The organism is Saccharopolyspora kobensis, assembly GCF_900108315.1.
GTDB classification, from domain to species: Bacteria; Actinomycetota; Actinomycetes; order Mycobacteriales; family Pseudonocardiaceae; genus Saccharopolyspora; species Saccharopolyspora kobensis.
In genome coordinates this window covers 295,218-352,186 of sequence record NZ_FNVB01000008.1, presented here as the reverse complement: position 1 = coordinate 352,186, position 56,969 = coordinate 295,218, and the positions used below count along the sequence as shown (strand labels likewise).

Here is a 56,969-nt window from a genome sequence, read left to right as displayed (position 1 = left end):
GCTGGACTACGGCGGCCTGGTGCAGCTGATGACCACCAGCGACCTGGAGGCCGACACCTCGGCAGAGGACGTGCACGCGATCGTCGACGCGATGGAGGCCGACGACGCGGAAGAGGTGGCGACCCGCTACGAAGCGCTCCGGGACTTCTGGGCCGAGTTCGCCTCCCGCGAACGCCACAACTGACGATCGGGATTCCCGACTCCTTTTGCCTGGCGGTGCGGGTCGCGGAACCTCGGACGCTCCCTGGCTCCGGGAGCCTGTTCCGATGCACGGCGAACGGGCTGCCCTCGCCAGGAAGCGTCCGAGAACCCGCGGCGGTGCGGGTTCCGAGGGTGGTCGGGCGCCTGCGGCGCCATGCGACGGCTGCGGTGACCGTCGCGGTCGCTGTTCAGCGCGTCAGGGGCGGCAGGTGATCTCGCCGTTGAGGACCGCGAACCAGCCGTCCTCCGCGTCGATCCAGGCGTGCCACGCCGTCGCCAGCTCCTCCAGCTCGGCGCGGGTCGTCAGACCGTGGCCCAGAGCCTGCTCGGCGAAGGACGAGCGGCGGATGCGGTCCGCCCACAGGTTGCCCCACCAGGCGCGTTCCTCGGGCGTGGCGAAGCACCACGCCGAGGCCGTGCAGGTGACCTCGCGGAAGCCCGCCTCCTGCGCCCAGGCCTTCAGGTGCGTGCCGCCGTCCGGGTGACCGCCGTTGTGGCGGGCGACGTCGCGGTAGAGCTCCAGCCAGCGGTCCAGGCCGGGGTTGTCCGGGAACCACCGCATTCCGCCGTAGTCCGCGTCGCGGGCTGCGACCACGCCGTCCGGCCGGCACACGCGCCGCATCTCGCGCAGCGCGGCGACCGGGTCGGCCAGGTGCTGCAGGACCTGGTGCGCGTGCACGACGTCGAACGAGTCGTCGGCGTGCGGCAGGTCGTGGACGTCGGCGTTGGCGAAGGTGATGTTGTCCAGGCCGCGCTCGGCCGCTCCGGCGCGGGCGATCTCCAGCGGTTCGTCGACGTTGTCCACGCCCAGCACCCGGCCGGGCGCGACCAGCGCGGCGAAGTCGTGCGTGATGGTGCCCGGCCCGCACCCGATGTCGAGCACCTCGGTGCCCGGCCGCAGGCGCGGGATGAGGTACGCGGCGGAGTTCTCGGCGGTTCGCCAGCGGTGCGATCGCAGCACGCTCTCGTGGTGCCCGTGGGTGTAGGTGTCCGACATGGCTTCCATCTCAGATAGTGGGAGATTTGTTTCAGTATCTGAGCGTAGCGCGAACGGGGTCGGCTGGGAAGGCGTGCGGATCCGCGGGAGTGATCGTGCTGCGGGCGCGCGAGATCGGCCGCACTTTCGGCTGCGGCATCTGTTCCGGGTGGACGATTTCACGCGAAATCGCCGATCTCGCCGGAAATGTCGCCGATCTCGCGCGGAATCGGCGCGGCGCGGCACCACCGGCATCCACTTCGGACACCGGTGGTGCGGTCAGTGCCGGTCGCGCTCCTCCGCCAGTCGGTCGTCCACCGAGGCGGCGCCTTCCCGGTAGCGGCGGGCGATCTCGGCGTTGAGCCGGTCCACCACCTGCTGCACCTCGCGGCGGCGCCGGGACACCGAGTCCTCTTCGGCGGTGTAGGCGTCGAGGGCCTGGTCCAGCTTGGCCTCGGACAGCGACGTCACGTTGGAGAGGTCGACGTCGGAGACGAGCGCTTCGACGTGCCTGCGGTGCGCCTCGGCGCGCGAGGGCTCGGTGGTCTGGTAGCGGCCGGAACCGGTCGCCGGACCGACGGCGTTGTCCGAGAGGATGTTCACCAACTGCTCGACCACCGAGGTCGAGCCGCCCTCCGCCCGCCGCCGCTGCTCGGCGCGCACGATGTCGATCCGGGCGTGCAGCACGCGGCGCAGGTACGAGAGGTCGGTCTCCTCCTGCGCCGCCTCGTCCCGCAGCGCCCGCACCTCGCCCAGCACGAGGTCTTCGATTCCACTGGTGTAGTCCGGGGACAGAACCCTGTCGATGCGGCGCCGTCCACCCGGGCGGACTTCGATCACGTGGCCATCCTCCGGCAATTCGGTGGAACTCGCCAACAATTCGCTGATGTCGTTGTGAAAGCGCTGCGTAAAGAACCGGCTACCGGCCGCGCAACCGCTCCGCGGCGACGCGCCCCGGCGGCTCGCCGCTGTCCGGCGGCACCGAATCCGGGTCCACCGCGGCGGCCACCGCCCGGTCCTCCGGGTCGCCCGCGACGAGTTCGGCGTCCACCGGCGTCGAGCGCTTGAGCAGCGCCAGCGCCACCGGGCCGAGCTCGTGGTGCTGCACGACGCTGCCGATCCGGCCGACCTTGCGGTCACCGTGCCACACCGGGTCGCCGGTCTCCGGCTGCACCTCCGCCGAGCCGTCCAGGTGCAGCAGCACCATCCGCCGCGGCGGCTTGCCGACGTTGTGCACCTTCGCCACGGTCTCCTGGCCGCGGTAGCAGCCCTTCGCCACGTGCGCGGCCACGTGCACCCAGCCGAGCTCGTGCGGGATCGCGCGGTCGTCGGTGTCCAGCCCGACGCGCGGGCGCAGCGCCTCCACCCGCAGCGCCTCGAAGGCGAGCGTGCCGGAGGGCCGGATGCCCGCGTCGGTCAGCTTCGTCCACCACTCGACCAGCGATTCGCGCGGCACCACCAGATCGATCGTCGGCAGCGAGCGGTAGGGCACGTTGCGCGCGAACCCGCCGCCGGGCAGCGCCTCCACCTGGTAGGGCTTGGACGGCACCGCCGTGAACTGGGCGAGGATGCCGCCCGCGTCCGGGCCGATCGCGGTGAGCACCGCGAACTCCGCGGTGGCGTCCCGCGGCTCCACTTTGGACCAGAAGCGCATCGCCTCCAGGTACTCCGCGACCGGTTGCCTGCCCTCGACGCCCATCGTCGGCAGCGCGCTGCTGGCCTGCGCACCGGCGTCGGTGTCCAGGTAGACCACGCCCTCGTGGTGGGCGACGAGCAGGTGGCAGTCCACGCGGCCGTGGCTGTCCAGGATCAGCGCCTCGGTGCCCTGCCCCTCCGGCAGCTCGGTCAGGTGCTGCGAGAGCACCAGGTGCAGCCAGCTCAACCGCTCCTCACCCGGCACCGCGAGCACCTGCCGGTGCGACCGGTCGACCAGCACCGCGGAGCGGCTGGCCGAGCGCTGCTCGGCGAACGGATCGCCGAAGTGCCATGGCACGCCCACGTCCACCGCGTCCTCCGGTGCGGGGATCGCACCCGGCAGGTCCAACAGGGGTGAACTCATCAGCGCTCCTCGATGTGTTGCGGGATGTCCGGCCGGCCGGGCGGGGCCGATCGGGACGTGCGTGCCATCAATCCACCTCGGTCGCGCGGCAGCTCCGGCACACGCCGGACAGCGCGAGGTGGGTCGCGTCCAGTTCGAAGCCGCGCTCGCGGCGGAGCTGCTCGGCCAGCGCGTCGAGCGTCTCGGTCGGCACCTCGTCGATCTCGCCGCAGCGGTGGCAGGCGAGGTGGACGTGCTCGTGCTCCTCGACGGAGTAGGTGGGCGCGCCGTGCCCGAGGTGCGTGTGCCGCACCAGCCCGAGCTCCTCCAGCAGGTCCAGCGCGCGGTAGACGGTGGTGATGTTGACCGTGGAGGCGGTGCCCTGCACCTTGCGGCAGACCTGCTCCGGCGTCGCGTGGCCCAGCTCGCGCACGGCGTCCAGCACGAGCTGGCGCTGCGGTGTCATCCGCATGCCACGTTGGTGCAAGGTGCTGCGCAGCGATCCCTGGTCGCTCAATGCCCGCTCCTGTGCTCGGCGCGCTCCGGTCGGCACTTCCGATCGTAACTCCGCTGCGCCGACCACCGGACGCGCGCGCGACCCGGCCCGGATCCGGGCACCCGAGGTTCTACGCTTCCGGCATGCGCGTACTGGCTCTTTTGGACGGGACGATCGTCGACCCCGAGGCTCCGCTGTTCCGCGCCGACGACCTGGGGGTGATGCGCGGCGACGGGATCTTCGAGACGGTCCTCGTCGCCGGTCGGCAGCCGCGGGAGCTCGGCCCGCACCTGGACCGGCTGGAGCGGTCCGCCCGGCTGATGCAGATGCGGCTGCCCGAGCGCGCCGCGTGGGAGCGGGCGGCGCAGGCGGTGATCGACAGCTGGCCGTGGGACACCGAGCCGGAGATGGCGCTGAAGCTGGTGTGCACCCGCGGGCTCGACGAGGGCGACGGCACCCCGCACGGCTTCGCGATGGGCATGCAGATCGGCGAGGACACCCGGCGCAAGCGCCGCGACGGCGTCGCGGCCGTGACGCTGGAGCGCGGCTTCGCGCCGGATCTGATGGACCGCGCGCCCTGGTTGCTGCTGTCGGCGAAGACGCTGTCGTACGCGGTGAACATGGCCGCGCTGCGGGAGGCGGAGTCGCGCGGCGCGCAGGAGGTCATCTTCACCGCGACGGACGACTCGGTGCTGGAGGGCCCGACCTCCACGGTGGTGATCGCCCGCGGCCGCACCCTGGTGACCACCCCGCCGAGCTCCGGCATCCTCCAGGGCACCACGCAGGGCGCGCTGTTCCGCGCCGCCGAGCAGGCGGGCTGGCGGACCGAGGTCTCGGCGTTCCCGGTCTCGGCGCTGTTCGAGGCGGACGGCGTCTGGATGTGCTCCAGCGTCCGCCTGGTGACCCAGGTGCACACCATCGACGGTACGGCGATCAAGGCCGACCCCGAGCTGCACGCGGAGATCTCCCGGCTCTACGAGTCCAACTACTGATCTCAGAGGAGATTTCAATGGAAATCAGCGGGTCGATTTCCATTGAAATCGCGTGGAACCCGACGCACCGTCGGTGTGTCGGGCACCCGACACACCGACGTGGCCCGCAAGTTCAATTGAAATCTCGGCGTCGATTTCAATTGAACTTGCGGGTGGTATCGGTGGGTCGGAACGTCGGCGTGCCTGGAGCGGTAGGTCAGCCCATGGTCTTCTGGCCGTCGATGGTCTCGCGGATGATGTCCGCGTGACCGGCGTGCTGGGCGGTCTCGGCGGCGATGTGCAGCAGCACCCGGCGCACCGTCCAGCGCTTGCCCTTCTCCGCGTCCCACGGCGCTTCCGGGAGCTGGTGGGCGAGGTCGAGGTCGGGGAGGGTCTCGACGATCTCGTCGGTGTTCCGCGCGACCTCGTCGTAGTCGGCCAGCAGCGCTTCCAGCGTGTCCTCGTCGGTCATCCGGAACGTCGCCGCCTGCTCGGCGAAGGCGGCCTCGTCGTAGGCGTCGAACTTGCGGCCGTTGCGGATGAAGTCCGCCCAGTTCCGCTCGACCGCGGTGACGTGCTTGATCAGCCCGCCGAGGCAGAGCTCGCTCTTGGTCGGCCGCGAGCGGGCCTGCTCCTCGCTCAGGTTCTGCACCGTGTGCCGGAGGAAACCGCGGTGCGCCCGCAGCAGTTCCAGGATGTCCGCGCGCTCGCCGGTGGTGGTCATCGTGCCCGCCTCTTTCGTCGTCGTTGCCGATGAAGCTAGTGGCCGGGTCTGACAACCACAGCGCCTGCGCGCAACCCGAACCGCGTCCGGTGCGTCCCTCGTACCGGGGGCCATGAGGAGGTGGCGGAATTGCGCAGACCTGCGCACCGGTGGATCGTCGGCGGCCCGGTCGTGGCCGGACTGCTGTTGGTGAGCGCGGCATGGGCGTGGCAGCTGGCCATGGTGCTGACCGGCTGCGGCGGGGGACTCGGCAACCCGGGCATGACCGGGCAGCTGACCTGGGAATCCTGCGTGGTCTCCGATGAGCGCCCGCTGGTCGAGCTGCCCTGGCACCAGGACGCGTGGATCACCGCGCTGTCGGTGCTGAGCCTCGGGTGCGTGGTGGCCGCGCTGCTGACGTCGAGGTGGGCACCGCGACTGGCCATCGTCGCGGTGTCCGCGCTGGTCTTCGCCGGCGCGGAGATGGGAGTGCGCGGCGTGCGGCGCGGCACCGGCGCCGAGCTGACCCACTACGCGGTTCCGGAGACGGCGAACGTGGCCTCGGAGGCGGGGCGCGAGGGCTGGAAGCTGTTCGTGTCCGAGCAGGAGGTGTTCATCCCGGACGTCGGCACGACGCCGCTGGTCGTGGGATTCGCCGCCGGGCTCGGACTGCTGGGGCTCGTGGTGGTGCTGCTCCGCGAGCAGCACCACGCTCGTGCCTCGTGAAAGCGCTGTGGGTGTAGCCGTCCGCGCTCGTGCAAGCGTCGGCAGCCGCTCGGGGTGACCGCTGGCGGGTTCTGAGTGGTTTCCTGGCGAGGACGGCCCCTCCGCCGTGCATCGGGCATACAGGAGGGGCACCCGCGGTCCGGGGAAGCACTCAGGTTCCGCTGGGCGACCACCCGAGCAGAACGACCACGAAAAAGTTCCTGATCAGCCGACGACGCGGTCCAGCTTGGCGGACAGGCGCGGCTGGAGCTCGTGCTCGGAGGTCGCGCGCTCCTCGACGTAGGCCAGCGAGCCGTCGACCACGCCGTAGAGCCGGCTGGCCGCCGTGACGTCCTCGCTGGACGGGGTGCGCAGGACCGCGTCGGTGCCGAACTGCCAGGTGGTCTGGGCCGTCGGCTGGCCGAAGAACATCTCGGCGACGCCTGTCTCGTGCAGGATCAGCAGCTCGATGGTGTCGTCCGGCTGCGGGCGGAAGAACCCGGTCTCGCGGAACGCGGGGCCGACGACCTCGCCGCCCTCCCCGTCGAGCCGCCACGCGCGGCTCTCGTAGGCCAGGAACGGCCGGCCGTCGTGCGAGATCGTGACCTGCTGGACGAACCGGTAGGTCTCCTCCAGCGACGGGTGCGCGGCCTCGCCCTCACCGCGCCACACGCCGACCATCGGCAGCAGCGCCAGGCACGCGTCGTTCAGCGACGGGCCGAGGCGCAGGTTGGCCGTGTCGCCAGGGCCGGGCAGGTCCTCGAACTCCGGCACGTTGCGGTGCGCGGTGAGCTTGGCGCGCTCGGCAGCTGCGGCGACTGCGGCGTCACCGCTGCCGCGCTGCGGTTCGTTGGGCGTTGCAGTCACGGTGGGAAGGCTACCGGTTGTCCCGGATCAGTCGCTGTACAGGCGGTACACCACGTAGGCGCCGAACCAGATGGTGGCCACGGCGGCGAGGCCGACGAGGGTGACGAGGCCGTAGTGCAGGAAGTCGATAAGTTCCACGGGCAAAGAATAACCACCGAGTGAGCCCGGCGGGGTGTGGCGTCGGGCATGATCTGGCGGGCACCCACGGCCCGGACGGGAATCACATGGACTTCGAGACGTTGCGCGAGCGGGCGCTGGCCTTCCGCGAGGACCTGCTGGCGCGCAAGGACGAGATCGCGCCCAGCGACTTCGGCTGGTACCCGTACGACACGATGGCCAACATCTTCCACCTGGATGCGCTGCTCAGCGGGCCGCAGCGGCAGGTGTTCGACCGGATCGCGGGCACCAGGATCGCCGACATCGGCGCCGCCGACGGCGACTTCGGGTTCTTCCTGGAGGCCGAGCTGGGCTGCCAGGTCGACGTGATCGACAACGCACCGACCAACTTCAACGGCCTGCGCGGCGCGCGGCGGCTGGTGGCGGAGCTGGACTCGAAGGTCCAGGTGCACGAGATCGACCTGGACGCCCAGTTCGAGCTGCCCGCCGAGCACTACGGCGCGGTGTTCTTCCTCGGGCTGCTCTACCACCTGAAGAACCCGTTCTTCGTGCTGGAGCGGCTGGCCGAGCGCGCCGACCTCTGCTTCGTCTCGACCCGGATCGCGCAGCTCACCCCGGACGGCACCCGCATCCAGCAGCAGCCGGTGGCCTACCTGCTGGACCCGACCGAGGCGAACAACGACGCGACCAACTTCTGGATCTTCAGCGAGGCGGGGCTGCGCCGGCTGTTCGACCGCGCCGGCTGGGAGGTCGTGGACTTCACCACGGTCGGCTGCACGCAGGACTCCAACCCGAGCGCCCAGGACCGCGACGAACGCGCCTTCGCCCTGCTCCGCTCCAAGAAGACCCGCTGATCAGACGATGAAGGGCACCTCCGAGCCGCGGCCCGGAGGTGCCCTCCACCTCGAACAGATCAGGCGACCGCGATGTCCACCGCGTGCACGCCGGGGCCCGCCGTGGTGACGGCGGACTGGCCCTTGCCGTCGCGGTGCAGGGCCCGGACCGTCCAGTCGCCGGGGGCGGCGTAGAAGCGGAAGTCGCCCTCCGGGGAGGAGACGACCTCCGCGGTGAACTCACCGGAGGAGTCCAGCAGGCGGACGAAAGCTCCGCCGACCGGCTGGTCCCCGGCCCGCACCTTCCCGGCCACCACGACCTGGTCGGTGTCCTCGGCCACCGCCGTCGCCGACTGCTGCGGCGCTCCGCATCCGCTGCTCATGCTCATCTCTCCTTCGGTTCGAGGACCTGCCTCAGACCTTCGCGTTTCGGTTTGGTTTTGAAACGCCGCCAGGCGTTCACACCCTCGGCGCTTGCACCGCTGCGGGCACCGCCACGCAACGCAACCACTGGAAACTGCGTGTTCAGTTCTTGGCGGCTTCGGTGGGGTTCTCGATCGGGACGCCCACGAGCGAGCCGTACTCGGTCCAGGAGCCGTCGTAGTTCTTGACGTTGGTGTTGCCCAGCAGCTCGCGCAGGACGAACCAGGTGTGCGAGGAGCGCTCGCCGATGCGGCAGTAGGCGATGGTGTCCTTCGCGGTGTCCAGCCCGGCCTCGGCGTAGATCTCCTTCAGCTCCTCGTCGGACTTGAAGGTGCCGTCCTCGTTCGCGGCCTTGCTCCACGGGACGTTGATCGCCGACGGGATGTGCCCGGCGCGCTGCGCCGATTCCTGCGGCAGGTGGGCGGGCGCGAGCAGCTTGCCGGCGAACTCGTCGGGCGAGCGCACGTCGACCAGGTTCTTGTTGCCGATCGCGTCGACCACCTCGTCGCGGAACGCGCGGATCGAGGTGTCCGGCTCCTGCGCCTGGTAGGTGGTGGCGGGCTTGTTCGGCTCCTCCTTGGTGAGCTCGCGACCGTCGAGCTCCCACTTCTTGCGGCCGCCGTCGAGCAGCTTGACGTCGCCGTGGCCGTAGAGCTTGAAGTACCAGTAGGCGTAGGCGGCGAACCAGTTGTTGTTGCCGCCGTAGAGGATCACCGTGTCGTCGTTGCTGATGCCCTTGGCGGACAGCAGCTTCTGGAAGCCCTCGCGGTCGACGAAGTCACGGCGCACGTGGTCCTGGAGCTCGTTCTTCCAGTCCAGCTTGATGGCACCCGGGATGTGGCCGCCGTCGTAGGCGGTGGTGTCCTCGTCGACCTCGGCGAAGACGATCCCGGCGGTGTTCAGGTTCTCTTCGGCCCACTCGGTGGAAACCAGGACCTCTGCGCGGCTCATCGAGCGACTCCTTCGTTGATCTTCGGTGGTTCAGCGGGGATCTGGAGCGGACGCCCCGGCGGGTGCCAACCGTCGGAGCACGAGGTAGAGCTGGCAGCCGAGGCAGTAGCCGAACACCGCGTTCAGCAGTGCGGCGACCAGCGCTAACGCGTTCGCGACGAGGCCGAGGGTGGTCCACCCGGCCGCGTAGCCGATGGTCGCCACCAGGGCGAACGCGAACCCGATGCCCTGCGAGAACCGGACGGGTGCCGGTTCTTCGCGCTCGGCCTGGTCGATCGGGGCGAGACGCGGTTGCACCGCCTGCCGGTACACGAAGCCCCACGGGTTGAGCCGCATGCCGAGGAACGCGCACAGACCGAACAGCACCATCTGCGCGGCCATCACCCGCCAGCTGGCGGTGATCAGGCCGAGGGCGAGGATCGCGCTGGTGATCGCGGCGGTGAAGCGGACGCCGCGCGGGTCGAGCGTGCCGGCAGACATGGGACCTCCTGACTGTGGACTTCGGCTGCCGAGTCCGTCAGGCGGTGTGGACGAGCACCTGCGTCACGACACGGCCGTGCGAGGTGCAAGACGTACTACCGCCCGGTCAGTGCCCGCAACACAGGCTGCTACCCACGCGGCAGAGATCGACCGCGCGCCTTCGGGTCAGCAGTACATGCACGGCTCGGAGGTTACCGGCTGGACCGATCGGCGGGAAGGACGTTCACAGGGTGGGACGCGCGGCCGGTCAGGCGAGGTGGGGTTGGAGGGCGGTGGCGAGGTTGTCGCGGTGCGGGACGCCCTTGATGCGGAACAGCTCGTCGCCCGCGGCGTTCAGGACGAGGGTCGTCGGCGTGGTGTGCACGCGCAGGGGCGTGGACCACTCCGGGTGGTCGGTGAGGTCGACCTCGACGTGGCGGACGCCGCCGGTGCGCTGGGCGAAGTCGGCCAGCAGGACGCGGGTGTGGCGGCACGGCGCGCAGAAGGTCGTCGACAGCTGCAGCAGCGTGACCTTCGCGTCGGGACCGTCGGCGAGGCGCTGCTTGAGGGCGTCGGGGAGGAGTTCGGTCATGTTCTGGCCACCATTCCGCTCGCGGGCCTTGCCCTGCCCGGCCTTCCACACCGCGCCGCCCAGCAGCGCCGCGGCCACGGCGATCAGCAGCGCCCAGACGCCCGCGCTCACCCGGTGGTCACCCCGCCGGCGCTGATCGTGACGTTGTCCGCGACGCCCTCGACGACCAGCGCGCCGCGCTCGGCGCGCACCGCGGTGGGCTTGACCTCGAACGGCAGCATGCCCGGGTCGAGCGTGGTGCTGAACTGCTTGAGCACCGACTTCTCGAAGATCGACGGGAGTTCGATGGCGCCGAAGGTGCTGTTGTTCAGGTCCAGCTTCCGCGGCTCGATCTGCATCTTGCTGTTGACCAGCGACAGCACCGCGATCACCCGCACCTTGTTGTCCGAGCCCGCGATGTTCACGGTGCCGTCGAGCTGCACCACCGCCTTGGTGCGGTCGGTGCCCGCCGAGAGCTGCTCGTCGGCCGCGCTGATGTTGCCGTCGTCGTCGGCCAGCGCGTCCTTGGCGGCCGGGTTGACGGTGAGGTCCTGGATGCCGATCAGCCGCGCCACGTCGGAGGCCCGCAGCTTCACCCGGCCGACGAGCTCGTCGACGACGAGGCGGTCGGCGGTGCCCGCGATCAGCTCGGAGGTGGACACCTGCGCCCCGTGCAGGTCGGCCTCGATGCCGACCTCGTTGAACGGGCCCACCGGCACCGCGTTGGCCACCAGCTGCACGTCCCGGTAGTTCCCGGCGATCACCTGGGTGAGGAACGGGAAGCCGTTGATCCGCACCTCGGGGTTCTCGCGCAGCTGCAGCTGCTCGGCGACCTTCTTCGACACCTGGTACTCGGCGATGGCAGCACCGCCGAAGTCGGCGCCCACCAGCAGACCCGCGACGATCACGAGGGCGATGACGAGCTTCTTCACCGAGCGGTCCGTTTCTGTCGGGGGCAACCGGCGGTTCAGCGGAGAGCCTGTCGGCGGATGTCGTCCGCGCCTGTGCGGGCGGCGCCAGCCGCTTCGAGCACGCGTGCGGGCCGCCCACCCGCGGGTTCTGAGCGCTCTCCCGGTGAGGACGGCCCCTCCGCCGTCCAGGAGGGGCGCCCGCAGGCCGGGGAAGCTCTCAGCTTCCGCTGAGTGACCACGCGAGCAACGCAACCACCGGCAGATTCTAAGAACCACCACGATCGGGTGGTGTCACTGTATCTGCCGCCCACCGCGCGATGCGGTCCACCAAGTTCGGCGTGGCTGCGCTCTCGGCGTGTCGCATGCCCGCTTCCAGCCACAGCTCGCCGCCGCCCGCTTCGCTTAGGGCGACCGCGTCGGCGACCGGGAAGTAGTGGTCATCGGTGCCGTGCACGATCAGCTGCGGAACCGGGATGCGGCGGACGAGCTCGATCGGCGAGACCGGCACCTCGCTCCAGGGCGGGGCGAGGCGGACGCCGAGCAGACGGGCGCTCCACCGGCCGTGCGGTTGCTCCAGCAGCCAGTGCAGCCTGCGCATCGCGGGCGTGTCGCGCACCCACCAGCGCGCGGGGCTGCTGACCGCGACCACCGCGTCCGGCGGCGTGCCCAGGGCGGCCTGGCGCAGCACCACCGCGCCGCCCAGCGAGAAGCCGATCGTGACGATCCGGCGGCAGCCGAGCTCGCGCAGGTGGGCGACGGCGGCGTCGATGTCCAGCGCTTCGGCCGGGCCGACGGTGGTGCGGCCGCCGGAGCGCCCGTGGCCGCGGAAGTCGGTCGCGAGCACCGGGCCGCGCCGGGCTAGGCGGTGCAGGACCCGCTGCACGGTGGGCTTGCGGATGTGGTTGGTGAAGCCGTGCCCGAGGACGAACCCGAGGTCGGCGGGCAGCCCGGGGCCGGGCAGCAGCAGGCCGCGCAGCGCGGTCCCGTCGGCGGCCGACAGCGCCACCGCGCGAGGCCGAAACATCCGCGCAACATCGGGGCGGCTGTTGTTCACAAATGTGATGCGACCCGTTGGACCTGGGTTTTTCCGCTGCATGTCGGTTATTCTCCTTGCCATCCACAGGCAACGACGCCGAGTCATCCGCCGCGTGCGGTTGGCCACTCCCGGCCCGGACGTCGGGTTCTCGCCTTGGGGACGGAGGCCCTCCAGATGAGCTCCGAACTGCTGCTGCTGACCAGTGAAGAAGAGTGCGAAGCCGTGCTGCCCGCGCTCGCCCTGCTGCCCCACCGGGTGCGGGTGCTGCCCGCCGACCCCGGTTCGGTCCTCGCCAGCGGCGCGCACGATGCGATCGTGGTGGACGCCCGCACCGACCTGGTCGGCGCCCGCGATCTGTGCCGCCTGCTGTCGGCCGGTGACGTACCGGTGATCGCCCTGGTCAACGAGGGCGGACTGGTCACGATCAGCTCCGAGTGGGGCGTGGACGAGATCCTGCTGCCGACCACCGGGCCCGCGGAGATCGACGCCCGGCTGCGCCTGCTGATCTCGCGGCTCAGCTCCGCGGGCAGCGCTGACGACGGCATGCTGAGCGTCGGCGACCTGGTGATCGAGGAAGCGACCTACACGGCACGGCTGAAGGGCCGGGCGCTGGAGCTCACCTACAAGGAGTTCGAGCTGCTCAAGTACCTCGCCCAGCACGCGGGCCGGGTGTTCACCCGCGCGCAGCTGCTGCAGGAGGTGTGGGGCTACGACTTCTTCGGCGGCACCCGCACGGTCGACGTCCACGTCCGCCGCCTGCGCGCGAAGCTCGGCCCGGAGCACGACTCGATGATCGGCACGGTCCGCAACGTGGGCTACAAGTTCGTCCGCCCGAACCGCGGCACCAGCCCGATCGCAGCGGAGACCCGCGAGTCCGCCGCTCGCGAGACCCCGTCCCGCGAGACCACCTTCGCCCGCTGACCGACGACCGGCGACCGTGCGTTGTGCCGTGATCGGACGCGATTTCAATTGAAATCAGACGTCTGATTTCAATTGAAATCGCGGAGTTCTCCACAGCGGCGGCGGGAACCGTCCACAGGTGTCGGCGTGTCGTGCCCGCCTAGGACTTGCGGTGGCGCCGGGCCCAGATCACGGCGCCGATCGCGAAGCAGACCAGACCGGCCAGCACCGATGACCAGGGCAGCGCGAAGGCGAGCACCGCGCAGCCCGCGAGGCCGAGCGCCGGGAGCGCGCGGGGGAACCAGCGCAGCTCGCGAGGCAGGGTGAGCGCCGAGGCGTTGGCGATCGCGTAGTAGCCCAGCACCCCGAACGACGAGAAGCCGATCGCGCCGCGCAGATCCGTGACCAGCACCAGCACCACCACCGCCGCGGTGATCAGCAGCTCCGCGCGGAGCGGCGTGGCCAAGCGCGGGTGGACCGAGGCCAGCGGAGCGGGCAGGTCGCGACCCCGCGCCATCGCCAGCGTCGTCCGGCCGACTCCGGCGAGCAGCGCGAGCAGGGCACCGAGCGCCGCCAGCCCGGCGCCGATCACGGCGAACGGCGCGAGCTGCGGCAGACCACCCGCGCGCACCGCATCGGCCAGCGGTGCCGACGACGCCGCGAGGCCGGGGCCGAGCGCGACCAGCAGCGTGCTCCCCACCGCGAAGTACAGGCACACCACGATCCCGAGCGCGATCGGGATCGCGCGGGGGATCGTGCGCTGCGGATCGCGGACCTCCTCGCCGAGGGTCGCGATGCGGGCGTAGCCCGCGAAAGCGAAGAAGAGCAGGCCGGCGGCCTGCAGCACGCCCAGCGGCGCAGGCGGCAGCACCGAGGCGGGAGCCGAGGCGCCGCCGAGCCACACCGCGAGCAGCGAAGCTGCGAGCGCGGCGAGCGTGAGCGCGAGCAGGATGCGAGCGAGCTTCGCGGTGCGGGTGATGCCGACGCAGTTCACCGCGCCCAGAGCCGCGGCGAACGCCGCGGCGGCGGGCTTGGCGTGCGCGGGGAGGAGGTACTCGGCGGCGGTCAGCGCCATCGCCGCGCAGGAGGCCGTCTTGCCGATCACGAAGCCCCAGCCCGCGAGGAAGCCCCAGAACGGACCGAGGCGCTCGCGGCCGTACACGTATGTTCCGCCCGCTGCCGGGTACTGGGCGGCCAGCGCCGCTGAGCTGCTGGCGTTGCAGAACGCGATGATCGCGGCCAGCAGCAGGCTGATCAGCAGTGCCGAGCCGGCCGCTGCCGCCGCTGGGGCGAACGCGCTGAACAGGCCCGCGCCGATCATCGATCCGAGCCCGATCACCACGGCGTCGGTGGTGGTCAGGCGTCGCTGGAGTTGGGGCACGCGGCACTCCTGGCGGTTCGTTTCCGCTGTTCAGCTCCCGTGAGCGGTTCGGGGTGCCATAGCGCCCCGAAGCACTCACGGGACGCTACCTGGAGAAACCGCCCGCGGAACCCCTCTTCACGCGTTGTTCGCCGGGAAGCTGGGTAACGTCGGGGCGTGCAGCTGACATGGCGTAATGGACTGGACAGCACAGAAGCGGCCGAGGTCATGGGCCTGCTCGACAAGACAGCGGCGGCCGACGGGGTCGCTCCCGTCGGCGAGCACGTGATCCTCCGGTTGAAGGCGCACCGCGACGTCGTCCACCAGATCGAGCCGGTGCAGGCCGACGTGCGCTCCGAGCACTTCGTGCTGCGCGACGCGGGCGGCAGTCTCATCGGGTACGCGCACCTGGACACCGAGCACGAGAAGACCTCCGGCCAGCTGGTCGCCGAGCTGGCGGTCGATCCCGACCACCGGCGCAAGGGCGCGGGCGCGCGCCTGGTCGAGGCGCTGCTGGACCGCGCGGAGCTCTCCGCCGAACCCGCCCCGGACACTGCCCGGCTGCGGATCTGGTCGCACGGCGAGCTCCCGGGCGCGGTGCGGCTGGCCGAGCGGTACGGCTTCGGCCGGCCGCGCGAGCTGTGGCGGATGGGCCGGGAGCTCGCCGAGCCGGAGCTGCCGGAGGTCGAGCTGCGGGAGGGCGTGCGGCTGCGCACCTTCCGGCCGGATCGCGACGAGGCCGCCGTGGTGGCGGTCAACCACCGGGCGTTCTCCTGGCACCCGGAGCAGGGTGGCATGACCGAGCAGGACCTGCGGGCGAAGGAGCGCGAGGGCTGGTTCGACCCGAACGGGTTCTTCCTCGCCGTCGACGACCGCGATGAGCTGCTCGGATTCCACTGGACGAAGGTGCATCCCGACGGAACGGGTGAGGTCTACGTCGTCGGGGTGGACCCGGACGCGCAAGGCGGTGGGCTGGGGCGGTCACTCACAGTGGCCGGTCTACGACACCTGAGCGACACTGGTTGCCGCCAGGTGATGCTCTACGTCGAGGCGGACAACGCACCGGCGGTGAAGGTGTACCAGCGATTGGGGTTCGCGAAATGGGATGTGGACGTGCAATTCGGGCGATGACCGTCCCGTGCTGTGCGTCACCGTTACTCCCCGGTTTCGCCCCTTTGTTCCCCCGAAGGTATGTGCGTCTCCTTACTAAGCGTGCCTTGTTCACCTTCCGTTCACCTGGATGGTGAGGGGTGTCCACCCCGGCTCCTTAACGTCCCCGGTGCGCGGCGAAGAGCACGGGCCGACCAGGGGCTCGGTCGCGCAACCGCAGGTTTTTCCGAGTGGAGGAACGAAGTGAAGATCAAGCGGCACAGCGCTGCGTTCGCCGTTCTCGCCGCGGGCGCGCTCGTGCTCGCCGGCTGCGGCTCCGACCAGAACGCGCAGGGGGGCGGCAACCCGGCTCTGGACGCACTGCAGGTCGAGTGCGGCACCAAGCCGGTCTCGGGCGAGGGCTCCTCGGCGCAGAAGAACGCGGTCGACGTCTTCGCTCGCGACTACGGCCTCAAGTGCCAGGGTCAGAACGTCAACTACACCAAGTCCGGTTCGGGCAAGGGCGTGGCCGCCTTCACCGCGGGCCAGGTCGACTTCGGCGGTTCCGACTCGCCGCTGAACGAGGAGAAGGGCGAGGTGGCCGCGGCCGCCCAGCGCTGCCAGGGCAACCCGGCCTGGAACCTCCCGATGGTGTTCGGCCCGGTCGCCATCGCCTACAACCTGGACGGCGTCCAGGACCTCACCCTGAACGCCGACGTGATCGGCAAGATCTACCAGGGTCAGATCAAGACCTGGGACGACCCGGCGATCAAGGCGCTGAACCCGAACGCGCAGCTGCCGTCCACCGCCATCGTGCCGTTCTTCCGCTCGGACGAGTCGGGCACCACCGACAACTTCCAGAAGTACCTGAGCACCGCCACCGGTGGCGCCTGGACCGGCAAGGGCAAGACCTTCCAGGGCGGCCCGGGCGTCGGCCAGGGCCGTGAGGGCAGCGACCAGGTCGCGCAGTCGGTGAAGGCCACCCCGGGTGCCATCACCTACGTCGAGTGGTCGTTCGCCAAGAACCTCCAGCTGGGCCAGGCCAAGATCGACAGCGGTTCCGGCCCGGTCGAGCTGACCACCGAGAACGTCGGCAAGGCCATCGACGGCGCCCAGATCGAGGGCGAGGGCCACGACCTGCGCGTCAACCTCGAGTCCATCTACGGCAACAAGGCCGCCGGGGTCTACCCGATCGTCCTCAACACCTACGAGATCGTCTGCTCCAAGGGCTACGACGCGGAGACCGCGAAGGCGGTCAAGGCGTTCCTGACGGTCGCCGCCAACGCCGACGCCCAGCAGCTGCAGGACGCCGGCTACGTGCCGCTGCCGGAGGCCTTCAAGGCCAAGGTCACCGAAGCCGTCAACGCCATCTCCTGAGTAACCCGGGTCGCACCCAACCTGGGCGAACAACGGGTCGAATCTACGAAGTGAGAGGCTGCAAACAGCAGTGACCGACTCGACGAGAGCCGACCTGCGCCCCGCGGACACCGATTCCGGTGCCCCGCGGGGCGCTTCGGCGCCTAGTTCCGGACCGGAGGCTCCCATTTCCGCTCCCGATACCTCCGCGGGCAAGACGCACCGACTCGGCGACCGGGTGTTCTCCTCGATCGCCACCGCCTCCGGGGCCTTCGTGGTCGCCCTGATCGCGGCGATCGGCATCTTCCTGCTGATCCGCGCGATTCCCTCGTTGCAGGTCAACGAGGTCAACTTCCTGTTCAGCAGGGAATGGGACACCCGCGATCCGAACAACCTCAAGTTCGGCATCCTCGACCTGGCCTGGGTGACCGTGGCCAGCTCGCTGGTCGCGCTGGTCATCGCGATGCCGCTGTCCTGCGGGATCGCGCTGTTCCTCACCCGCTACGCCCCGCGCAGCCTGGCGCGGCCGTTCGCCTACATCGTCGACCTGCTGGCCGCCGTGCCGTCGGTCGTCTACGGCCTGTGGGGCTTCCTGGTCCTGGGCCCGGTGCTGCGGCCGGTCGCCCTGTGGCTCAACGAGTACCTCGGCTGGATCCCGATCTTCGCCCAGGGCAACGTGAACCCGATGGGCCTGGGCACGGACATCTTCACCGCCGGGATCGTGCTCGCCGTGATGATCATCCCGACGATCACCGGCGTCACCCGCGAGGTCTTCTCGCGGACGCCGAACCAGCAGATCGAGGGCGCCCTCGCGCTCGGCGCCACCCAGTGGGAGGTCGTGCGGACCACGGTGTGGCCGTTCGGCCGCAACGGCTTCATGGGCGGTTCGATGCTCGGCCTGGGCCGTGCCCTGGGCGAGACGATGGCGCTGACCATCATCCTCAGCTCCACCACCGCCCCGCCCGGCTACAGCATCTTCGACGCCGGTGCCACCTTCGCCTCCAAGATCGCGCTCGGCTCCGCCGAGTTCAACAACAACATGCAGGTGGGCGCCTACATCTCGGCCGGGCTGGTGCTGTTCGTGATCACCTTCGCGGTCAACGCCGTCGCGCGTTGGATCGAGAGCGCCAGCGGTAAGGGGAAAGCATGAGGACCGACACCGCTGACGTGGAGCAGCTGGCCACGCCACCGGCGTTCCAGCGGATCAGCTTCGCGCGCAAGTTCAAGAACAACCTCGCCACCACGCTGTTCACCGCGGCGTTCGTGATCGCGGTGGTCCCGCTGCTCTGGGTGCTGTGGACGCTGCTGGAGCGCGGCCTCAAGCCGGTGCTCAGCTCGACCTGGTGGTCGCACTCGTTCAACGGCCTGCTGCCCAACGACTTCGGCGGCGGCATCTACCACGCGCTGGTCGGAACCCTGCTCGAAGGCCTGGTCTGCCTGGTCATCTCGGTGCCGCTGGGCATCATGGTCGGCGTCTACCTGGTCGAGTACGGGCGCGAGTCGCGGTTCGCGAAGGTCGCCACGTTCATGGTGGACATCCTCAGCGGTCTGCCGTCGATCGTGGCCGGTCTGTTCATCTACGCGCTGTGGATCACCACCTTCGGCTTCACCCGCAGCGGCTTCGCGGTGGCGCTGGCGCTGCTGCTGCTGATGATCCCGGTGGTCGTCCGGGTCACCGAGACGATGCTGCTGATCGTGCCGGACGAGCTGCGCGAGGCGGCTTACGCGCTCGGCCTGCCGAAGTGGAAGACGATCATGAAGATCGTGCTGCCCACGGCGCTGTCGGGCATCCTGACCGGTGTGATGCTCGGCCTGGCCCGCGTGCTGGGCGAGACGGCACCGCTGCTGATCCTGGTCGGCTACTCCAGCTCGATCAACTTCAACCTGTTCCAGGGCGAACTGGCGTCGCTGCCGCTGGCCATCTACATGGAGCGCAGCACCGGCACGGTGGCCGGTGACTACCGCATGTGGGGCGCCGCGCTGACCCTCGTGGTCGTCATCATGCTGATCAACCTCGTCGCGTCGCTGCTGTCCAAGCTGTTCGCGATCAAGACGAAGTAGGGACCTCAAACATGGCCAAGCGTCTCGACATCAAGGACCTGAACCTGTTCTACGGCAAGTTCCACGCCGTGCAGGACGTGACGCTGCAGGTGCCCGCCCGCAGCGTCACCGCGTTCATCGGCCCGTCCGGTTGCGGCAAGTCGACCGTGCTGCGGTCGCTGAACCGGATGCACGAGGTGATCCCCGGCTCCCGCGTCGAGGGCAAGGTGATGCTCGACGGCGAGGACATCTACGCCAGCGACGTGGACCCGGTGCAGGTGCGCAAGACCATCGGCATGGTGTTCCAGCGCGCGAACCCGTTCCCGACGATGTCCATCCGGGACAACGTGGTGGCCGGCCTGAAGCTGGCCGGTGAGAAGAACAAGAAGAAGCTCGACGAGGTCGCCGAGCGCGCGCTGCGCGGCGCGAACCTGTGGGAAGAGGTCAAGGACCGGCTGAACAAGCCGGGCGGCGGCCTCTCCGGCGGTCAGCAGCAGCGCCTGTGCATCGCGCGGGCCATCGCGGTGCGGCCGGACGTGCTGCTGATGGACGAGCCCTGCTCGGCGCTGGACCCGATCTCCACGCTGGCGATCGAGGACCTGATCTCCAACCTCAAGCAGGACTACACGATCGTCATCGTCACCCACAACATGCAGCAGGCGGCGCGGGTGAGCGACCAGACGGCGTTCTTCAACCTGCGCGCGGTGGGCGAGCCGGGCCAGCTGGTGGAGATCGACGAGACGGGCAAGATCTTCTCCAACCCGACCCAGAAGGCCACCGAGGACTACATCTCCGGCCGCTTCGGCTGATCGGTTCCGGTGCGGGGGCGGCGATTTCGCGAGAAGTCGCCGCCCCTTTCGCGCGCCCGGGGCCGATTTCGCGCGAAATCACCTTCCCGAGCCCCGTTGCGGCTGGTGGGGGGCCGTGAGTGCTTTGGGGGGCTATAGCACCCCAAAACACTCACGGGCGCTGACCAGGTGAAGCGGTGCCGAACGGCCTCGCCTGCTCGGTGGGGCGGCGGTCAGGGGGCGTCGAGCAGGGATGCCGCCATCGCTCGGACTGCTGTGGCGAAGGACTTGCCCTCGCGCTGCATGTGGCGGATCAGGTCGGCGTCGAAGGTCGCCAGGAGCGCGTGGCTGAGGAAGTCGGCGTCCAGGTCCGGGCGCTGGGCCGCGACCAGGGCCGCGATGTGCTGGGCCCAGAATCGGTAGCTGGGGTCTTCGTGCTTGTGGTCGCGCGACCCCGCGTGGTGGCGGTGGTTTCGGTGTGCGTTACGTCCGAAGTGGACGATGCGCGGGCCCGGCTCGCCGCGCAGCTGTCGGTGGCCGGGGAGCTGCCCGCCTACCGCGCGATGCTCGACCGGCAGGGTCTCGCCGGTCCGGAGGACGTCGCGGTGCTCGGTGACGAGGTGGCGGTGGAGCGGTCGCTGCGCCGGTTCGTCGAGGCCGGGGCCACCGAACTCGTCGTGGTTCCGTTCGGGACCGCGGCCGAGCAGGAGCGGACCCGGAAGGTGCTGGCAGCGCTGAACTCGCGCTGATCACCTGTGCCCGGGGTCGGCAGCCGCTTGCTGGCCGGTGGGCAGTTCCGGTTGGCAGGACATCGGGTTCTCCAGCTGGGCGCACGGGAGGTGGCCGTGGGACTCGATGACGTCCATGCCCACGTCCCTGGTCAGGTAGCGCAGGAAGCTGGCGGCGAGCGAACCCGGCTCGGGCTCGCTGTAGGTGTACCCGTACACCGTCTCCCAGAACGGGTAGGTGCCCTGATCAGCGCCCTCCAGGGTGGCCGGCTGGCCGCCGATCCGGAGCCGGACCACGTCGTCGAGGTTCTCGGTGGCCTTCGCCTCCGCGTAGCCCAGCGCGCCGGGCGTGCTCGCCACCTTCTCCAGCAGGGCGGAGGTGGAATCCCGCTCGCACCGGGCCGGGACCACGCCCGGGTCGAACACCAGGCAGTCGTCGGAGCTGATGCGCGGCTCGCGGCCGGGCACGTCGTCGGACGGGTCGGGGTCGAGGACGTGCGTCTCGAAGGTCTTCCGCGTCCCGGAGTTGGAATCCCGGCTCACCAGCCGGATCGGCAGGCCTTCCTTGCCGCCGAGCTGGCCCCACTCGGTGTACTGCCCGGAGTAGATCCCGCGGAGCTGCGCCGCGGAGAGGTCCTGCACCGCGGCTTCCGGGTTGGCCACCACGGTGAACAGCGAGAACGCCACCGGCCTGGGCAGCAGCAGCGGGTAGGCGGCGCTCTTGGGCCCGTCGGTGAAGGCGATCATCTCCGGGCTGGTGAAGTCGCCATCGCCGGCCTCGAACTTGGCCGCGTTCAGCCGGTTCCCCGCGTCGTCGAGCACCGAGAGGCCCGCACCGCTGCCGGTCGTGCGGATGTCGATGGCCGATCCCGGGCAGGTCTTCTCGTACAGCGCCTCGGCCTCGACGAGCGCGGGCGTGAAGGCAGTCGACCCGACGATCTCCAAGTGGCCCGTCGCGCAGCCCAGCGGGGCGTTCGAGCGGTACTGCGAGACCACGTACTGCACGAGGATGATCGACACTAGGAAGGTGCTGAGCACCACCACGAGCCGGGTGGACAGCCGCTCGCTGCGGGTCTCCTTGATGACCCCGAACGTGCCGACGTCCTTGCTCCTGCTGCCCAGCAGGCCCCTGCGGAACAGCCGCCGCGCCACGCCGCCCTTGATGCCGCCGATGACCTCCGGCTCCTTGATCAGCTCGGGCGAGTTGAGCGTCTCGGGCAGCCGGTCCAGCACCACCAGCACCTTGTAGTGCTGGTACGGGTTCAGCGACACGCGGGGCAGCTCGATGGCGTCGTCGGTCATCCGCAGGCCGTTGCGCCGGGTGAAGTTGGGCGCCAGGCTCTCGTCGCTGAGCTCGGTGATCACCATCCCGGCGACCCGTCTGCCGGGGAACTTGACGCGGATCCCGACGAGGTCGTTGTTCGGGACGGCGTAGTCCTCCGGCGTGATGTTGGTGGTGCCGTAGTTCTCGACGCGCAGCAGCATGAACGAGGGCGCCTTCAGCGGCTCGGCGTCCTTGCCGTGCACCAGCCGCTCCAACGCCCCGGCGTCCTGGGACGAGAGGCTGGTTCCGCTGCCGCCGATGGTGTCCATCTGGATCCGGTAGCCGAGCCGCTTGCGCCCGGCGATGGCGAACTCGTAGAGCCCGAGGAAGATCGGGACGAGCACGCCGAGGGCCGCGAGGACCAGGTTCCAGGAATCGATGTCCGCCATGACCCGCTCCCCCTGAGCTGCAGATCAACTGGGATCGTCAATCTAATGAGCCTGAAGGGGTTCCGGGCTCTCCGGCGGTGAGCTGTCAGCTGGTGTTCACCGGATGTTGGCGTCGCTCGAACAGGTGACGGGGCGCTCTCCGCCGAGGGCGCCCCGTCACCTCGGCTCGATCAGGCGGCGGGCACCTTGTCGAGGAAGCCGTGCACGTGCTGGATCCGGCCGTCGGCGTCGAGCACCACCACGTCGAAGCCGACCACCACCGCCTCGCCGCCCACCGGGCCGAGCTCCCAGGTGAAGCGGGCGATGTCGTGGTGGGCGTCGAAGAGCTCGCCGGGGCGGAAGGCGAAGTCCGGGAACTGGGCCTGCACCGCCGCGATCGTCGCGTCGATCGCCTCGCGGCCGCGGACCTCGGCCAGCGGGTCGGTGTAGGTGCCCTCCGGTGCCCAGAGCTCGTCGACCGCGGCCCGGCGCCTGCCTGCGTCGCGCTCGTTCCAGGCGGCGATGTAGCGGTCGAGCAGTTCGGTGTTCATCGGGTTTCTCCCTCGTTCCACGGGCTTTCGACGGGCACCAGCTTGCGGCGCCGAGGTCATCGCGTCGATTACCCCGGAGGTAATGGCGGCGGTGGCTACTGTCGTGGTGTGACGACGGTGGAATCGCGCCCGGTGGGCGCGCTGCTGCGGGAATGGCGCGAGCGCAGGCGGTTGAGCCAGCTCCAGCTGTCGCTGGACGCCGACATCTCCGCCCGGCACCTCAGCTTCGTGGAGACCGGCCGCTCCAAGCCGACCAAGGAGATGATCCTGCGGCTCAGCGAACAGCTCGACGTCCCGCTGCGCGAGCGCAACGGCCTGCTGCTGGCCGGCGGCTACGCGCCCGCCTACCCGGCCGGCTCGCTGGACGCGCCAGAGCTGGCCGCGGTGCTCGCGGCCCTGCGGCAGGTGCTGGCCGGGCACGAGCCGAACCCGGCGCTGGTGGTCGACCGGCACTGGCAGCTGATCGACGGCAACGACAGCGCCGGGCTCTTCCTGGAGGGCGCGGCGCCGGATCTGCTGGAACCACCGGTGAACGTGCTGCGGTTGAGCCTGCACCCGGCGGGCCTGGCCCCGAGCATCGTCAACCTAGGCGAGTGGCGCGCGCACGTCCTCAGCAGGCTGCACCGCCAGGCGACCGCGACGGCCGACCCGGTGCTGCGCGATCTCCACGCGGAGCTCCGCGACTACCCGTGCGATCAGCCGGTGCCCGAAGTGGAACTGCCCGGCGCCGGAGACGTCGTGGTGCCGCTGCGCTTCCGCCACGGTGGAGCGGAGCTGTCGTTCTTCAGCACCACAACGGTTTTCGGCACGCCGCTCGACGTCACGGTCGCCGAGCTGGCGATCGAGTCCTTCTTCCCCGCCGACCGCTCCACGATGGACCACCTCCGGAACCGCTGATCCGCAACTTCAATTGAAATCAAACGTGCGATTTCAATTGAAGTTGCGGACCTCCCGGTGTGTCCGGTGCCCGACACGCCGGGACCGGTGCGATTTCAATGGAAATTGGACGTCCGATTTCCATTGAAGTTGCGCAGGCGTCGTCAGGCGGCCGCGGATTCGTCGGCTATCGCGGAGATGAAGGCGCTGGAGTCCTTCGGGTTGAGGGCACGGGTGCAGACCTGCTCGAACGCCTTGAGGTAGTCCGCCGTGTCCGCGGCCTTGTCCAGGAAGCGCGAGTTCGCCGAGTCGCCCAGGTGCACCACCTGCGGGTCCGCTTCGTCGGGGAAGGAGAACACGGCGATGCGGTCGGCCATCAGCGGATGCCCGCCCACCCGGAACGGCAGCACCTGGAGCGTCACGTTGCGCCGGTAGCCGAGCAGCACGAGGTGCTCCAGCTGCTGGCGCATCACGCCGGGGCCGCCGACCGCGCGCCGCAGCGCCGACTCGTCCAGCACCGCCCACAGCTCCAGCGGCTGCTCGCCGAGCAACCGCTGCTGGCGCGTCGAGATCACCGTGAGCCGCTCCTGCAGCTCCTCCGGGGTGTGCTCGTGCGCGTCCGCGGTCAGCAGCGCGCGGCTGTAGTCCGCGGTCTGCAGCAGCTCCGGCAGCGGGTCCGCGCCGTAGCAGCTCACCGCCTTGGCCGAGGTCTCCAGGCCGAGGTAGGTCTGCAGCCCCGGCCGCTGCGCGGTGCTGGGGAACTTCTGCCACCAGCCGCGCTGCTTGGAGTCCTGGGCGAGGTCCACCAGCGATGCGAGCTGCTCGGTGGTCGCCCCGTAGAACTCGGCCATCAGCCGCACGTCCGAGGTGCGGACCGGAACCCGGCCGAGTTCGATCTGGCTGATCTTGCCCTGGGAGCAGTCCAGGTGGGCGGCGACCTCGCGATGGGTGCGCCCCGCCGTTTCGCGCAGCCGCCGAAGCTCGCTGCCCAGCCGTCGTCTGTGCACGGTCGGACTCTTACGCACCGCGCACCTCATCGACCGCGGTTCGGTACGTTCTCACCCGAACGAGGATCGCACATGGCGATCACAGCATCGAGTGCTGAGACCGACTATTAATACTTCCTCGGTCACACCGTCGACGACCAGCGAGAACCGCTCAGCTGTTCGGCATCTTTCCGGTCACGATGAACACCACCCGGCGGGCCACCGACACCGCGTGGTCGGCGAAGCGCTCGTAGAACCGGCCGAGCAGCGTGACGTCCACGGCAGCGGCCACGCCGTGCGACCAGTCCGGGCTCATCATCACCGTGAACAGGTGGCGGTGGAGGTCGTCCATCTCGTCGTCGTCCTCCTCCAGCCCGCGCGCGGCCTCCACGTCCTGGGTCTGGATGACGCTGCCCGCGCGACCGGCGAGCTTGACCGCGACCCGGCCCATCTCGGCGAAGTACGGCTGCACGTCGGCGGGGAGCACCGCGTTCGGGTGGCGGCGGCGCGCGGTCTTGGCCACGTGCAGCGCCAAGTCGCCCATCCGCTCCAGGTCCTCGGCGGTGTGGATGGTGGAGATGACCGTCCGCAGATCGCCGGCCACCGGGGCCTGCAGGGCGAGCAGCCCGAAGGCGTGCTCCTCCGCGCGGGCCCGCGCCTCGTCGATCTGCGCGTCCTCCTCGATGACCTGTTCCGCCAACTCCAGGTCGGCCTCCAGGAGTGCCTTGGTGGCGAGCTCCATGGCGGTGCCGACCTTGGTCGACATCGAGGCGAGTTCTTCGGCGAGCTCGCCGAGCTGTTCCTGGTAGACCTCACGCATGCTACCCAGGGTACTTCCACCGGTAATCGGACAGAATGACCCGTGGTGAACCAACGGTTAACACGCCATGAGAAAACCCTTCCGGGTGCTCATGCGGTCGTTCGGCGTGGCGGTGCGAGTAGCGGAACCTCCGACGCCGCCTGGCTGCGGGATCCCGTTCTTGTGCATGTCCGATGCACGGCAAACGGGCTGTCCTCGCCAGGCGACGCCTGAGAACCCGCGGCGGTGCAAGCGCCGTAGGTGGGTTATGCGCCTTGCGGCGCATGTGGCCCCTGCCGATCGGTGCCAGCCCTGTGTCACGGTCGCTGTCTACCGCCGGAAGCGGCTGCGCCGCTTGCCTGACGATGGCCGGTCCGTGCGGTCGTCGCTGGTCAGCCGCAGATGTCGGTTCCGGCGTTCACCGTGGACAGGCCGGTCGGCGCTGCCGGTTCTTCCGGGGTGGACGGGTCCGCGGGCTGCTGGCGGAAGGCCGCTCCGCCGCCGCTGGGCTGGTTGGTCTTCGCGTCGGCGATGATCGGCTTGTCGTCGAGGATGGCCTGGAACAGCGCCTGGGTGTCGGCCTCGCGCAGCTCTTCCATGCCCTCGTCGTTGGCGTAGCCGGTGGTGGGCACCGTGATGAAGGTGACGCGGCTCGGGTCCAGGCCCTGCAGCTGCTGGCCCAGGTCCATCAGCCGGTCGGCGCCGACGTTCTCGCCGAAGGTGTTCGCGCTGACCGCCTTGACGAAGCCGCTCAGCTTGCCCGGGTCGAGCAGCACCTGGCCGGAGGTGGTCTTGCGCAGAAGTGCCGACAGGAATAGCTGCTGGCGCTGCATGCGGCCGTAGTCGGAGGTCGGGTCGCCCTCGACGTGCCTGGCGCGCACGTAGTTCAGCGCCTGGTCACCGCTGATGGTGTGCTTGCCCGCGGTGGGGATCACGGTGCCCAGGGTGCTGTCCACGATGGGCTTCTCGGTGCAGATCTCGACGCCCTGCACCGCGTCCACCATCGACTTGAAGCCGTTGAAGTCGATGCCCAGGAAGCTGTCCACCCGCAGGCCGGAGATCTGCTGGATGACCTTGGTGGTGCACAGCGGACCGCCCACCGCGTAGGCCTCGTTGAGCCGGACGTCCTGCTGCGCGGGCGCCTGCTGGCCGGTGTACTGGCCGGTCTTGGCGTCCCAGCGCTCGCACGCGGGCAGGTCGACCTGCAGGTCGCGCGGGAACGACACCAGGACCACGCGGCTCCGGTCGGCCGGGATGTGCGCGATCATCGTGGTGTCCGAACGGGCGCCGACGGTCTCGTCCTCGGAGCCGACGCCGTCCTCCGGCTTGGCCCCGGCGCGGGTGTCCGAACCGACGAGCAGGAAGTTCTGGTCGCCGGTCTGCTTGGCGACCTCCTTGATGGAGTCGGACTCCGGGTCCAGCGCCGCGATGGACGACGGGCCCCAGAACGTGGTGGCGCCCCAGGCGAAGCCCAGCGTCAGGAACACCGACAGCGAGGCCGCCACCGCGACCGCCGCCACGATCAGGTGAGTGCGGCGCTTGCGCTGCTTCTTCTTCCACTCCATCCGGGACTGCCCGTCCCGTCCTTCGTGGAAGTCGAAGGGCATGTCGGTGCCGAGCTCGGGCTCCTTGCGCTTGCCGAGCAGCCAGGAGAACTTCTTGCGGCGGGCCTCCTCCTCGGCGGCGATCTCGTCGTGCACCGCGGAGAACCGGGCGAGCGTGGCGTCGATCTGCTTGATGTCGGCCTCGCGATCCTCGTCCTCCTCCTCGTCGTCGGAGTCGAGGTCGGTTTCGAGGTCGTCGTCGTCCAGCTCGTCGAACTCGTCCAGCTCGGCGAGGTCGTCCGGGGCCGCGACGATCGCGGTCTCCTCGGCGGCGCTCGCGGGCGCGACGGGCTTGGCCGCGCTCGGCGGCGCGACGGGCTTGGCGATGGTGGTCTGCTGGTCCTCCGGGTTCAACCGCGAGACGACCGAGGTGGCCTCGGCGCGCGGAGGCGCGGGGGGAACCGGCGCGTGCTGGGTGGTGGCCTCCAGGTCCTCGTTGACCGGGGGCGGCACCGGGCGGCTCGGGGCCGGTCGGCGCATCCGGCGCGGCGGGCTGGCCGGAGGAGCCTCGCCGCCCAGGGCCTGGGTGACCCGGGTGGGCTCGGCACCGGGCGCCGGAGCGCCGTTGCGGGGCGGCTCGACGGGGCCACTGCTGCGCGGGGGCTCGACCGGGGCGCCGGTGCGGGGAACGCCGTTGACCGGCGGCTCGATGGGGGCGTCCGGGCGTCCGCTGCGGGCGGCGGCGCCACCGGCGAAGGCGGCTGCGGCGCCACCCGCCGCCGGGCGGCGGCTGGGCGGAGGCGGGGTGTCCTGGCGGCGGCGCGGCTCACCCGCGGGCGCCTGCGGGGGGCGCGCAGCGGCGGGCGGCGTCCAGCCGGGAGGAGCGCTGGGGCGGTTCTGGGGAGCCTGGCGGCGGCGCGGTGCCGCTTCCGGGGGGCGCGCTGCCGGTTCCTGCGGCGCGGGCGGAGCGGGCTGCGGCGGACGGGCGCGGCGGGGCGGCTGGGCCTGCGGCGGCTCCGGCTCGGCCGCGCGCCGGTGGTTGGAGCCACCGGGGGCCTTGCCGTGCTTCGAGAGCAGGTCTATGACTCGGGTACCGCCCGTGCCGTCCTCGCTCAGTGCGCGGCGACGTCGACCGGTTCCGGCTGAGCCTTCTTCCGGATCGGGTTCCGGGCGGGCGGAACGCCGGCGCCCGACTTCGCCATGCCGGGGGTCTTGCGGCACGCGTTTTCCCTCCCACCAGTGAAATCCAACGGTCTGCTCGATGCCGACGCGCTCGATACCCCCCGACGTGTATCGGACGGCGCCTCCGAGATAGTACGGCCGATCGCCCGAACTGACGATAGGACCGACAATTTCTTCACAATCAGTGCACGATCGATCGTGGCGTCTCGTCTAATACGGCCAACCGTGCTATGCCGTTGACCGGCGCAAACACTCTCGATTACACCGAGAGACGCCGAGCAGGTGCGATCAGTAACCGGCCACCTTTCGCGGGTGTGTTCCTCGTCGCTCGGCGGCAATCCCGGCCAAACGGACATCGGAACCGGTGCGGTGGGCGACCGCGTTGCGTCCCGACTGCTTCGCGGCGTAGAGCAGCGCGTCCGCGCTGATCAACTGCTGCTCGGCGGAGACCGGCGCGGGCCCGCTGGCGGTGTGCTCGTGCGCGACGCCGATGCTGACCGTCACCCGCAGCCCCGGGGCCATCTGCGACCACGGGAACGTCTCCACCAGGGAGCGGGCGGTCTCGCACACCGCGACCGCGGCCGCCGGCTCGATGTCCGGCAGCACGAGCACGAATTCCTCCCCGCCGTAGCGCGCGCAGAACGCGCCGCTGGGCAGGGCTTTCTGCAGCAGGTCGACCACCCGTTGCAGCACCCGGTCGCCGAGCAGGTGCCCGTAGTTGTCGTTGACCTGCTTGAACCAGTCGAGGTCGACCAGCGCGATGGCGAGCCCGGCACCGGTGCCGGCGTGCTCGGTGAGCAGGTCGGCCAGCCGTTCGTCCAGGTAGCGGCGGTTGTAGCTGGCGGTGAGGCTGTCGCGCAGGCTCTGCTCGCGGGCTTCGGCGTGCTCGCGGCGCAGCCGGTTGACCTCGTGCCGCAGCTGCTCCGGCACCCGTGGCACGTCCGCGCTGGAGCGCAGGTCCAGCGCCGAGCGCAGGTGGTGGTAGGCCTGGCGCCACTGGCCTCGCGAGGCCAGCAGGCTCGCGATCGATTCGTGCAGATCCGCCATCCCGGTCCCGTTGGCCAGGTCCTGGCGGGTGCGCGGGCCGGGAGGGAGAACAGGCGCTTCGCCCTCGCGCAGGGGTTCTGGTCCGGCGAAACCGTTGCGCAGTCCGGTCATCGCACTCACCTCCCGTCCGTGGTGTCGTCGGGTGTGACGCATCGCTTGAGCTGGTCTGACTCGGCTCTCGCCCAATTCGCTCAACCGGCTGACCCCCTAGCCCAGCCCGAATTGACGAGCATCGTTCGAATCCCCAGCTGCCTAGGATGTGTACCGGGCGCGCGGTGGATGTGGAAGCGAAACGGAACGGACCCACCCGCACGGACGAGCAGAGCAACACGTACGTATCGCCACCGCATTGCTGGTTCATCGGAGCCGACCCGCTGCGGTGTTACCGGCATTTGATCACGCAATCAGTCATCCGTTCGGGCAGGGGGCGAACCCGCGGAGCCGCCCGTCCAGCACGACGAGGTGCTGCGAACCGATCTGGTGCCCGGTGACGGTGCCCGCCGTCCGGGTCGTCACCTCCACGCCGACCACCCAGACTTCGCCGCGCGGCGCCACGCCGTCCGGGGCGTAGCCGGGATCGGGGCGCAGGGTGGACATCGCCGGGTCCAGCTCCACCGCGGTGTCGCCGAGGTCGCAGCTCAGGTCAGTGAAGTCGGGGTGCTGCGTGCGCCGGAAGAACTCCTGCTGCGCCGCGGGCCCGGACCGCGCCGCGGCGTTGTTCTCCGCGAAGTACCGCTCGACCATGCCGACCGCGGCGGGCTCCTCCGGCGGTGCCGCGCACGCCGTCGCGAGCACCGACGCTCCGATCAGGACACTCGGCCGGAAGCGGCCGCGCGCAACGGTTTTCGGCATCTGGGTGGTCAGCCGCCGCTGTGGTCGATCTCCGCCGCGGTGGGCACGGTGATGTCGTCGGGATCGTCGAGCCAGCCCTCCGGCAGCACCACCTTGCCCGCCGAGCCCTGGCGGCCGCGCGGCCCCTCGGCGTCGGTCGGGAACGGCACGTCCGGGTCGAGACCGGCCAGCAGGTCGTCCAGCTGCGCGAGGCTGGACACCAGGCCGAACTGGTGCCGCAGGTCCGAGCCCACCGGGAAGCCGCGCAGGTACTGCGACATGTGCTTGCGCAGGTCGCGCAGGCCCTTCTCCTCGCCCATGTGATCGGCCAGCAGCTCGGCGTGCCGCTTGAGCACTCCGGCGACCTCGCCGAGCTTCGGCCCTTCCGGGATCGGCTCGCCGGCGAAGGCGGCCTGCAGGTCGCGGAACAGCCACGGGCGGCCCAGGCAGCCGCGCCCGACCACGACGCCGTCGCAGCCGGTCTCGGCCATCATCCGCAGCGCGTCGTCGGCGCTGAAGATGTCGCCGTTGCCGAGCACCGGGATGGTCTTGACGTGCTCCTTGAGCCGCGCGATGGCCGTCCAGTCCGCGGTGCCCGAGTAGCGCTGGGCCGCGGTGCGGCCGTGCAGCGCGACCGCCGCCGCGCCGTTCTCCTCGGCCAGCCGGCCCGCGTCGAGGTAGGTGATGTGGTCGTCGTCGATGCCGATGCGGAACTTCACCGTCACCGGGATCCCGGCCGGTTCGGCGGCGCGCACGGCGGCCTGGACGATCTCGGCGAACAGCCGCCGCTTGTACGGCAGCGCGGAACCGCCGCCCTTGCGGGTCACCTTCGGAACGGGGCAGCCGAAGTTCATGTCGACGTGGTCGGCGAGGTTCTCGTCGACGATCATCTGCACGGCCTTGCCCATGGTCACCGGGTCGACCCCGTAGAGCTGCATGGAGCGCGGGTGCTCGTCGGGGTCGAAGGTGATCATCTCGAGCGTCTTGGGATGCCGCTCGACGAGCGCCCGGCTGGTGATCATCTCGCACACGTAGAGCCCGGCGCCGTACTCCCGGCACAACCGCCGGAAGGCGACGTTGGTGATCCCGGCCATCGGCGCGAGCACCACCGGCGGATCGACCTGGTGCGGGCCGATCTTCAAGGCGGGCTTGGACAAAGTGGCGGTCACGCCCCCCATTGTCGCCGACGCCCCAAACGACCTTCATCCCCCTCGGCCCGGGTGCCGCCCGCCGTGCGGGTCGCGCGGGGCGGCCTGCGACTCCGGGTGTGGTGTTTCGGCCCGAAAACTGCCAGGTTGACGGGGTGATCGCTTATGCCGGATCTGGTCCCTACTGCTATTCCAGCTGCCTGGTCATGATGTTCGGTCGCGAGGCTCCGGGGGTCGGGGTCGTCGAGACCGCGACCGGGAGCCCGTTCGGCGTGCAGCTCGCCGGGCCGGAGCTGCCGTTCTTCGATCCGCCCGGGTGGGATCCCGGGATCGGGGTGGACGACGCGCTCGCGGCCTTCGGGTGGAGCGCGGAGACCACCAGCGGCGGCTCGGCCGATGCCGCGCTGGCGCGGCTGGCCGAGCGGGTGGCGGTGGCGCCGGTCATGGTCGGGCCGGTCGAGATGGGGCACCTGCGGTACCAGCCGAGCATGACCGGGCCGATCGGCGCCGACCACTACGTCGTGGTGCTCGGCATCGACGGCGACCACGTCCACCTGCACGATCCGCAGGGCTATCCGCACTCGCGGCTGCCGGTGGCGGACTTCGTCGCCGCTTGGCGGGCCGACGCGGTCGACTACGGCGAGCCGTTCACGCTGCGCGCGGACTTCCGCCGGACCGCGCGGGTCGAGCCGGAGGCGGCCATCCGCGCGTCGCTCGACCGGGCCAGGCACTGGTTGCGCGAGGAGGCGGGCAGCGGGGCCGCCGCGCTCGCGCTGGCGGAGCAGGTCGAATCCGGTTGCGGCGATGATCTTCGCGGGCACCTGGTGCACTTCGCGGTCCGCGTCGGCGCGCGGCGGCTGGCCGACGCCGCGACGTGCTTGCAGTGGATCGGGCTGACCGGGGCCGCGACCGTGGCTTCCGAGCAGGCGCGGTTGGTCGGCTCGCTCCAGCATCCGCTGGTCGTCGGTGAGGACCGCGAGGCCGCCGGGATCCTGCGGGAGCTCGCGCCGACCTACGACGCCTTGCGGCGGCAGCTCGCTTAGCCGGGGATCAGGCGGTACTGCTGGGTGTCGTCGCGGTCGCGCAGGACCACTCCGATGGCCTGGAGCTGGTCGGCGAGGTCGGCCGCCGCGCCGCGCTGCTTGTCGGTGAGGGCTCGGGCCCTGGCGCGGAGCAGGCCGTTGGCCTCCTCGTCCAGGCCCGGCCGGCCGTCCACCCACTTGCGGAACTCGTTCTCGCGCGGGTCGGCCGCGCCCGCCCACGGGTAGCCGTGGCGCTCGAACGCCTCGCGGACCTGCTTCTTCGACAGGTCGGAGGACTTGTGGCGGGCCAGCTGCCGGGTGGTCGCGTCCAGGAAGACCAGCTCCTTGCCGTCCTGGAACACCGCGTCGATCCGGTCGCGCCGGAGGTACCGCTCGGCGCCGTCCTGCTTGAGGTGGACGCCCGCCGGGTCGACGGTCAGCTCCAAGGCCTCCTTCTTCGCCTCGGCCGCCAGCCAGGCGCCCGCGAGCAGGCCGACGACTGCCAGCACCGGCACCGCCCAGACCGTCGGCAGCTCGGCGGCCAGCCGCAGCGGGCCGGGGGCGTCGCCGATCAGGTCGACGATCCAGTTGACCAGGGGCTTGGCCAGGAAGCCCAGGCCGAGACCGAGCGCGCCGCAGCCGATCCCCAGCGCCCAGAGCACCGAGCTCTGGAGGCGGAGCGTGGTGGACTGTCCCGCCTCTCCGGAATTTTCAGCGGTGGTCGCGTTTGGCGTTGTTCTCGCGCTTTGCGATTTCTGGTGGCTGGGTTGCATCACGGTCCCCTGGGGTGCGGTTGAGTAGGACTCCTGCCCCCTTGTTGACGCAAGGGGTGTCATGCGTGGTCTCCGGCGTGGTCGCACGGTCGGGAGAGGAATCGGGTGATCATCCGGCGCAGCATCGGGCGCGGATCGTGGTCGGGATCGGCGTTGAGGAACGCGCCGTCGATGGCGACCTGGATCCACTGCGCGGCCTCGCCGGGATCCAGCGCCGGGTCGATCGAGCCGGCGCGGATGCCGCGTTCGACCAGCGCGGCGAAGCCCGCGTGCTGGGTCGCGGCGGTCTCGGTGATGAGCCGCGCGAGTTCGGGGTCCTTGCCCACCTGCCGGACGAGCTCGACCATGATCCCGGGAGCCAGCGGATCCATCGCGTCCGCGGCCAGCACGTCCACCATCGCCAGCAGCGAGGCCACCGGGTCGTCACCGGTGGCGTGCCGCGCCACGAGCTCGCGGGCGGCGGGCAGGTCCCGTTCGAAGAGCGCGCGGAACACCGCCCGCTTGTCCGCGAAGTAGTAGAAGACGCTGCCCGAGCTCAGCCCGGCGGCCTTGGCGATCTCCGCGGCCGAGGTGCTCTCGAAGCCTTGTTCCGCGAACAGCGCGATCGCGGCGCGCATGATCGCGTCGCGCCGCGCGGCGGCGCGTTCGGGATCGGCGGTCCGGGCCATGCCGTCACGCTAGCAGATTAACTGAGTGGTCAGTTAAAGAATGGGGCCTGAAAAGAGGGCGCCCGCCCGCGAGCGCCCTCCACCGTCACCCCGCGGGGACGGTCAGAACTTGGCGTTGAGGCAGGCCAGGCGGCCTCCGGCCGTGCCCGCCTTGCCCGGTTCGGTGTGGGTGTGGCTCTCGTGGATCACGAACGACTTCGCGTCCTGGCGGGTGTCGAAGGACCAGTTGCCCTCCGTCGTGGCGGTCGCCTTGCCCTGCGCGTCGGTGTGGAAGTCCAGCCACACCTCGTTCTGCGGGTTCGCGTAGGCCGGGTCCACCGACGGCTTGACCGGGTCCGCCTTCTCCTGGAAGTGCGGGCCGGCGTCCTCACCGGTCGGGCCGCAGGGCTTGGTGTGCACGTGCGCGCCGTACTCGCGGTTGGGCACCAGGCCCTCGAGCTCGACGGTGATCTTGGTGCTGCCGTTGGTCCGCTCGGAGGCCAGGTCGACCTTGGCGCCGTCCGGGACCAGGGCCGGGTCGTAGGTGACCGCCTTGGCGTCCGGCGTGAAGGAGCCGTAGGTCGCGGTCGTGCGCGCGGCCGCGGCGGTCTGCTGCTCCTGGCCAGGGGTCTCCTGCTCGTGGCCCGGGGGGTGTTCCTCGGGAGTGCCCTCCTCGGCGGGCTGGCCGCCGCACCCCGCGACCAGCGCGGCCGCCGCGCACGCGCCGAGGATCGAACTGAGCAGTCGGGTCCGCTGCTGGGGCATGGGTATCCGTCCTTATCCGTCACCTGCTGTAGCGGTGTCGATTCTGCCCGTGATGTCGATCTCGCGGCCACGGGCATAGGTGGGTGCTCTCCGGATCGAGCCTAGGACGGGGTGCGCGCGGTGTCCTGTCATGTGAACCGGGGCGAATGCGAGATCGATTCGCGGTTAGGTTGGCGGCATGGCGTTGGCGCGGGGTGCGGACCGGACTTGGTTGGTGGCGCTGGCCACCGCGATGTGGGGCACCGACGCGCTCTGGCGGCAACCGCTCGCGACGACGCTGCCCTCGGCCAGCGTGGTGTTCTGGGAGCACGTGATCATCGTGCTGCTGCTGGCGCCGCTGCTGCCCCGCGCGTGGCGCGCGCTGCTGGCCTGCGGGCCGCGCGAGCGCATCGCGATGATCACCGTCGGCATCGGTTCGTCGGCGCTGGCGACCGCGCTGTTCACCACCGCGTTCAAGTGCGGCGATCCGGTGACGCCGCTGGTCCTGCAGAAGCTGCAGCCGATCTTCGCCGCGGTGGCGTCCTACGCGTTGCTGCGCGAGCGGTTGACCGGGCGCTACTTCCTGTTCGCGGTCCCGGCGCTGGTCGGGGCCTGGTTGCTGGCGTTCGAAGACCCGCTGCACATCGAGGTGTCGCAGGTGGTGCCCGCGCTGCTGGCGCTGGGCGCGGCAGCGCTGTGGGCGGCGGGCACGGTGCTGGGCCGGTACGTCAGCCGCCGGATTCCGGCGCGGGACGTGACCGCGCTGCGGTTCTCCATCGGCCTGCCCGCGGCTGCGGTGGTCCTGCTGGTCAGCGGCTCGCCGGTGGCGGTCGGCTGGGACAACGCGTTCGGCCTGGTGCTGCTGGCGCTGATCCCCGGGCTGCTGGCGCTGGGCCTGTACTACGTCGGTCTGAGCACCACGCCCGCGGCGCGGGCGACGTTGGCGGAGCTGTCGTTCCCGGCGACGGCGGCGATCATCGGGGTGTTCGTGCTGGGCGCGGAGCTGAGCGCGACGCAGTGGGCCGGTTTCGCGCTGGTGGTGGTGATGGTCGCCGCGCTGGGCTGGCACGAGCGGGTCAGCCGGGTGAAGCTCGTGGAAGCCCCGGAGGCCGAGCCCGGCCCAGGCCGGTGACCGGCCCCACCTGGGCAATTTCAATGGAAATCGCACCTTCGATTTCAATGGAAGTTGCCCACCCGTCGGCGTGTCGGGCACCCGACACACCGACGGTGCGTCGGGATTCGTGCAATTTCAATTGAAATCAGACGTGCGATTTCAATTGAAATTGCACGGGGTCCGTTGTCGGGGTGAGTGGTCAGGGGGCGGGGCGCCAGCGGCGCTTCCGGCCGCGGGGGATGACGACCGCCAGTGCGGCAGCGGTGCCGATCACGACTGCGGCGGCGGTTGCCACGATCGCGGCAGTGATGTCCGGGGTCGGGTCCACCGGTGGCGGCATGTGCACCGCTGCCGGGACGACCGGCGGTTTTCCTTCCGCCGTGGGGAATTCCGCGGTCACCGCGGTCGCCGGGTCTACGACTCCGCTGCCCAGCAGCGGGTGCGGAGCGCCGCCCGGCGGCGGGTAGGCGGTGTCGCGCAGGCGCCGGGCGAGGTCGGCGCCGGTCAGGTTCGGGCGGTAGGAGAGCGCCAGGGCGGCGGTGCCGGAGACCTGCGCGGCGGCGACGGCGTCTCCGCCGGAGATGAACAGGCCGTTGCCGCGGGGGCCGATGCCCGTCATCGCCACGCCCGGGGCCGCGATGTCCACCTTGACTCCCGGTGCGACCAGGGCCGGGGCGCCCTTCGGGTCGATCGCGGCGACCGACAGGACTTCCGGGTAGGCGGCGGGGAACGCGGGCACGACCTCCTCGCCGGTGCCGGTCGACGCGGGAGCGACCACGACGACGCCTGCGGCTGCGGCCTCCCGCACCGCGGCGGCCAGGGAGTCGCTCGGGGCGGCTGCTTCCGCTGCCACCGAGATGATCCGCGCACCGCCCGCCACCGCCTGGCGGATGCCGCCTGCGAGGCTGTCCGCGGTGGCGTTGCCCTGCTGGTCGGTTGCCTGCACGGCCAGGATCCGCGCGCCCGGCGCGACTCCGGAGAAGCCGCCGCCGGGGCGCGGTGCGGCGGCGATGATGCCCGCGACGAAGGTGCCGTAGCCGACGCAGTCCGGACCGGCACCGGTCACCCGGCCGGCCAGCGCCGGGGACGTCGCGTCCACGCCGCTGCCGACGACGGCGACCGTGACGCCCGCACCGTTGCCGTGCGGCCAGGCGCGCTCCGGCCGGAGCTGGGCCTGCGCCCACGGCTTCTCGTCGAGCTCCACTGTGGACCCGGTGCGGCACTCCTGGTGGGACCGCAGCACCGGGGAGATCGCGGGCAGCTCCGGAGCGGCAACCGCCACCGGAGCCGAAAGCGCCGACACGGCACCGAGAACAGCCAACAACCGAAAGCCATTTCGCACACCCCGAAGCTAAGCCGCCCGAACCACCACCGACACGTCCCGGAAAAAGGGCCCGCCAGAACCAACACCGGCCACGGACCACGGAAACCGGCCACACCCACCGAGCCCCACCGACCACGACCACCACGGACTGACCACGATCTCCGGGTGCCGGGTGCCGGGTGCCGGGTGTCGGGTGTCGGGTGTCGGGTGTCGGGTGTCGGGTGTCGAGCTCTCCGAGCACCGGCCACTGGCCACGACTCCGGGCTCCGGCGCCCGGCGCTGGCCACGACTCCGGGCTCCGGCGCCCGGTGCTGGCCACGATCCCCGAACACCGGCGACTACGACCACCACCGACTGATCACGATCTCCGGGCACCGGGCACCGGGCACCGGGCACCGGGCACCGGGCACCGGGCACCGGGCATCGGGCTCCGGGCTCCGGCGCCCTGTGGCGTGCGCCGGGGCTCGGTGCCGGGGTGGTGTGCAATTTCAATTGAAATTTGACGTGAGATTTCAATTGAAATTGCGTGGTTTCGGTGTGTTGGGGGGGACGCGCCGTGGTGTGTTGGTGGTCAGAGCGGGAGGTCTTCTGGGTGGATGTTGCGGAGGTCTTCCAGGGTCGGGTTGGGCAGGGTGCTGAGGCGGCCCGCTTGGCGGGTCATCGTGGACTCCAGCAGCTGGCGGGCGTAGCGGGCGTTGCCGAAGCTGCGGTCCCGCGGCATCTCCTCGAGGTGGCGGCGCAGCGCCGCTAGGACGTCCTCGCCGCACTCGTAGCCGTTGGTGCGGGCGCTGCGGTCGAAGATGTCGGCCAGTTCCGCCGGGGTGTAGTCGGTGAACTCGACGTGGCGGGAGAACCGCGAGCCCAGTCCCGGGTTCGTGGCCAGGAAGTCCTGCATCTCCGCCGGGTAGCCCGCCACGATCACCACCACTTCGTCGCGGTGGTCCTCCATCAGCTTCACCAGCGTGTCGATCGCCTCGCGGCCGAAGTCGTTGCCACCGGCCGAGGTCAGCGCGTAGGCCTCGTCGATGAACAGCACGCCGCCGCGGGCCCGCTCGAAGGCGTCGCGGGTGAGCTGCGCGGTGTGCCCGATGTACTTGCCGACGAGGTCGGCGCGGCTGACCTCGACGAGCTGGCCGGTCGGCAGCACCTCCAGGTCGGCGAGCACCTCGCCGTAGAGGCGGGCCACCGTGGTCTTGCCGGTGCCGGGCGGGCCGGCGAACACCAGGTGGTGGCTGATCTTCGGCGTCGGCAGGCCGGCCGCGGCGCGCTGCCGGTTCGCCGCCAGCAGGTTCACCAGGTCCTCGACCGCCGACTTCACCGACGGGATGCCGGTCATCTCCCGCAGCCGGGTCAGCGCCGAGGGCTTGTCCGGCTCGGCGGCCTCGGGTTCCGCGCCGATGTCGGCGGGCAGCATGCGGGACAGCTCGTCCTGGTCGGCGTCGGGCTGCCCGGCGAGCCGGACCGCCTGCCGGTCGATCATCTCCTCGAACAGCTTGCGGGCGGCGCGGCCGTTGCCGAAGTCGGGGCCGCGGTGCATCCGGCCGAAGTGCCGCTCCAGCGCCTGGTGGGTGCCCTCGCCGAGCGAGTAGCTGTGCGCCTCGCACATCCGTTCCACGATGGTGACCAGCTCGGGCACCGCGTAGTTCTCGAACTCGACGGTGCGGTTGAAGCGGGACGCCAGGCCGGGGTTGGAGGCCAGGAAGCCGTCCATCTGCTCGGAGTACCCGGCGGCGATGACCACCACGTCGTCGCGGTGGTCCTCCATCAGCTTCACCAGCGTGTCCACCGCTTCGCGGCCGAAGTCGGGCCCGCCGCCCTCCTGCGCGTTCAGCGTGTAGGCCTCGTCGATGAACAGCACGCCGCCGAGGGCCTTGTTGAACGCCTCGGTGGTCTTGATCGCGGTGCCGCCGACGATCTGGGCGACCAGGTCGGCGCGGGCCACCTCCACCAGGTGCCCGCTGCGCAGCGCGCCGAGCGAGGCGAGGATCTCGCCGTAGAGGCGGGCCACCGTGGTCTTGCCGGTGCCGGGCGGCCCGGCGAAGATCAGGTGGCGGCTCATCGGCAGCGCGGGCAGCCCGGCCGCTTCCCGCCGCTTGGCCATCTCGGTGAGGTTCACCAGGGTCGTGACCTGCTGCTTGACCCCGTCCAGCCCGACCAGGGCGGCGAGTTCGGTGAGCGGCCCGGCCTCCGCGTCGCTGGTTCCGGCGTTGTCCCGGCTGTCCAGGTTCTCGATCTCCAGCCGGGAGCTGTCCGGCGTGTGCACGCCCGCGCCGCCGTTGCCGGTCGCGGTGCAGTTGGTGACCGCGACGTGCTCGGTGCTCTCCACCCGGACGCCGTCGCGGGTGTTGTCGACCAGCTCGCAGTCCTCCAGGGTGGCGCGGCCGCCGTCGTGCACCAGCACGCCGTGCCCGTCGTTCTTGACGATCTTGCTGCGCAGCAGGGTCAGGTCCGCGTGGTCGGCGACGGTGACGCCGTCGCCGGTGCAGTCGCGGATCTCGCACTCCCGGAGCAGCCCGGTGCCGCCCTGCTCGACGGCCACGCCGGTCGCCGCCCGGATCACCGCGCGGTCCGCGGTCGGGTCGGCGTCCTCGCCGATGCGCAGGCCGGTGCGCGTGACCTCGCCGATCTCGACGTCCTCCAGCCTGCCGTGCCCGCCGCCGAACACCGCGATGCCGTCGCCGCGGACGTCCTGCACGGTGATCCGGCGCAGCATCGGGTTCGCCCCGGCGCGCACGGTGATCCCGGTGCCCTCGACGTCGTGCACCTCCAGCCGCTCGAACTCGGCGACCGACTCCTCGGTGAGCACCACGCCGTCCGCCGCGCAGTCGCGCACCGAGGTGTCGCGGAAGATCGGCCCGGCCAGCTCGCCGACCTCGATGGCGGCCTTGCGGGTGCCGAAGATCCGCAGTTCCTCGTAGCTGCCCTTGGCCTTGTCGGTGATCAGCAGGCCGTTGGCCTTGGTGCGGCCGATGCGGCAGCCGGTGAGCACCGGTTCGCTGCCGCCCAGCACCACCACGCCGTGCTCGCGGGTGCCGGTGAACGAGCAGTCCCGCAGCGTCGGGCGGCCCTGGCTGTGCACGTAGGCGCCGATGGCCACGTCCTTGACCGAGGTGCCGCGGATGGTGGTGCTGCTGTTGGCCTCCAGCGCGATCGCGGGCTTGTCGGTGCGGGAGATCTGGCAGTCCTCCACGGTGCCGCGCGAGTCGGCGTTCGCGCAGACGCCGTTGCCGCGGCTATCGCGCAGCACGCAGCGGCGGATGGTGGGCGCGGCGCGGTCGCTGATCACGATCGCCGAGCTGCCCAGGTGCTCGATCACGCAGTCCTCGACGACGCTGCCGGCCTCGGAGGTGTCCACGATCCCGGCGCCCGCCGCGTTGGTGACCCGGCAGTCCCGCATCGCCAGCGAACCGGATTCGCGGGCCAGCACCGCGGTCCAGGCCGAACCGGTCACCTCGCAGTCGTCCATCGCCGCCTGCCCGCGCGGAACGTCCACAGTGGGCAGTTCGGGATCCCGGCCGCGCAGCACCAACCCGCTGAGCTGAACGGCTTCGGACACCACGCGCACCGCGCTGCCCCGCACCGGGGACAGCTCGACGGTCCGCGAGCCCTCGGCCGCGATGATGGTGACCACCTTGGTGATCACCAGGTTCTCCTGGTAGCGGCCGGGGTGCACCGAGATGACCGAGCCGGGGCGGGCCTGCTCCAACGCCGCCGCAATGGTCCGGTGCCCGTCGGATCCCTCGGCTCGAACGGAAAGCACAGGCCGCGCCACAGATACTCCTCCAGCCACCGCGCGTCCGGGCGCGAACCCGGAATCGCTCGAGTTGAAACGGTGTTCCCAGCCTGCCCGGAATGCCCCGGTCGCTGTAGTCCCAACTACGTAGCCCGCAGACCCCTATTCATGGGACTGCCCGCGCGTGGTTGCCGGGAGGTTAAATGGAACGGACGAATCGGAGGGCACCGAAGCCGCCCGAACTCGGCGAACGCACTAGGGGTGACCGAACGTGGCCAGGGTGAGCAGGGGTCTGGTCGCGGCATGCGTGGCGTCGAGCGCGACGGGCTGGCTGCTGGGCTACTGGTCGCGCCGCCGAGCGACCCCGGAAGTGCGCTGGCTGCGCCAAGAGCTCACCGCGACCAGCAACGCGCTGATCGAAGCCGAGCACGAGCGAGCCGACCTCCGGCGCGCGCAACGTGAGCTGATCACCGCCATCTCCCACGAGCTGCGCACCCCGCTGGCCAACATCCGCGGCGCCGCCGAGGCCCTGAAGGACGGCGTGGCGCAGGAACCCGAGCGCTACCTGGACAGCCTGATCGGCGGCGCGCAGCGCCTGAACCGCGTCACCAGCGACCTCTTCGAACTGGCCCGCCTGCAGGTCGACAGCGTGCAGCGGACTCCGGCCAGGCTCGCCGACCTGCTGGATTCCGCGCTCGCATCGGCACTTCCGGTCGCGCTGGAGCGCGGCGTGCGGCTGCACGGCGTCGGCCTGGACAGCGCGACCGACCCGGTGCTGGTGGACGTCGCGGTGACGACCCGGGCGCTGGCGAACCTGGTGATGCACGCGGTCCGCCACACGGTGCCCGGCGAACCGGTGACGGTGACGGCGGTGGTGTCGGGCGATGAGATCGAGGTGATCGTGGTCGACGGCTGCGGCGGCATCGCCGAGCTCGACCTGGCGGCGGAACCGGCCGACAGCGGCCTGGCGATCACCCGCGGCCTGATCCGCGCCCACGGCGGCGACGTCCGCGTAGACCAGGTGACCGACGGCTGCCGCTTCACCACCCGCCTCCCCGCCGGTCTCACCTGACCGGCGCGCACCACCGGCTGTCGGGCGCGGCTGCGACACTCCCCGCTCATGACGACACCACCGCGCTGGACCGACGACCTGTTTCCGTTCCCCACCCCGCCGGCGCTCGCCAAGGTGATCGACATCGCCTGGGAGGAGGGCTTTCTCGCGACGGACCTGTACGAGGAGGGCCTGTACGACGCTCCCCGCGTGCAGACCAGCCCCGCCCTGCCGTTCGAGCTGTGCGAGGTGCCGCTCGCGCCCCCGGGCTGGGAGTACTGCTACGCGGGAGAGGCGTTCCGCAGGCACCACGTGCCGTTCATGTCCGTCCCCGAACTCCTCCCGTTCGCGGACCTGGGCAACGGCACCTGCGTCGGATGGGTGGTTCCCGCACCGGAACTCGGGCGCACCGACCACCCCGTTGCCTCCTTCGGCCACAAGAACCCGGGCATCGTCGGCCGGAACACCTCGGAGGGGCTCACCTTCCTGCTCGCCCTCGCGCTGCGCGGCGGAGGGGAGCGCCGTCGCGCCCAGGTGGTGCGGCTGGCCGCCGAACTCGGCATCCACCCGACTCCGGAGCACGGGATCAACCCGGACGGCAGCGACGCGGAGATCCCGCTCGATCTCGCGCCTCCCACCGGCTGGCGCCACGAACCCGACCCGGCGGGCATCGGTATCGGCGTTCTCGCACCGGAGGACGCCTTCGCCGACGAGATCCCGGCCTTCACCGGTGAAACGGACGACATCCTGGCCGATGCCGCGCGGATGCTCGACGTCGGCTGCCCGGCGAGCGCTCTCCTGGGGCTCACCGCCGCCTACCACGACGACGTCGAGCGCCTCCCGGATCTCCACCCCCTGTGGGCCCGCGCCTACGCCGACCTCGGTCGGCCGCTGCTGCGCGCGCGTCTCGACAGCATGCTGGAGAACCGCTAGCGGGGGCCGTCAGGAGGCCGGGCCGAAGCGGTAGCCGACTCCCCAGATCGTGTTGATGATCGTCGGGTTGGCCGGGTCCGTTTCGATCTTCTCGCGGAGGCGGCGGACGTAGACGCTGATCATCGAGGAGTCGCCGACCTTCCACTGCCAGACGCGCTGCATCAGCTCGTCCTTGCGGAAGGTCTCGCCGGGGTGGTCGAAGAAGAAGTCCAGCAGGTCTCGCTCGCGGCCGGTGAAGCGCAGCGGCTTTCCGGCTTTGGTGACCTGACGGGTCGTCAGGTCCATGACCAGGTCTTGCACCTGGCGGGTTTGCGGTGCGGGCTGCGGTTGCGGGGTGCTCCCCGCCGAGCGGCGGAGCAGTGCTTGAGCGCGGAGGACCAGTTCGCGCGGGCTGAAGGGCTTCGTGACGTAGTCGTCCGCGCCGAGTTCCAGGCCGTGGATGCGGTCGTCCTGCTCGCCCAGGGCCGTGACGAGGATGATCGGCACCGAGCTCTGCTCGCGCAGCTTGCGGCAGACGTGGGTGCCGTCCAGCCGGGGCAGCATCCGGTCCAGGATCACCAGATCCGGGTTGAACGCCTGGAAGCCGTCCAGCGCCATCACGCCGTCGGCGGCCACCGCCACCAGCATCCCGGCGTGGTTGAGGTAGCTGGCGATGACCTCGGCCATCATCGGATCGTCTTCGACCACCAGCACCCGGTGCCGTCGCTGCGCACCGGACGGTCCGATGTCCACCGCACGCCTCCGATCAAGCCGACCGGTTCAGAGCCTAACCGGTGCGCGCGCAACCGGTTGAACTGCTGGGCCGGTTCCGCGGGAAGTGCGGGCTTCCCGCGGAACCGGCCGCCTCATCCCGCCTTGAGCAGCGGGGTTTGCAGCAGGACCGTCTTGCGCCGGGTGATGTACTGCGCGCGGCCCGGGGGGAGCTTGCGCGGCTTGGCGTCGTGGAACGCCTGGCCCTCCGACGGCGGGCAGGACAGCAGCGCGCCCGGCGTGTTGACCTCCAGCATCCGCCGCACCAGCGGGTCGTACATGGCGCGGGAGAGGCCGTTGGCGCTGCGGGCGACGATCAGGTGCAGGCCGATCTCGTGGCCCTGCGCGAGGCAGTCGAGGATCGGCAGGAACGGGTTGTCGCCCTGGTCGGCGCCGAGCATGTCGTAGTCGTCGACGATCAGGAACAGCTCCGGGCCGCTCCACCAGTCGCGCTTGCCGAGCTGGTCCGGGCTGATCTCCGGGCCGGGCAGGCGTTCCCGCATCGCGCGGGACGAGCCCATCACCGCTTCCCGCACGAGGTCCTTGGAGACGGCGTAGCCGAGCCGGTACTCCTCCGGCACCACGTCGAACAGCTCGCGGCGGAAGTCCACGAAGGTGATCCGCGCTTCCTGCGGGGTGTACTGGCGGGCGACCGCGGCGGCGACGTGCTTGAGCAGGTTCGTCTTGCCGGTGGAGTCGTCGCCCGCGATCAGCAGGTGCGGGTGCTGGGTGAAGTCGTGCCACAGCGGCTCGATGTCCTCGCCGGACAGGCCGAGCGGCACCCGCAGCTGACCGGTCGCGGCGGGCAGCTCGGTGACGTCGAGGACGGCGGGCAGCATCTTCACCCGCGGCGCGGCCGGGCCGTGCCAGGCCGACGCGATGGTGGTGATCAGCTCCTGGGTGCCCTCCGCCGTTTCGCCGGGGCCGTCCAACCGGGGCACGCCGGCGAGGAAGTGCGCCTGGTCGTCGGTGAGGCCGCGGCCCGGGATCTTCGGGACCGTCCCGGCGGCGCGCATGTTGATCGCCGACTCGACCGGGTCGCCGAGCCGCAGCTCGAACCGGGTGGTCAGCTGGTCGCGCAGCCCGGCGGCGACCTCGCCCGGGCGGCTGCCCGCGATCACCACGTGGATGCCGTAGTTCAGGCCGCGGGTGGCGAGCAGGGTGAACTGCGCGACCAGGTCCATGAAGTCCTGGCGGATCGTGGTCCAGCCGTCCACCACCAGGAACACGTCGCCGTAGGGCTCGTCGGCGAACTCGCCCTTCGCGCGCCGCCGCCGGTAGGTGCCCATCGAGTCCACGCCCCACTCGGCGAACTTCTGCTCGCGCTCCTCCAGCAGGGCGTTGACCTGGTTGATGGTGCGCATCATCCGCTCGGTGTCCAGGCGGCCGGTGACGCCGCCGACGTGCGGCAGACCGGCCAGCGAGGAGAGCATGCCGCCGCCGAAGTCCAGGCAGTAGAACTGCACCTCGCGCGGGGTGTGGGTGAGGGCGAGCGCGGTGATCAGGGTGGCCAGCAGGGTGCTCTTGCCGCTCTGCGGGCCGCCGGTGATCAGCACGTGCCCGCCCGCTCCGGACAGGTCCGCCAGCAGCGGTTCGTGCCGCTGCTCGAAGGGCCGGTCGATGATGCCCAGCTGCACCTGCAGGGTGCGCTCGGCAGCGTCCACAGTGCTCAGACCGCGCTCCGGGTCGACGCTCAGCTGCGGCAGCATCTGCTCCAGCGTCGGCGAGACCTCCAGCGGCGGCAGCCAGACGCGGTGCGCCGGCGGGCCGGAGTCGTGCAGCCGCTGCACGGCGACTTCGAGCAGCGACTCGCCGCTGTCCTCCTGCGGCACCTCCGGTTCCTCGGGCATCGGCAGTTCGCGCTGCGGGACGTAGGAGGTGCTGTAGGGCACGATCTGCCGGGCCACCACGGCCTGCCGGATCTCCCGCCGGGCCTGCCGGTAGGCGCCCGAGACGTAGGCGGCCTTGAAGCGGGTCAGGGTGTCCACATCGGTCTTGAGGTATCCCGCGCCGGGCTGCGAGGGCAGCTGGTGGGCGTCCGGAACGCCCAGCACGCCGCGGCTCTCCATCGCGGAGAAGGTGCGCAGGCCGATCCGGTAGGACAGGTGCGATTCGAGCTGGTGCATGCGGCCCTCGTCCAGCCGCTGGGAGGCCAGCAGCAGGTGCACCGAGAGGCTTCGGCCGAGGCGGCCGATCATCACGAACAGGTCCATGAACTCGCGGTGCGCGGCCAGCAGCTCGCTGAACTCGTCGACCACCACGAACAGGGTCGGCAGCGGGTCGAGGTCGGCGCCTTCGGCGCGGGCCTTCTCGTACTCGGTGACCGAGCTGTAGTTGCCCGCCTTGCGCAGCAGTTCCTGGCGGCGGACCAGCTCGCCGTGCAGCGCGTCCTTCATGCGCTCCACCAGCGAGGCCTCGTCGGCGAGGTTGGTGATGACCGCCGAGGTGTGCGGCAGCTCGTCCAGGCCGAGGAACGTCGCGCCGCCCTTGAAGTCGACGAGCACGAAGTTCAGCGTCTCCGAGGAGTGCGTCAGCGCCAGCGCGAGCACCAGGGTGCGCAGCAGCTCGGACTTGCCGGAACCGGTGGCGCCGATGAGCATGCCGTGCGGGCCCTGCCCGCCCTGCGCGGATTCCTTGATGTCCAGCTCGATCGGCGATCCGTCGCCGGTGACGCCGATCGGCACCCGCAGCCGAGCGCCGCCGGAGGCCCGCCTGGCCTGCGTCTTGGCCAGGTCGTGGGTGCGCAGGTCGCCGATGTTGAGCAGCGTGGTGAGCTCGAAGTCGGCGGCCAGCGGCTCGGTCGTGTCGGTGGAGATGGCCAGCCGGTAGGGCGAGAGCAGCCGGGCCAGCGAATCGGCGCGCAGCTGGCTGAGGAAGTCGGGCCTGCCGATCGGGGAGGTCTCCTCCTTGCCCGCCCGCCCGATCCGCACCAGGTCGACGCTGTCGGGGGTGACCTGCAGCAGCAGCGTGCGGGGATCGTTCTGCCAGTCCAGCGAGCCGCCGAGGTCGATCACCGTGGCGTTGCGGTAGCCGTTGGTGGCCATCCGGCTGCTGGTGGCGGGCTGCGCGCCGTCGAGGATCACCACGACGTAGGGCTCGTCGCGGGTGGGCATAGCGTCGCGGTCGAAGAACGGGCGGCCGGCCAGGTCCTCGCCGAGCAGGCCCTCCAGCTCGCCGACGGTCTCGGCGGCCAGCCGGACCGGGCCCGCGCCGTCGGTGTCGGTGGGGTGCAGGCAGTGCGGCAGCCACTTGGTCCACTGCCACTCCTGCAGCTCCCGGCCCAGCACCACGATGCGCAGGTCCTGCGGCGCGTGCAGCACGGCCAGCTGCGCGATCATCGAGCGCACCATGCCGCGCGCGGCGTCGAGGTCGCCGCGCAGCAGCACCCGGGCGTAGGCGCGCAGGTACACCGGGACCGGCTGGTCCGGGACCGTGGAGTAGGCGCGGATGAAGCGGCGCAGCGCGTGCGCGGAAAGCGGTTCCAGGTCCTCGATCGGCTTGGTGGTCGGCTGCGCGATCGTGGTGCCGAGCTGCTGGTCGCCGACGGCCAGGCGGACCTCGCCGAAGTCCGGGTGGTCCGGCCGCACCTCCCACAACCGGGAGGTGCCGACCAGCGACCACGCCGCGCTCGGGTCGGGATGCCGCCAGCGCTGCGCGTGGCGCTGCGCCACCACCGTCTTGCGCACCTGGCGGCGCACCTGGCCGAGGTAGCGGAGGTAGTCGCGGCGGGCGCCGGTCATCTCGCGCTTGCGCTCCGAGGCGGCGCGCAGGAAGTTCGCGGCGAGCATGCCGAGCGCGGCGAGCACCATCATGCCCATCGCGAAGTACATGATGGTGCCGCCACCGCCCATGCCGGGCCGGAGGAAGATCATCACCATCGCCAGCGAACTCAGCGCCATCGGCAGGTAGGTGATCATCCCGGAGAACCCGCCCTGGACCTCGGGCAGCTCCGGCGGTTCCTGGAGGGTCAGCTCGCCGGACGGCATCGGCGGCCCGGATTGCCGTTCAGGACGGCGGAACAGCGTGACGCTCACGCGGATTCCCTTCCCGCTGGGGAAAACTGTGACGGGAGAAGAATTCCACTGAGGACCGGGGATTTTCAGGTCACGTAAATCGGCGACAGCGCGATTGCCGTGCCAGGCCCTATGGTTTTCCCAGGACGACGGCCGAGATGAACCTACTGCAGCGCCGCCGTTCCGGCCTCGAAAGCAACTGTCCCCCGGCGATCGAGGCATTTCGTGTGGCGGCGTCGGGCATCCGAAGCATGGGTCCGGTGCCCGGCGCCGCCGCTCTTTTTCGAATTCCTTGCGGGAAAAGGGAGCGTGAACCGGCGTGAGCACCAGCGCAGTCGCGGGTCTGTGCCGACTGTCCATCCGGGCGCCTGATCGGAACTTCGATCTCGCGGTGCCCACGGACGTGCCGCTGATCGACCTGATGCCGACCATCATCAGCTACGCGGGCAGCCAGGTCGAAGAGGCCGGGCTGGAGCACGGCGGCTGGGTGCTGCAGGCCGTGGGCGGCGAACCGCTGGACGAGGAGTCGACCCCGGAGGCCCTCGGGCTGCAGGACGGGGAGACGCTCTACCTGCGTTCGCGGCAGGAAGCCATGCCCGCGGTGCACTTCGACGACCTCGTGGACGGCGTCGCCACGGGCATGCAGGACCGGCCCTGGTCCTGGAAACCGGCCGCCACCAAGCGGTTGCTGCACGCCTCGACGCTGGTCGCGGCGGGGATCATCTGGCTCGGTCTGCTGCTGCCCGGCGACTCGCTGGTGCGCGCGATCGCCTCCGGGGTGGTGGCGATGTTGCTGCTGGCCGCGTCCGGATCGGCTTCCCGGGCCGTCGGCGATGCCATGGCGGGCACGGCGTTCGGTCTCGCTGCGGTGCCCTACTTCGCGCTGGCGGGCTTCCTCGCGCCGGGCCCCGAGGCGTCCGGGATGGCGGTGCTGCTGGCCGCGTCGGCGACCGCCGCGGGTGGCGCGGTGCTGGCGCTGGCCGCCTCCGGAACGCACCCGCACGCCTTCCTCGGCGTGCTGGTGACCTGCGCTTTCGGCTTGATCACGGCGTTGTTGTCGCTGCTGACGGGCACGCTGGCCGAGGCGGTGTCGGCCACCGCGCTGATCGCGGTGCTGTTCGGCGCGTTCGTGCCCGGCCTGTCGTTCCGGGTCGCCGGGCTGAAGATGCCGCCGCTGCCGACGAACGCCGACCAGCTGCAGGAGGGCATCGACCCGCACGCGAGCCGCCACGTGCTGGAGCGCGCCGCGATCGCCGACCGGTACATGACCTCGCTGTACCTGGCGGTGGGCGCGGTGTGCATGACGGCGGTCGTCGGCCTGCTCACCGAACCGCACTGGGCGACCTACACGATGGCCGGCGTGCTCAGCGCGATCCTGCTGCTGCACGGGCGCGACGTGGGCGGCATCTGGCACCGGCTCTCGGTGGTGCTGCCCGGGCTGCTCGGCTGCACCGTCCTGGTGCTGGCGCTGTCGATGCAGGATCTGTTCGGCCGGCTGCTGGTGTTCGCGGGCGTGGCCCTGGTGGGCACGGCGCTGATGGTCGCGGGCTGGACGGTCCCGGGCAACCGCCTCGTCCCGTATTGGGGACGCGCGGCCGACATCCTGCACGTGGTCCTGGCGGTGAGCCTGATCCCCCTGATGCTCACGGTGCTGGGCGTCTTCGGCTGGATCCGGGCCTTCAACGGCTAGTCGGTGATTCCAGTTCGTGCTCGTGGGGTGGATCGTCCTCAATGTTCACGAGATTCGTAAGGGCGTGGGAGTGTGCAGTCGCGTCGGGATCAGGTTCAGGCGCACATGTTCGTCATGGGACGGCTCAGCGCCGGGATGCTGCGGGCCGATCCGGATATTCCGGACACGCCGCAGCGGCGGACTTCGCGCGGCATCGTCATCGGTGTCGTCGTGTCGGTCCTGCTCGGGCTCGGGACCTTCCTGTTCGGGCTGATCAAGCCCGGCGGCGCGACGTCCTGGCAGGTGGCGGGCGCGGTCGTGGTGGAGAAGGAGACCGGCGCGCGGTGGCAGTACGTCAACGGCGTGCTGCACCCGGTGCTCAACCAGGCCTCGGCGCGGCTGCTGGCCGGCGCGGAGATGCAGGTGCACACCGTGTCGGCGAACTCGCTGGCCGGGACGCCGCGCGGGCTGCCGATCGGCATCCCCGGTGCGCCGGACGGCCTGCCCACGCTCAACGCGCTGAGCAGCGACCCGTGGCTGTCCTGCGCCTCGCCCGCGCCGGGCGGGCGCGATTTCGCGATGCTGGTCGGCGAGTTCGACGGCGAGCCGCTGACGGCCACCGACGGCGCGCTGGTGGCGGGCCCGGACGGCACGGTTTTCCTGGTGTGGTCCGGGCACAAGCTGCGGATGGACGTGGCCTCGGCAGGCCCGGCCGCCCTCGGCTACGGCACCACCGACCCGATCGCGGTGCCCGCCGGATTCCTCAACGCGCTGCCCACCGGGCCGGACCTCGTCGCCCCGGAGATCGACGGCCGCGGCGAGGCCGGGCCGCAGCTGGCCGGTGCGCCGAGCGTGATCGGACAGCTGTTCCAGGACGCCTCGGGCGAGCCGTACCTGCTGACCAAGGCCGGGCTGGTGCCGCTCACCGACACGCTGTTCAAGCTGATCAGCGGTGATCCGCGCACGCAGGCGGCCGCCTACGGCGGGCAGCCGGTGGAACCGCGGCGGATCGGTGCCAAGGACCTCACGGCCAACGGTGCGCCGTCGGCGGCCAAGAGCGAGCTGACCCGGAACGGGGCCTTCCCGGACGCGCCGCCGGTGCTGGTGCAGGACGACGAGCAGGCGCTGTGCGTGGCCACCGAACCCGGCCCGCCGGTGTCGACGAGCGTGTCCCTGCTGCCGAAGGAGCTCACCGACACCGCGAACCCGGTCGTCCCGCAACCGGGGATCACCGTGTCCTGCCCGCGCCCGGACCGGGTGGGCGTCGTGCCGGGCAGCGGCGTGCTGGTCTCGGTGCTGCCCTCCGGGGACGTGCCCACGCCGACGCTGTACCTGGTGGCCGACAACGGCGTGAAGTACCCGGTTCCGTCCAGCGACGTGGCGGGCAGGCTCGGCTACGCGACGGCCGCGGTGGCGATGCCCGCGATGCTCGTCGACCAGCTGCCCACCGGCCCGGCGCTGGACCCGGCGAAGGCCGGTCTGCCGGTGACCGAACTGCCGCCGGTAACGCCCGCGCAGTGCTGAAACACCCGGCCACGTCCCTGTTCTGGGATGTGGCCGGGAGCGGGTGCCGGTTCTAGTTTCGTTGTTGTCCAGCAGTGCTTTTCGGACCAGAAATCCCAGGAGTGAGTCTTGACCACGCCATTCATCGAGCTGAATGACCAGGTACATCAGCAGAAGCTCCAGGCCTTCCACGAGCACCTCGGCCAGATGGCCAAGATCGCGACCACGGTCTCGGGCTTCGAAGCCGAGCTCATGACCGCCTACAACGGCGACGAGACCAAGATCTTCGGCCGCAAGATCCAGGAGTGGGTCGCCAACTACGACGCCGTGCGCAAGCAGTTCGAGCTGATCGTGAACCAGCTCGGGGTGACGCAGAAGAACGTCAGCGGCATGTCCGACCAGAACTCCGGACTGGCCAACAGCCTCGACGTGTCCGGGAACTCGTCGTACACGGTGCTTTCCCCCAAGAGCTGAGGAATGAGCGAAACATGAGTCTGTACATCAACACCGCCAAGGTCAGGGCTCTCCTGGGGGAGTTCAACCGGCAGCACAACGAGATGCAGCAGCTGATCGACCAGGTGATCGTCGACGTCAACGGACTGGGCGCGGCTTCCTCGGGTGAGTGGAAGAACGCCTGGCTCGCTGCCCAGGACAAGGTGACCACGGGCAAGGACCAGATGAAGGACGCCTTCGGCAAGGCCACCATGATCCTGCAGGACATGAGCGACGGCCAGATCGACATCGACTACAAGAACGCCGCAGGCTTCTAGGCGGTCGGTGGACCATGGCTGAGATCGCCCACGACAAGTCCGCGACGGACGCGTACCGCAAGTTGTTCGAGGAGTGCCGCCTGGAGCTCACCGGTGACAAGGACATCATCGCCCTCCAGGGCACCTTCGACATCCTCGCCGGGAAGACGGAACAGGGCAAGCGCGTCGCGGAGCAGTTCAAGCGGTGCCGGGAGGCCCTCACCACGCAGGTGATGGAGTTCGCGAACAAGACGTTGGTCGAACTGAGCCAGAAGCTCGACACCGTTGACCAGAACGTCGAGACCACGACGGACGAGAACTCGAAGAAGGCGGAAACCACCCCCGTCACCTTCTGAAACCGGCCTCCGGCCGGTCTTGGCGAACCGGCCGGAGGCGCGGCGCACGGCCCGGGAAAATCACGGAGGTTCTGGGCGATGCCCTGGGAAGATGTGCTGGACACCTTTGCGGAAACCGCTGTCACCAAGCGCGGCGAGCTGACCGCGAAGCAGTGGATATTGGCAGTGGACTACGACAACTCCGCCGAGGGTGTGTCCAAGGACTGGGACTACACCGGCAAGCAGAGTTCCACGAAGGACAGGGGCACGTCCGGGTTCGACATCGTGGCGGTTGCGGCGAGCGATGTCAAAGCGGGTGGCGGGGCTCGGGTCGGCGTGAAGTTGAACTGGCCGGAGTTCGACAACCCCAGCGGCCCGTGGGCGAAGATCCTGAGCGTGGGCGGGACCGTCCTCGATCCCCTCGTCGGCAGCCCGAACCAGAACCAGGTGCTCAGCTTCCCGAGCTTCACCAACGCCATCAACTCGTTGACCAACGCTGCCAACACCATGCAGAGGTGGGCCGACAGGTTCGCCGAGGAGGCCAAGAACGTCGAGTCCAACAGCAACTTCAAGGGCGAGACCGCGAAGTCGTTCCAGAGCATGCTGCAGAACGGCAGCAGGTCGCTGCAGAAGTTCGCCGAGACCATCGGCGACCCGGTCATGCTCAACTCCTTGGCGGAGAGCCGGGACAAGTACTTCCAAGAAGTCGCGGAGATGCTCCAGGGGTTCATCTCGTGGCGGGATCACAACAGCAATCTGATGTCGCCCGCGGCGGCCGTGCAGAGGGCTTTCAACGACAACGTGCGGGGAGTCACGGTCGAGCGGCCGAACATTTTCGAGAACCTCCAGGTCAAGACGATCCACACGAGCTGGGGCGACTTCGAGATCCGCGATTCCTGGGAGGAGAACCTGCGCGGCAACATCGAGCGAGCCGCGAAGGACCTCTGGCTGGGGCACTTCGCCGGGCACCTCGATCCGCCGCCGAACACCTACCACGGCCCGTTGGTGCAGAACCTGCAGACCACGGCCAACCGGATCAACGCCGACCCGAAGATCGAGCCGTTCGCGTCCACTCACAACGCGCAGCAGAACGAACTGCAGAAGCAGCTCGACGACTTCAAGAAGCAGTACGGCGACCAGCAGAAGAACCTGCAGGACTCCCTGAAGGAGCAGCAGGACCAGCAGAAGCAGGAGCTGCAGGACCTGCAGTCGCAGAACGATCTGCAGAACCAGGACGGCCTGGATAACTTGAAGGACCAGGGCGGCGCGGGAGGTCTGCAGAACGAGCTCGGCGGGGAGGGCGGCGGTCCGGAGACCTCGGAGCTCAACGGGGGCACCGGGCCGGACGCGGACCTGACCGGCGGGGACACCGACGTCGACGCCCCGGAACTCGACGGGCTGGACGAGAACAACGGGCTCGGCGGGAGCACGTCGGAAACGCTGGGCCTGACCAGCGGCAACGGCGACGACCAGTTCGCAGGCGGGCCCGTGCCGCACGGGCTCGGGGGAGGGCCGATCACCTCCGGCCTGAACTCGTCGGGCAACGGGTTGGGAGGCGGTCCGGACGGGTTCGGCCAGAGCTCCATCTTCACGCCCGACGGCGAGCTCGTGCGCGGCCCCGACGGCACTCCGCTCTCGGTGCCCAACGGGTCCACGATCAACCCCGACGGGACCATCACCAAGCCGGACGGCACGAAGGTGCTCGGCCCGGACGGCAAGCCGCTGGTGGTGCCGGAGGGCTCCTCGATCAAGCCCAACACCGCCATGCTCAACCCCAACGGCAGCCAGTACACGGACTCCAACGGCAACCCGCTGTACGGGCCGCGCGGGTCCTACCTCAGCCCGACCGGGCACATGCTGGACCAGAACGGCCGGATGATCTTCGGGCCCGGCGGCAAGCCGATCACCGTCCCCGATGCGGTGAACCACAACAAGCTCGCGCTCAACAACCCCGGCGTGGGCAAGAAGTTCGCCTTGTCGCCCGGCGAGATCAGCGACCCGATGAAGCGGGCCACGATGAACAGCTCGGCGCTCAACGAGAAGCTGAGCAAGCCGTTCTCGATGGCCACCGAGACCTCCGGCCTCGGCCGCGGCGGGCAGAACGGCCAGCAGCCGATGATGCCGCCGCCGGCGATGGGCGGTGGCGCGGGCGGCCAGAACGAGCAGAAGCGGCAGTCGAGCACCTGGTTGCAGGAGGAAGAGGAGACCTGGGGAGTCGCGCACGGCTTCACCGGTCCCATCGGCCGCTGACGATCAGCCGACCGACCGTGGGGATTCGCGATTTCAATGGAGATCGGACGTCCGACCTCCATTGAAATCGCATGCTCCGCGCGGCGCGGTCACCGGATGTGAGGAGCACGGGATGAACTTCGGCAGCTTGCAGTCGCAGCTCGACGAGACGCTCGCCGAGCTGAACAAGCAGCGCGAGGAGCTGCAGCGGGTCGAGGACGACCTGTCCAAGCGGACCGCCTCGGTGCGCTCCAAGGACCGGATGGTGACGGCGACGGTCGGCGTCGGCGGTGAACTGTCCAAACTGGAGTTCCACGACGAGCGGTACCGCTCGATGCCCAAGGCCGAGCTGGCCGCGGCGATCGTGAAGATCGTGTCCGAGGCCCAGCGGCAGCTGCAATCGGAGATCAACGAGGCGATCCGGCCGCACCTGGGCGACACCGCCGAGCTGCGCAAGCAGTTCCGCGACGAGTCGCCGTGGGGCGACTTCCTGGCCCCGCTGCTGGACATGCAGCAGGAGGCCTCGTCCTGGCTGAAGGAGAGCAACCGCAATGGCAGGTGACAACGAGATCATCGCCATCCCGGTCGACCTGAAGCAGAAGTTCGCCGCGCTCGGCTCCTCCGAGATGGCCCTCAAGAAGGCCTGCGAGATCTGGGAGGGGATGGACGCTGAGCTGCAGGTGGCCGCTGGCAACGACGACGAGACCGCCCGGTCCATCAAGAAGGAGGCCAAGAACCTGAACAGCAACATCACCGGGATGCTCGACTCGCTCAGCAAGCTGTTCAACCTGACCACCGAGAAGGGCCAGCAAGCGGCCGACAACCACGACAAGCAGTCCGACTACAACTCGCAGTCGGCGAACAGCATCGAGACCGGGAACTGACGGCTCCAGCAGCAGACCGCCCCGCGGCGGGGTGGCGCGATCGGGAAGGGGATGTGCTCGGCCGTGGCGTTGTACATCCCACCCGAACACGCTGAAGCGTTCGCCGGCCTCACCGGCTCGCAGTGGCCGGAGGCCGACGAGGACCGGCTGCGGGCGCTGGCCGAGCAGTACCAGGACCTGGCCGGTGAACTCGAATCGCTGCAGACCCACCTGCACGAGTTCGTCAACGCCATCAAGAACTCCACCGAGGGCGAGTTCGCGAAGGCCTTCGGCGAGTACGCCAACCAGTACATCACCCCCGGCAAGGAGGGGCAGATCCCGCTGGAGACGGCCGTCAAGGGCGCCCGCGGGATGTACAAGTACCTGCGCAACGTCGCCGCGCAGGTCGAGTACATGAAGATCCAGGCCATCGCGCAGCTGATCTTCATGGCCATCGAGATCGCGATCGCCATCGCCCTGGCGGTGCCCACCGGCGGGCTCTCGCTGCTGAAGATCGCGTCGATCAGAGCCCTCGCGCAGGCCGTGCTCCGGCTGCTGATGCAGCTGCTCATCGCGACGATCATCTCGCTGGCGATGGAAACGATCTTCGCCGCGATCCTGGATGCCGCCACCCAGCAGTGGCAGATCGACCAGGGGCTGCGCGACGGGTGGGATCAGGACCTCACCGATGCGGCGATGAAGGGTGCGGCGATCTCCGGTGCGCTCGGCGGTATCGCCTCGCTGGGCGCGCAGGCCTTGGGCAAGACCCTGACCAAGCTGTTGGGCAAGGCGTTCAACAGCAAGTTCATGAACAAGATTGCGCCGTTCAACAAGATCGGCAGCAAGCTGCAGGACTTCGACGACTTCCTGGGCAAGGGCGTCAAGGACGCCTTCGGCGAGCAGAACGCCAAGTTCGGGGCCGGCATGGCGTCGACGACCAAGAACTTCTCGACCTACATGATGACCGGGTTCGGAAACCCGAAGATCGCCAACTTCTCCGGGATCAAGGGCCTCGGCAAGCTCAGCGCCGGTGCGGGGTTCAACTTCAAGAACCAGCTCGGCGAGGTCTTCGCCAAGAACTTCGGTGAGAAGTTCGCCGAGAAACTCGGTGAGAACGCGGGCAAGCAGCAGGCCAAGGAGCTGGGCGAGCAGGTCGCCGAGAAGATCACCAAGAACATCGGCAAGAACCCGGTGCACGTGCTGTCGAAGGATCTCGACGAGGTGCTCGCCCCGTACCAGAAGGAGCTGGGCAAGGAAACCGTCGAGTCGCTGGTCAAGAAGTACCCGGAGGCCCTCCAGAAGGCGGTCAACGACCACCACAAGCCCGGCAAGCTGTTCATGCTCGGCACCTCGGTGCTGGGGTCACCGGTGCACGGCGCGCACGGCGTGCTCAGCGAGGGCTTCAACAACCTGTTCTTCGGCGACGAGAAAGAGTTCAAGGTCAGCTGGTACAGCTTCACCGGTGGCGCGGTGATGGGTGCCGCCGAGTCGCTGGGCGAGCAGTTCGTCGGCGATCCGCTCTCGGACAAGCTCAAGCAAGCGGTGTGGGGGCCTCCGGGCATGTCCACGGCGGACGGGGCCACCGGTGCCAACGTCCCGACCGAGTCCGACGCGACCAAGCTCGGCGGATCGCCCACCGGGGGCAACCAGCCGCCCGGCGGCGACACCTCGAACGGGAACGGCTCGACGTCTGCGAACACGTCGTCGACGGAGCACAATTCCGCGGCCGAGGATGACGCGATCCAGTGGTGGATGGCCGACACCGAGAGCTCCTCGGAGAGCCTCGGCGAGTTCCCGAGCAGCACCGGTTCGCAGCACTCCGCACCGGAAGGCGTCCTCACCGAAACCGGCCCGGTCGACGACCGGGACAGCTCTCCCGACGACTTCGACGGTGACGTGCTCGAACTGGACGAGCACGGGAACCGCGGCACCAACGTGCAGCAGTCCGAGGTGCAGGGCAACGACCACCAGGCCGTGACCACGCCGTCCGGTGTCGCACCGCCGACCCAGGTCCAGACGACGGCGGGCCCGCAGCCCAACCAGGGCACCACGCCGAACACGCAGGTCACGCCGAAGGCGGGCGGCCCGAGCACCTCGCTGCACAACTCGGCTCCGCCGGACTTCTCCGCGCAGACCTCGCCGAACACCGAGAACACCCAGGCGCAGCCCGTTCCCCAGCTGACGACGTCCGTCCCCGAATCCGGTTCCGCCCCGTCGACGGACAACGGCTCGCCGAACCAGCCGAACACCAACGTCGACGACCAGCGCCGGCCGACACCGGTCGTGACCAGCTCCGAGCCGAACACCTACAGCGCGCAGACCGACACCGCGCAGACCGACAC

Annotated in this window: 54 protein-coding genes (2 of these 54 cut by a window edge); 25 read left to right on the top strand and 29 right to left on the bottom strand. The window is 70.3% G+C overall.

Going from position 1 to position 56,969, the window contains the following annotated elements:
• A protein-coding gene (locus tag C4T78_RS26805) for a DUF8083 family protein (protein WP_093358209.1) crosses the window boundary here: on the top strand, positions 1–184 show its final stretch. The gene continues 695 nt to the left of window position 1, outside the view; only the last 184 of its 879 coding nucleotides appear in the window; its start codon lies off the left edge, out of view; its stop codon occupies positions 182–184.
• Positions 185–397: 213 nt separating this feature from the next.
• Here the strand turns inward: C4T78_RS26805 and C4T78_RS26800 are convergent, their stop codons facing one another.
• The 4 genes from C4T78_RS26800 to C4T78_RS26785 all read right to left on the bottom strand — a co-directional run bounded on the left by C4T78_RS26800 (position 398) and on the right by C4T78_RS26785 (position 3,732).
• Positions 398–1,198 carry a class I SAM-dependent methyltransferase gene (locus C4T78_RS26800; RefSeq protein WP_218161753.1) on the bottom strand — a complete coding sequence of 267 codons (801 nt, stop codon included), beginning with the start codon at positions 1,196–1,198 and terminating at the stop codon, positions 398–400.
• A 258-nt stretch (positions 1,199–1,456) separates the two neighbouring features.
• A complete protein-coding gene (locus C4T78_RS26795) occupies positions 1,457–2,017 on the bottom strand; it encodes an RsiG family protein (RefSeq protein ID WP_093358207.1) in 561 nt (186 codons plus the stop codon).
• Between the two features lie 79 nt (positions 2,018–2,096).
• On the bottom strand, positions 2,097–3,236 hold the full coding sequence (gene ygfZ / locus C4T78_RS26790; protein WP_177247813.1) for a CAF17-like 4Fe-4S cluster assembly/insertion protein YgfZ: 1,140 nt from the start codon (positions 3,234–3,236) through the stop codon (positions 2,097–2,099).
• A 67-nt stretch (positions 3,237–3,303) separates the two neighbouring features.
• Positions 3,304–3,732: a Fur family transcriptional regulator gene (locus tag C4T78_RS26785; RefSeq protein WP_258958363.1), complete on the bottom strand. Its 429-nt coding sequence runs from the start codon at positions 3,730–3,732 to the stop codon at positions 3,304–3,306.
• 122 nt (positions 3,733–3,854) lie between these two features.
• Between C4T78_RS26785 and C4T78_RS26780 the strand changes: the two genes are divergently transcribed.
• Positions 3,855–4,703 carry an aminodeoxychorismate lyase gene (locus C4T78_RS26780; protein WP_093358206.1) on the top strand — a complete coding sequence of 283 codons (849 nt, stop codon included), beginning with the start codon at positions 3,855–3,857 and terminating at the stop codon, positions 4,701–4,703.
• 196 nt (positions 4,704–4,899) lie between these two features.
• Here the strand turns inward: C4T78_RS26780 and C4T78_RS26775 are convergent, their stop codons facing one another.
• A complete protein-coding gene (locus C4T78_RS26775) occupies positions 4,900–5,406 on the bottom strand; it encodes a DinB family protein (protein WP_093358205.1) in 507 nt (168 codons plus the stop codon).
• Positions 5,407–5,535: 129 nt separating this feature from the next.
• Here C4T78_RS26775 and C4T78_RS26770 point away from each other — a divergent pair, with 129 nt between their 5' ends.
• Positions 5,536–6,111, top strand: a complete 576-nt coding sequence (locus C4T78_RS26770; RefSeq protein ID WP_093358204.1) for a hypothetical protein — start codon at positions 5,536–5,538, stop codon at positions 6,109–6,111.
• Between the two features lie 204 nt (positions 6,112–6,315).
• Here the strand turns inward: C4T78_RS26770 and C4T78_RS26765 are convergent, their stop codons facing one another.
• Positions 6,316–6,957: a heme-binding beta-barrel domain-containing protein gene (locus tag C4T78_RS26765; protein WP_093358203.1), complete on the bottom strand. Its 642-nt coding sequence runs from the start codon at positions 6,955–6,957 to the stop codon at positions 6,316–6,318.
• A 224-nt stretch (positions 6,958–7,181) separates the two neighbouring features.
• On the opposite strand from C4T78_RS26765, the gene C4T78_RS26760 reads away from it, so the two are divergent.
• Positions 7,182–7,928, top strand: a complete 747-nt coding sequence (locus tag C4T78_RS26760; protein WP_093358202.1) for a class I SAM-dependent methyltransferase — start codon at positions 7,182–7,184, stop codon at positions 7,926–7,928.
• A 59-nt stretch (positions 7,929–7,987) separates the two neighbouring features.
• On the opposite strand, the gene C4T78_RS26755 is transcribed toward C4T78_RS26760, so the two are convergent.
• The 7 genes from C4T78_RS26755 to C4T78_RS26730 form a co-directional block, all read right to left on the bottom strand.
• Positions 7,988–8,290: a DUF1416 domain-containing protein gene (locus tag C4T78_RS26755; protein ID WP_170210246.1), complete on the bottom strand. Its 303-nt coding sequence runs from the start codon at positions 8,288–8,290 to the stop codon at positions 7,988–7,990.
• A 142-nt stretch (positions 8,291–8,432) separates the two neighbouring features.
• Positions 8,433–9,281, bottom strand: coding sequence for a sulfurtransferase (locus C4T78_RS26750; RefSeq protein WP_093358201.1), 849 nt, complete (start codon positions 9,279–9,281; stop codon positions 8,433–8,435).
• A 30-nt stretch (positions 9,282–9,311) separates the two neighbouring features.
• Positions 9,312–9,761: a DUF4395 domain-containing protein gene (locus tag C4T78_RS26745; RefSeq protein WP_093358200.1), complete on the bottom strand. Its 450-nt coding sequence runs from the start codon at positions 9,759–9,761 to the stop codon at positions 9,312–9,314.
• A 106-nt stretch (positions 9,762–9,867) separates the two neighbouring features.
• A complete protein-coding gene (locus C4T78_RS37450) occupies positions 9,868–9,942 on the bottom strand; it encodes a putative leader peptide (protein WP_350945149.1) in 75 nt (24 codons plus the stop codon).
• 66 nt (positions 9,943–10,008) lie between these two features.
• Positions 10,009–10,443, bottom strand: coding sequence for a TlpA family protein disulfide reductase (locus C4T78_RS26740; RefSeq protein WP_093358199.1), 435 nt, complete (start codon positions 10,441–10,443; stop codon positions 10,009–10,011).
• Complete coding sequence (locus C4T78_RS26735; RefSeq protein WP_093358198.1) at positions 10,440–11,243, bottom strand: LmeA family phospholipid-binding protein; 804 nt, start codon at positions 11,241–11,243, stop codon at positions 10,440–10,442. The genes C4T78_RS26740 and C4T78_RS26735 overlap by 4 nt, the downstream gene beginning before the upstream one ends.
• 244 nt (positions 11,244–11,487) lie before the next feature.
• Positions 11,488–12,246 (bottom strand): alpha/beta hydrolase, encoded by a 759-nt coding sequence (locus C4T78_RS26730; protein ID WP_093358197.1) that lies wholly within the window; start codon positions 12,244–12,246, stop codon positions 11,488–11,490.
• Positions 12,247–12,432: 186 nt separating this feature from the next.
• Between C4T78_RS26730 and C4T78_RS26725 the strand changes: the two genes are divergently transcribed.
• The gene (locus C4T78_RS26725) at positions 12,433–13,179 is read left to right on the top strand and encodes a winged helix-turn-helix transcriptional regulator (RefSeq protein WP_093358196.1); all 747 of its coding nucleotides are present in this window, start codon (positions 12,433–12,435) and stop codon (positions 13,177–13,179) included.
• A gap of 139 nt (positions 13,180–13,318) precedes the next feature.
• On the opposite strand, the gene C4T78_RS26720 is transcribed toward C4T78_RS26725, so the two are convergent.
• Positions 13,319–14,539, bottom strand: coding sequence for an APC family permease (locus C4T78_RS26720; RefSeq protein ID WP_093358195.1), 1,221 nt, complete (start codon positions 14,537–14,539; stop codon positions 13,319–13,321).
• A gap of 156 nt (positions 14,540–14,695) precedes the next feature.
• Here C4T78_RS26720 and mshD point away from each other — a divergent pair, with 156 nt between their 5' ends.
• From mshD to C4T78_RS26690, 6 genes are all read left to right on the top strand, one after another.
• A complete protein-coding gene (mshD, locus tag C4T78_RS26715) occupies positions 14,696–15,649 on the top strand; it encodes a mycothiol synthase (RefSeq protein ID WP_374703903.1) in 954 nt (317 codons plus the stop codon).
• 222 nt (positions 15,650–15,871) lie between these two features.
• Complete coding sequence (pstS, locus tag C4T78_RS26710; RefSeq protein WP_093358193.1) at positions 15,872–16,984, top strand: phosphate ABC transporter substrate-binding protein PstS; 1,113 nt, start codon at positions 15,872–15,874, stop codon at positions 16,982–16,984.
• Between the two features lie 217 nt (positions 16,985–17,201).
• Positions 17,202–18,113, top strand: coding sequence for a phosphate ABC transporter permease subunit PstC (gene pstC / locus C4T78_RS26705; RefSeq protein ID WP_309599292.1), 912 nt, complete (start codon positions 17,202–17,204; stop codon positions 18,111–18,113).
• A complete protein-coding gene (gene pstA, locus C4T78_RS26700; RefSeq protein ID WP_103908165.1) occupies positions 18,110–19,024 on the top strand; it encodes a phosphate ABC transporter permease PstA in 915 nt (304 codons plus the stop codon). The genes pstC and pstA overlap by 4 nt, the downstream gene beginning before the upstream one ends.
• A gap of 11 nt (positions 19,025–19,035) precedes the next feature.
• The gene (gene pstB / locus C4T78_RS26695) at positions 19,036–19,812 is read left to right on the top strand and encodes a phosphate ABC transporter ATP-binding protein PstB (RefSeq protein WP_093159548.1); all 777 of its coding nucleotides are present in this window, start codon (positions 19,036–19,038) and stop codon (positions 19,810–19,812) included.
• Between the two features lie 323 nt (positions 19,813–20,135).
• Positions 20,136–20,540: an LLM class oxidoreductase gene (locus tag C4T78_RS26690; RefSeq protein ID WP_143185915.1), complete on the top strand. Its 405-nt coding sequence runs from the start codon at positions 20,136–20,138 to the stop codon at positions 20,538–20,540.
• Here the strand turns inward: C4T78_RS26690 and C4T78_RS26685 are convergent, their stop codons facing one another.
• Complete coding sequence (locus tag C4T78_RS26685; RefSeq protein ID WP_093354511.1) at positions 20,541–22,232, bottom strand: PstS family phosphate ABC transporter substrate-binding protein; 1,692 nt, start codon at positions 22,230–22,232, stop codon at positions 20,541–20,543. It lies immediately after the preceding gene.
• Between the two features lie 170 nt (positions 22,233–22,402).
• Entirely contained in the window at positions 22,403–22,762 is a 360-nt protein-coding gene (locus tag C4T78_RS26680; RefSeq protein WP_093354509.1) for a nuclear transport factor 2 family protein, read from the bottom strand.
• 108 nt (positions 22,763–22,870) lie between these two features.
• On the opposite strand from C4T78_RS26680, the gene C4T78_RS26675 reads away from it, so the two are divergent.
• Complete coding sequence (locus C4T78_RS26675; protein WP_235863632.1) at positions 22,871–23,659, top strand: helix-turn-helix domain-containing protein; 789 nt, start codon at positions 22,871–22,873, stop codon at positions 23,657–23,659.
• Positions 23,660–23,802: 143 nt separating this feature from the next.
• On the opposite strand, the gene C4T78_RS26670 is transcribed toward C4T78_RS26675, so the two are convergent.
• The 6 genes from C4T78_RS26670 to dusB all read right to left on the bottom strand — a co-directional run bounded on the left by C4T78_RS26670 (position 23,803) and on the right by dusB (position 31,205).
• Positions 23,803–24,645, bottom strand: coding sequence for a helix-turn-helix domain-containing protein (locus C4T78_RS26670; protein WP_093354506.1), 843 nt, complete (start codon positions 24,643–24,645; stop codon positions 23,803–23,805).
• Between the two features lie 151 nt (positions 24,646–24,796).
• The gene (phoU, locus tag C4T78_RS26665) at positions 24,797–25,444 is read right to left on the bottom strand and encodes a phosphate signaling complex protein PhoU (protein WP_093354504.1); all 648 of its coding nucleotides are present in this window, start codon (positions 25,442–25,444) and stop codon (positions 24,797–24,799) included.
• 371 nt (positions 25,445–25,815) lie between these two features.
• The gene (locus C4T78_RS26660; RefSeq protein ID WP_235863631.1) at positions 25,816–28,188 is read right to left on the bottom strand and encodes an LCP family protein; all 2,373 of its coding nucleotides are present in this window, start codon (positions 28,186–28,188) and stop codon (positions 25,816–25,818) included.
• A 249-nt stretch (positions 28,189–28,437) separates the two neighbouring features.
• Positions 28,438–29,307 carry a GGDEF domain-containing protein gene (locus C4T78_RS26655; RefSeq protein ID WP_093159563.1) on the bottom strand — a complete coding sequence of 290 codons (870 nt, stop codon included), beginning with the start codon at positions 29,305–29,307 and terminating at the stop codon, positions 28,438–28,440.
• 297 nt (positions 29,308–29,604) lie between these two features.
• Positions 29,605–29,991, bottom strand: coding sequence for a hypothetical protein (locus tag C4T78_RS26650; RefSeq protein WP_235863630.1), 387 nt, complete (start codon positions 29,989–29,991; stop codon positions 29,605–29,607).
• Positions 29,992–30,056: 65 nt separating this feature from the next.
• On the bottom strand, positions 30,057–31,205 hold the full coding sequence (dusB, locus tag C4T78_RS26645) for a tRNA dihydrouridine synthase DusB (protein WP_177247653.1): 1,149 nt from the start codon (positions 31,203–31,205) through the stop codon (positions 30,057–30,059).
• A gap of 179 nt (positions 31,206–31,384) precedes the next feature.
• Between dusB and C4T78_RS26640 the strand changes: the two genes are divergently transcribed.
• Complete coding sequence (locus C4T78_RS26640; protein ID WP_235863629.1) at positions 31,385–32,218, top strand: YobF C-terminal domain-containing protein; 834 nt, start codon at positions 31,385–31,387, stop codon at positions 32,216–32,218.
• On the opposite strand, the gene C4T78_RS26635 is transcribed toward C4T78_RS26640, so the two are convergent.
• From C4T78_RS26635 to C4T78_RS26625, 3 genes are all read right to left on the bottom strand, one after another.
• Positions 32,215–32,970, bottom strand: coding sequence for a YqeB family protein (locus C4T78_RS26635; RefSeq protein WP_441347031.1), 756 nt, complete (start codon positions 32,968–32,970; stop codon positions 32,215–32,217). The two genes, C4T78_RS26640 and C4T78_RS26635, sit on opposite strands and share 4 nt — an antisense overlap.
• A 59-nt stretch (positions 32,971–33,029) precedes the next feature.
• Positions 33,030–33,638, bottom strand: a complete 609-nt coding sequence (locus tag C4T78_RS26630; RefSeq protein WP_093354492.1) for a TetR/AcrR family transcriptional regulator — start codon at positions 33,636–33,638, stop codon at positions 33,030–33,032.
• A gap of 102 nt (positions 33,639–33,740) precedes the next feature.
• Complete coding sequence (locus C4T78_RS26625) at positions 33,741–34,382, bottom strand: superoxide dismutase family protein (protein WP_093354489.1); 642 nt, start codon at positions 34,380–34,382, stop codon at positions 33,741–33,743.
• A gap of 178 nt (positions 34,383–34,560) precedes the next feature.
• Between C4T78_RS26625 and C4T78_RS26620 the strand changes: the two genes are divergently transcribed.
• Complete coding sequence (locus C4T78_RS26620; protein WP_093354487.1) at positions 34,561–35,493, top strand: DMT family transporter; 933 nt, start codon at positions 34,561–34,563, stop codon at positions 35,491–35,493.
• Between the two features lie 181 nt (positions 35,494–35,674).
• Here C4T78_RS26620 and C4T78_RS26615 read toward each other — a convergent pair whose 3' ends face one another.
• On the bottom strand, positions 35,675–36,778 hold the full coding sequence (locus tag C4T78_RS26615) for a S8 family serine peptidase (RefSeq protein WP_177247652.1): 1,104 nt from the start codon (positions 36,776–36,778) through the stop codon (positions 35,675–35,677).
• A 592-nt stretch (positions 36,779–37,370) separates the two neighbouring features.
• Positions 37,371–40,571 (bottom strand): right-handed parallel beta-helix repeat-containing protein, encoded by a 3,201-nt coding sequence (locus C4T78_RS26605; protein WP_093354483.1) that lies wholly within the window; start codon positions 40,569–40,571, stop codon positions 37,371–37,373.
• A gap of 241 nt (positions 40,572–40,812) precedes the next feature.
• Here C4T78_RS26605 and C4T78_RS26600 point away from each other — a divergent pair, with 241 nt between their 5' ends.
• Positions 40,813–41,604, top strand: a complete 792-nt coding sequence (locus C4T78_RS26600; RefSeq protein ID WP_177247651.1) for a sensor histidine kinase — start codon at positions 40,813–40,815, stop codon at positions 41,602–41,604.
• Positions 41,605–41,652: 48 nt separating this feature from the next.
• Positions 41,653–42,516, top strand: a complete 864-nt coding sequence (locus tag C4T78_RS26595) for a hypothetical protein (RefSeq protein ID WP_093354479.1) — start codon at positions 41,653–41,655, stop codon at positions 42,514–42,516.
• Positions 42,517–42,525: 9 nt separating this feature from the next.
• Here C4T78_RS26595 and C4T78_RS26590 read toward each other — a convergent pair whose 3' ends face one another.
• Positions 42,526–43,248, bottom strand: coding sequence for a response regulator transcription factor (locus C4T78_RS26590; protein WP_258958362.1), 723 nt, complete (start codon positions 43,246–43,248; stop codon positions 42,526–42,528).
• A 113-nt stretch (positions 43,249–43,361) separates the two neighbouring features.
• Positions 43,362–47,300, bottom strand: coding sequence for a type VII secretion protein EccCa (gene eccCa / locus C4T78_RS26585; RefSeq protein WP_218161626.1), 3,939 nt, complete (start codon positions 47,298–47,300; stop codon positions 43,362–43,364).
• A 298-nt stretch (positions 47,301–47,598) separates the two neighbouring features.
• Here eccCa and eccD point away from each other — a divergent pair, with 298 nt between their 5' ends.
• The 9 genes from eccD to C4T78_RS26540 form a co-directional block, all read left to right on the top strand.
• Positions 47,599–48,969 (top strand): type VII secretion integral membrane protein EccD, encoded by a 1,371-nt coding sequence (eccD, locus tag C4T78_RS26580; protein WP_093354475.1) that lies wholly within the window; start codon positions 47,599–47,601, stop codon positions 48,967–48,969.
• A gap of 72 nt (positions 48,970–49,041) precedes the next feature.
• A complete protein-coding gene (gene eccB / locus C4T78_RS26575) occupies positions 49,042–50,472 on the top strand; it encodes a type VII secretion protein EccB (protein WP_258958361.1) in 1,431 nt (476 codons plus the stop codon).
• A gap of 108 nt (positions 50,473–50,580) precedes the next feature.
• Positions 50,581–50,925 (top strand): hypothetical protein, encoded by a 345-nt coding sequence (locus C4T78_RS26570; protein ID WP_093354470.1) that lies wholly within the window; start codon positions 50,581–50,583, stop codon positions 50,923–50,925.
• 14 nt (positions 50,926–50,939) lie between these two features.
• On the top strand, positions 50,940–51,221 hold the full coding sequence (locus tag C4T78_RS26565) for a WXG100 family type VII secretion target (RefSeq protein WP_093354467.1): 282 nt from the start codon (positions 50,940–50,942) through the stop codon (positions 51,219–51,221).
• A 14-nt stretch (positions 51,222–51,235) separates the two neighbouring features.
• Positions 51,236–51,556, top strand: a complete 321-nt coding sequence (locus tag C4T78_RS26560) for a hypothetical protein (RefSeq protein WP_093354465.1) — start codon at positions 51,236–51,238, stop codon at positions 51,554–51,556.
• Positions 51,557–51,634: 78 nt separating this feature from the next.
• Positions 51,635–53,785, top strand: coding sequence for a hypothetical protein (locus C4T78_RS26555; RefSeq protein WP_093354462.1), 2,151 nt, complete (start codon positions 51,635–51,637; stop codon positions 53,783–53,785).
• A 112-nt stretch (positions 53,786–53,897) separates the two neighbouring features.
• Positions 53,898–54,326 carry a YbaB/EbfC family nucleoid-associated protein gene (locus C4T78_RS26550; RefSeq protein WP_093354460.1) on the top strand — a complete coding sequence of 143 codons (429 nt, stop codon included), beginning with the start codon at positions 53,898–53,900 and terminating at the stop codon, positions 54,324–54,326.
• Positions 54,316–54,648, top strand: coding sequence for a hypothetical protein (locus C4T78_RS26545; RefSeq protein WP_093354457.1), 333 nt, complete (start codon positions 54,316–54,318; stop codon positions 54,646–54,648). Before C4T78_RS26550 ends, C4T78_RS26545 begins: the two co-directional genes overlap by 11 nt.
• Positions 54,649–54,711: 63 nt before the next feature.
• A protein-coding gene (locus tag C4T78_RS26540) for a scabin-related ADP-ribosyltransferase (protein ID WP_143185913.1) crosses the window boundary here: on the top strand, positions 54,712–56,969 show its beginning. Its footprint extends 15,214 nt past the window's final position; the window shows 2,258 of its 17,472 coding nt (coding positions 1–2,258); its start codon is at positions 54,712–54,714; the stop codon falls past the right edge of the window.

Excerpts from the sequence above, each read along its gene's own strand:
- C4T78_RS26800 (WP_218161753.1), bottom strand. The coding sequence starts at position 1,198 with ATGTCGGACACCTACACCCACGGGCACCACGAGAGCGTGCTGCGATCG.
- ygfZ (WP_177247813.1), bottom strand. The coding sequence starts at position 3,236 with ATGAGTTCACCCCTGTTGGACCTGCCGGGTGCGATCCCCGCACCGGAG.
- C4T78_RS26780 (WP_093358206.1), top strand. The coding sequence starts at position 3,855 with ATGCGCGTACTGGCTCTTTTGGACGGGACGATCGTCGACCCCGAGGCT.
- C4T78_RS26775 (WP_093358205.1), bottom strand. The coding sequence starts at position 5,406 with ATGACCACCACCGGCGAGCGCGCGGACATCCTGGAACTGCTGCGGGCG.
- C4T78_RS26760 (WP_093358202.1), top strand. The coding sequence starts at position 7,182 with ATGGACTTCGAGACGTTGCGCGAGCGGGCGCTGGCCTTCCGCGAGGAC.
- C4T78_RS26755 (WP_170210246.1), bottom strand. The coding sequence starts at position 8,290 with ATGAGCAGCGGATGCGGAGCGCCGCAGCAGTCGGCGACGGCGGTGGCC.
- C4T78_RS26750 (WP_093358201.1), bottom strand. The coding sequence starts at position 9,281 with ATGAGCCGCGCAGAGGTCCTGGTTTCCACCGAGTGGGCCGAAGAGAAC.
- C4T78_RS26745 (WP_093358200.1), bottom strand. The coding sequence starts at position 9,761 with ATGTCTGCCGGCACGCTCGACCCGCGCGGCGTCCGCTTCACCGCCGCG.
- C4T78_RS26730 (WP_093358197.1), bottom strand. The coding sequence starts at position 12,246 with ATGTTTCGGCCTCGCGCGGTGGCGCTGTCGGCCGCCGACGGGACCGCG.
- C4T78_RS26725 (WP_093358196.1), top strand. The coding sequence starts at position 12,433 with ATGAGCTCCGAACTGCTGCTGCTGACCAGTGAAGAAGAGTGCGAAGCC.
- pstA (WP_103908165.1), top strand. The coding sequence starts at position 18,110 with ATGAGGACCGACACCGCTGACGTGGAGCAGCTGGCCACGCCACCGGCG.
- pstB (WP_093159548.1), top strand. The coding sequence starts at position 19,036 with ATGGCCAAGCGTCTCGACATCAAGGACCTGAACCTGTTCTACGGCAAG.
- C4T78_RS26685 (WP_093354511.1), bottom strand. The coding sequence starts at position 22,232 with ATGGCGGACATCGATTCCTGGAACCTGGTCCTCGCGGCCCTCGGCGTG.
- C4T78_RS26680 (WP_093354509.1), bottom strand. The coding sequence starts at position 22,762 with ATGAACACCGAACTGCTCGACCGCTACATCGCCGCCTGGAACGAGCGC.
- phoU (WP_093354504.1), bottom strand. The coding sequence starts at position 25,444 with ATGCGTGAGGTCTACCAGGAACAGCTCGGCGAGCTCGCCGAAGAACTC.
- C4T78_RS26655 (WP_093159563.1), bottom strand. The coding sequence starts at position 29,307 with ATGACCGGACTGCGCAACGGTTTCGCCGGACCAGAACCCCTGCGCGAG.
- dusB (WP_177247653.1), bottom strand. The coding sequence starts at position 31,205 with ATGGGGGGCGTGACCGCCACTTTGTCCAAGCCCGCCTTGAAGATCGGC.
- C4T78_RS26640 (WP_235863629.1), top strand. The coding sequence starts at position 31,385 with ATGTTCGGTCGCGAGGCTCCGGGGGTCGGGGTCGTCGAGACCGCGACC.
- C4T78_RS26635 (WP_441347031.1), bottom strand. The coding sequence starts at position 32,970 with ATGCAACCCAGCCACCAGAAATCGCAAAGCGCGAGAACAACGCCAAAC.
- C4T78_RS26630 (WP_093354492.1), bottom strand. The coding sequence starts at position 33,638 with ATGGCCCGGACCGCCGATCCCGAACGCGCCGCCGCGCGGCGCGACGCG.
- C4T78_RS26625 (WP_093354489.1), bottom strand. The coding sequence starts at position 34,382 with ATGCCCCAGCAGCGGACCCGACTGCTCAGTTCGATCCTCGGCGCGTGC.
- C4T78_RS26620 (WP_093354487.1), top strand. The coding sequence starts at position 34,561 with ATGGCGTTGGCGCGGGGTGCGGACCGGACTTGGTTGGTGGCGCTGGCC.
- C4T78_RS26595 (WP_093354479.1), top strand. The coding sequence starts at position 41,653 with ATGACGACACCACCGCGCTGGACCGACGACCTGTTTCCGTTCCCCACC.
- C4T78_RS26565 (WP_093354467.1), top strand. The coding sequence starts at position 50,940 with ATGAGTCTGTACATCAACACCGCCAAGGTCAGGGCTCTCCTGGGGGAG.
- C4T78_RS26560 (WP_093354465.1), top strand. The coding sequence starts at position 51,236 with ATGGCTGAGATCGCCCACGACAAGTCCGCGACGGACGCGTACCGCAAG.
- C4T78_RS26555 (WP_093354462.1), top strand. The coding sequence starts at position 51,635 with ATGCCCTGGGAAGATGTGCTGGACACCTTTGCGGAAACCGCTGTCACC.
- C4T78_RS26550 (WP_093354460.1), top strand. The coding sequence starts at position 53,898 with ATGAACTTCGGCAGCTTGCAGTCGCAGCTCGACGAGACGCTCGCCGAG.
- C4T78_RS26545 (WP_093354457.1), top strand. The coding sequence starts at position 54,316 with ATGGCAGGTGACAACGAGATCATCGCCATCCCGGTCGACCTGAAGCAG.